The organism is Velazquezella soli (assembly GCF_977018685.1).
This window is the reverse complement of record NZ_CDRNXF010000005.1, coordinates 460384-517319: the sequence shown is the minus strand read 5'-3', so window position 1 is coordinate 517319 and position 56936 is coordinate 460384. Positions and strand designations below refer to the sequence as shown.

Here is a 56936-nt window from a genome sequence, read left to right as displayed (position 1 = left end):
GGGCCGAGCGGGTCGTCGATGGAAAATCCGATCCGGTTGAGCAGCGCAAGAACGGCGTCACAGCCAAAGATCCAGACGAAACGCGCCAGCGTCATCGCGACGATCACGCCCACGACCGGAACCGCCATGGTGGCAAGGACAGTCTCGAATCCCCCGACGCGCTCCAGCACGCCGCGCAGCGAAAGACCGATGAGGATGAAGATCATGGCCTCCATCAGGAACACCATGACGTGCCAGAAGGCGCTGGCGCGGATGCGAACGCTCGCGGTAAAGACGACGTGCTGGTACCAGCCGAAAACCAGGCCCGCGGTGACTGTGGAGATGACGCCCGAGACGTGGACCGCTTCGCCAGCCAGATAGGCGGCCCAGCCGAGGATCAGGGAGGCGAGGATCATCAGGGTCTCGTCGCCCAGCCGCCGGAGGAGGAAGGTCCAGGCCCCACCCACGACGGCGCCGACCACGACGCCGCCAATCGCCAGGAAGCCGAACTCGAGGCTCGCATCCACGGCATCAAAACTTCCCGTCAAGGCTGCCGCGACAGCGAAGCGGAAAAGCACCAAGCCGCTGGCGTCGTTCAGGAGGCTTTCACCCTCGAGAAGCGTTGTCAGCCTGCGGGGAAGCTTCACGCGCTGCAGAACCGCCCGTGCCGAGACGGCATCCGGTGGCGAAACAATGGCGCCAAGGGCGAAACAGGCGGCCCAGGGCAGCGCCGGGACCAGCCAGTGAACAACAAGTCCCACCACCAGGGTGGTGAAGACGACCGCGCCGATGGCCAGCGACAGAATGCCGGCGCTGTGGCGGCGGAAGGCGGCAAGCGCGGTATAATAGGCCCCGTCCATCAGGAGCGGCGGCAGGAAAAGCACGAGAACCAGCTCGGGATCCAGCTCGATCACCGGCAGTCCGGGAAGGAAGGCCAGGGCCCCGCCGCCGACGAGAAGGGCGACAGACGGCGGAAGCTTGGCGCGTTCGGCAAACCAGTGCAGGGCGAGGATCGCGAGAAGCAGGGTGAAAACCAGTTCGAACGTTTCGGCCGGATGCATCTCTCTCTCCCCAAGGTGCCAATCTCTCTGATGGCGGCATACCTCCAGAGTATAGGGCCAGTCGCCCAAAATTTACGGTATGTAACAGATCAATGGATGTGCATTGCTGCTCCTGCACCCGTAGGTATTCGAACAGCTGCTTAAGGCAGTTACTCTGAGCATTTGCGACATAGCAAGAACGGCCGCCTGATCCCAACGCTGCTGATGAACCGACCATGTGATTCGTCGCGGGCATGCAGACCAAAAGATAGGATGGGTCGCGATAGCGGGCCACACCTGATCAAGTTCGCGGTGCCTCAGGCGGGTTGGATGCCGGCTGACGTCCTGATCGATGGGCCGTCAGCCTTGTTGTGTGCAGTCGAGGGATCAGCGGGCGATGAAGCCGCCGTTGATGAAGAGGGTCTGCGCGGTGACCCAACTGCCGCCTGGGCTGACCAGGAACTCGATCAGCGGCGTGATCTCGTCGATTTCGCCCAGCCGGTTCTGCGGGCTCATGCCGGAGAGGAAGGCCTTCGATTCCGCGCTTTCCACCGGGTAGAAGAAGGAGGTGTTGAGCGGGCCGGGTGCTACGGTGTTGACGGTGATGCCCCGGTGGCCGATCTCTTTGGCAAGCGCGCGCGTGAAGTGTTCGAGCGGCGCCTTGGAGCCCGCATAGATCGCGTATAGCCCGGTCGTTGCCGCCTGCAGCGTCGTGCCGATGTTGATGATACGGCCGTTGTCGGCGATCCTTTTTGCGGCTTCCTGCATGCAGAAGAACGCCGCCTTGCTGTTGATTGCGAAGCTCTGGTCGAAGTCGGCCTCGGTGATCTCGACAAATGGCTTCTTGACCACCTTGCCGACCGTGTTCACCACGATGTCGAGCTGGCCGAACGTCTTGTCGACCGCGTCGAACAATCTTGCGACATCGGCGACCTGGGTCAGGTCGGCGCTGAACAGAAGGGGCTCGGCACCGTGATGCTTGATCTCGGCGGCAGTTTCTTCCGCTTCGCCGCGGGAGGCCTCGCCGTGATAGTGGACGGCCACGCCGCGGCAGCCGTTGCGCGCCAGCATGACGGCATAGGCCCGACCCTGGTTGCGCGTTGCACCCATCACCACTGCAACCTGGCCGTCGTTATTTTTGATCATGTCGCTGGTCGTCATTGTCTTTCTCCTTGTTGATGATCAAGGAATAGGCGACATGGAGGGGGTGCGGCTTTCAGGATACGCGCATCGTTGTTAGTAAATCCGCACGCTGGACGGGAAACAGCCATGTCAGATGCCATTCCGCCCGAAGCACCGCATGTCGCCACTGCCGACACGCCGGTGCCGAACTGGGGTCGGCTCGTCCGGTCCGATTTCGGGACGGCGGCGTGGAACCGGCGGAACGCAGGCGAGATCAGCCAGTCGATCCCCCATCATCTCGTGCTCTTGTCGTTCAAGCCCTTCAGCAACCGCGAGTCACGCCTTGGCGGGACGCGGATCCGCACCGCCTCGGCTGCGAGCGGATGCTGTGAAATCGTTCCGGCAGGCGCAGACTACTGGGCGCGCTGGCATGAGCCCAAGGAAGTGGCGGCATTCTCGCTGTCGCAGCCATGGCTTGACGGTCTCGCCCAGTCCGACCTCGACCTGCCGGCCGCAACCGTCGTCGCGGATGCCTTGCCGGTCGTCGACCGGCGTGTCGGGTTGATCGGTGGCATGCTGCGCGACGAACTGCGTTCAGGCACGCATGGCACGATGGCCGGCCTCGAGCTCGACTCGCTTCTCAACCTGCTTGGCATCCACCTCATCCGGCAATACGGCGTAGCCCGGCCCCAGAAGGATCTGGGTGGGCTGTCTGATCGGCAGTTCCGACAGGTGCGCGATCACATGCAGGCGCATCTCACACTGGGTGTCAGGCTCGAGGACCTGGCCTCGCTGGTCGGGCTTTCGTCGAGCCAGCTGCTTCGCTCGTTCAGGCGTCGAACGGGAACGAGCCCGCACCAGTACTTCACCCGACTTCGCCTCGACGAGGCCCGTGCACTGATCGTCAACGGACCGCTGCCCCTGGCAGAGATCGCACTTACCTGCGGCTTCTCCAGCCAAAGCCACCTGACGGCCATCATGCGCCGGGAAGACGGCCTCACCCCCGGCGCGCTGCGGGTGTGATGATGTCCGGATCATTGAGGTTTCCGACGGTCTCATGCTTTGCAATTCAGCCGGTGAACGGCCGAAGTTCGCGGCGCAGGTTCTAACGATCTCGGGCAAGCCAGCGGGACGATCGTGTTGATCGGCTCCAGCGCGGGCGACATCGGGACCAAAGGATATGGCGTTTACGGAGCCACAACGACTGATGTGCGCTCCTTCACCCGCACCTGGGCCAACGGGTTTGCTCCGAAAGGCATCCGTGTCAACGTCGTAAGCTGTGGCCCAAACGATACGGCCTTGATGGCCGCAGCCCCGCAAGAGGTCCGGGATGAGCTTCTCCGGTATGATCCCGCTAGGGCGCATGGGCCGGCCAGACGACGCTGCCCATGCCGTCCTACCGGGAGCGTGGATCAAGCGCGTCGCGCAGACCGTCGCCGAGCAGGTTGAACGACAGTACGGTCATGAAGATTGCCATGCCCGGCCATAGCGCCATCCAGGGAGCGTTGCTCATAAACCGTTGGGCGGAATTCAGCATGGAGCCCCAGGATGGTGCCGGCGGCTGCAAGCCGAGGCCGAGGAAGGACATGCTGGCTTCGGCGATAATCGCGGATGCGATCGTCAGGGTCGCCTGTACCATCAACTGGGGAAGAATATTCGGCAGGATATGGCGAACCGCGATCCGCCAACGTGGATTGCCCACGGCACTTGCCGCTTCGATATACTCTTCGGCCCGGATCGAAAGAACCTGACCCCGGGTCAGTCGGATAAAGAGCGGCATGGCGGTGATGCCGATTGCGAGCATCGCATTCGTCAGGCTTGGACCGAGAAAAGCGGCCAGCGCGATTGCAAGGATCAGGAACGGACAGGCGAGCATGGCATCCGTAAACCGGCTGATAAAGCCATCGACCACGCCGCCGAGAAAACCTGCCGCAAGCCCAAGGGGCACGCCGATTGCCATCGCGATCCCGACCGATGTAAGGCCTGCCAGCAACGAAGCACGGGTGCCCCAGATGATGCGGGAAAGAATGTCGCGGCCAGCCTCGTCCGTGCCGAACAGATGCGCCATTGACGGTGCCTTGCGAACCGCCGTCCAGCTCTGGGATGCCGGATCGTAGGGTGCAAGCAGGGGGGCAAGAATGGCGACGGCCACCACGAACAGCACCACGAAAAGGCCGACGAGCGCACTCTTGCGCTTCGACAGGCGTCGCCACAGGCGACCATGGAAAAAGTTCGTGACGGGGCTGATCTTGGGGGAGACAGCAGGTTTGGTCGTTGCGATCGTTGGCACGGTCAGCCTCTCAGTCTCGGGTTAACAAGGATATACCCGATGTCGGCCAGCAGGTTGAGGGTGATGTAGAACAGTGAGGTGACAAGCACCACGCCTTGGACCACAGGATAATCGCGCGTGAAGACCGCATCGACGATCAGCTTCCCGAAGCCGGGGATCGTAAAGATCTGTTCCGTCAGCACGGCGCCGGATAGCAGGGCGCCGAACTCCAGCGCACCGAGCGTGATGATAGGTGTCAGCGCGTTACGCATTGCGTGCTTAAATACGACGACCCACTCGCTTAGACCTTTGGCCCGGGCGGTGCGGACATAGTCGCTTTCCAGCGCCTGCAGCATGGCGCCGCGGGTATGGCGCATGATGACGCCGGCGATCCCGGTGCCCAGAACGAAGGCGGGCATGATCGTCGTCATAAGGTTCATCTTCAGGTCTTCCCACGGGCTGACGAAGCCGGAGGCGGGAAGCCAGCCAAGGTACACCGAGAAGAACATGATCAGCATGATGCCAAGCCAGAAATTCGGCAGCGAGATGCCGGCCAGCGAGACGACATTGGTGGCGTAATCGACCGGAGTGTTCTGGCGCAGCGCCGAAATTACACCTCCGGTAATGCCAAACACCAAAGCAAGGACAATTCCCATCACGGCGAGCTGCAGTGTCACGGGCAGCTTCAAAAGGATAAGTTCGAGAACCGGGCGATTGTGACGCATGGATTGCCCAAGGTCGCCGGTCAGGACGCCCTTCACCCAGTAGAGATATTGCACGAGCAAGGGCTGATCGAGATGATACTGGGCGCGGATTGCGGCTAGCGTCGCTTCGTCCGGACTTTCACCCGCAAGCACAAGCGCCGGGTCACCAGGAAGCAGATGCTGGAGCGAGAAGATGATCAGCGACAGCAAGACGATGGTCGGAATGAGCTGCAGCAGACGACGTGCAAGAAGCGAGGTCAAGGAATTAGCCTCCGGTCACGGTTGAGGAGGGCGTGGGCGTCATCCGGGCTGCCGCCATCGCTTCGAAGGCCGCAAACAGCTTTTCCAGCTTCGGATCGCGAGGTTCGCGGGTGATCTCGGCCGTATCGAGTTCGGGTAGCTCTCGCCAGAACGCACAGGCATTCGCATGGCCGCTTGCCTCAACATCGAGCGCCATGCTGACCGCCGTGCATTCGGGTCGCGCGTGGGGACATCGCGTATGCAGCCTGCAACCTTGCGGAGGCGACATCGGGCTTGGCAGATCGCCATGCAGGCGCGCTTCCTTCGAACGCTGCTGGCTGGGCGGGGCGGCGACCGGAATGGCAGACAGCAACGCCCGGGTATAGGGATGGCGCGGGGTCGCGAAGATTTCGTCCGACGTCCCGATCTCGACGATCTTGCCGAGATACATGACCGCAACGCGGTCGGCGATGTGTTTCACGACGCTCAGATCGTGCGAAATGAAGATGAACGCCAGACCCAATCGGTTCTGCAGGCTCTTCAGAAGGTTCAGGACCTGCGCCTGGATCGACACGTCGAGGGCAGACACGGCCTCGTCGCAGATGATTGCCTTCGGTTCGGAGGCAAGCGCACGCGCAATCACCACGCGCTGACGCTGGCCGCCGGAGAATTCATGCGGATATCGGCTGGCCTGCTCTGGACGAAGGCCGACCATTTCGAGCAGTTCCGCAACGCGTCGAGCGCGCTCGTTTGGCGGCACGATATCGTGCAGCATCAGCGGTTCGCCGATTGTCTGGGCAATCGTCATGCGCGGATTGAGCGAAGCGTAAGGGTCCTGGAAGATCAACTGCACATGCCGGCGCTGACGGCGCATCGCCGCATGGCTGATGTTGGTGATATCCTGACCATCGATCAGGACCTGACCGTCGGTCGGCTGGATGAGGCGCATCAACAACCGGCCGAGCGTCGACTTCCCGCAACCGGATTCGCCGACGATTGCCAGCGTCTCGCCGGGCATCAGGGACAACGACACGTCGTCGACAGCGCCGACGGACGCCAAGGGCCGGCCGAAGACGCTGCGTTTGACGACGAAATTCTTGCCAAGGTGACGCGCCTCGATGATCGGCGTCTTGGCTTTCAAGAGGGCTTCACTCATGGGACGAGGTCCTGCAATGGCGCACGCCAGCAGCGGCTGAGGTGACCTGGGGATATTTCCATCAGGGTGGGCATCTCGGCGCATTTGTCGATGCTGAACGGACATCGCGCCCGAAACCGGCAGCCGGACGGTGGGTTGGCCATGTCCGGGACCGTGCCGGTGATGGCGACAAGCTGTTCTCGCTTCTCGTCCAGGCGCGGCAACGAACCGAGAAGACCAACGGTGTAAGGATGCTGGGGAAAGGTGAAGAGGTCTTCGACCGAGCATTGCTCGACAACCTGACCCGCGTACATGACGATCACGTCATCGCAGGATTCCGCGACAACGCCAAGATCATGAGTTATGAGAACGATGGCAGTTCCGGTCTTCTGCCGCAGTTCCCCCATCAGTTCGAGGACCTGGGCCTGGATCGTCACGTCCAGGGCCGTCGTCGGCTCGTCGGCGATCAACAGTTCCGGCTCGCAGGCAAGCGCCATGGCAATCATCACGCGCTGGCGCATGCCACCGGAGAGATTGTGCGGATACTGGCGGTAACGCGTTTCCGGTGATGGGATACGCACCAGCTTCAGCATGGCGATGCCGCGCTCTGTCGCCTCTTTCTTCGAAATCTGTCGGTGACGCAGGATGACTTCGTTGATTTGCTCGCCGACCGTATAGGACGGATTGAGAGAGGTCATAGGCTCCTGGAAGATCATTCCCATCCGGTTGCCGCGCAGGCTGCGCATACCGCTCGTCGTTTCCTCGAGCAACTCGCGACCGGCGAAATTGATGCTGCCGGACACGCGTGCTGTGTGTTCGGGGAGGAGGCGCATGACGGCCAGGGAGGTCACGCTCTTGCCGCTGCCGGACTCGCCCACGATCGCGAGCGTGCGCCCTTTTCGAACGTCAAAACTCACGCCGTCGACGGCAGTGACGGTACGCGTGTCGTCTTCAAAGACGACACGCAGATCATCGACCCGCAGCACCAAGGCCGCGTGGTCGTCAGCCCGATCCGATCGGGCTGACTTGTCTTGGATGAGATCAGATGAGGTGCTCATTACAGCCTTAAGCCATCAATTCTTCCGGCTCACACCACTCAGGCGGATGATGCCATCCGGAGCGGGCGCAAGGCCGGTGATGTTGGAATTGTGCGCGAAGATCCACTGCGAATGATACATGTAGACAATCGGAAGGTCCTTCTGGAGGATCGCGATTGCCTTGCTGTATTCTGCCTTGCGGGTCTCGACGTCTCCCGATGCGCGGGCTTTCGCCAGGATCGCGTCGAGTTCCTCGTTGCAGTAATGCGCGTCATTGGTCGGAGCACCGCAAGACAGCATCGGCGTGATGTTGAGGTCTGGATCGACGCGTCCGCTCCAGCCGACGAGATGCGATTGGAACTTGCCCTGGCGAGCAACGTCGAGCAGGGTCATCAGCTCTGTCGGCTTGATCGAGACGTTAATTCCGACTTCGGCAACCATCGCCTGGATAAGCTGGGCAACCTGCTGACGTTCGGCGTCAGTGGGCACCAGAAGTTCAAGATCGACGGATTCGACGCCGGCTTCCTGCATCTTCTTTTTGGCAGCGTCCAGATCCCGCTGCGGAATTGGGAAGTTCTTATCGTAGTACTGATTGGAAGGCGGGAACGGCTGGTTGCCGATGCTCGCCTGACCGTCGAATACGACATCGCTGATGGCCTGACGGTCAATTGCAAGGCTGAACGCCTCGCGGATTGCTGCCTTTTTGCCGGCATCGAGGTTAGCCCCCTCGCCACCAATGCTGAATGTCACGCCGTAATATCCAAGTCCGACGACCGGCTCCACGGCCAACGATGCATCCGCCTTCACGGCTTCGACTTCGGTCGCAGCGAGCCGTTCGATCAGATCGAGCTGGCCGGAACGAAGGTTGAGCAGCCGCACGTTCGAGTCGGGCATGCCGCGATAAACGAGCCGATCGAAGTGGTATTTGTCGGCGTTGTAGTATTTTGGGAATTTCGCAAGGACAATGCGGTCCTGGATCACGCGTTCGGCGAAGGTGTAGGGGCCTGAACAGACGGGAGCATCGGTGAACTTCTCACCGAGCTTTTCAGCTGCAGTCGGGCTAACGATCATGCCGGCCCGGTCGCTGAGAGCTGCCAGCAGTGGTACCGATGGCTGTTTCAGGTTGATCTGGACGGTTGTCGGATCGACTACGTCGACGGTGCTGATGGAGCTGATTTCGGGTTTGCGGCGCGAGAACTTGGCATTGAGAGCCCGCTCGAGATTGTACTTGATTGCGGCGGCGTCGACCTTGGTTCCGTCGTGAAAGACGGCATCGTCGCGCAGTTTTAGCGTCAGTGTCTTGCTGTCGTCACCCCATTGCCAGCTGGCAGCCAGCATCGGAATGATCTCACCCTTCTCGTCGATATCGACGATCTTGTCACACAGCGACTGGAGGACGTGGCGGCCAACGAAGCTCCAGTTGGTTGCGGGATCAAGCGTATCCGGATCGTCCTGCAGGCCGATATTGAGCGTCGATTGTGCGGCCGCTGGGGCAGCTGTCGCTTGAATGCCTGCGAGCGCCAGTGTGGCGGCCAGTGCGAGATAGTGTGGTTTCATCGCTATTCCCTCTCTTATTCGAAAAGTCTCATTCATCGGGCAACGGCGTAGCCCTGTACGCCCCGCGGATTGGCGCCGGCCTTTACGAGTTGCACGTCACCGTCCATTTCGCGGGCAACTGCCGACAGACGCCCTTCCGACCATGCGTCGCCCACTGTGATCTTGTGTCCGCGTGCTGCCAGATCCTCGCAGACCGTGTTGGAGAAGCGCGATTCAAGCGTCACCGCACCGAGGCTGATTTCTCGCGGCCAGAAGGAGCTCGGCAGGTGATCGGTATGGAATGACGGAGCATCGATCGCCTCCTGCAGGTTCATTCCCTTGTGCAAGTGGCGCAGCAGCATGATCAACTGCCACTGGTCCTGCTGATCTCCGCCCGGAGTTCCCAACGCCATGTAGGGCTTGCCATCGCGGAAGACGGTGGTGGGCGTCAAGGTCGTGCGGGGTCTTGTTGATGGCATCAGCGACGAGTTGAGGCCCTCTTCCAACCAGAACATCTGGCCGCGGGTGGTGAGGCTGAAGCCGAGACCTGGAATGACGGGGCTCGATTGGAACCACCCGCCGGACGGCGTGGCGGAAACCATGTTGCCCCATCGGTCGATCGTGCTGACTTGCACGGTATCGCCGCGCTGAGCACCCTCGCGGGTCAGCGCCGGTTCACCCTGCCGGTCGTTGGGCAACGGCTGCTCGCGCGCGACCGTCGGCTCGCCGCCGCCAAGCCCGGGCTGCATAATTGTACCCACAGCGCGCAGGGGCGGCAGGTTGGGGTTGCGACCGTCAGGCGAGCCTGGACGCACCTCAAGAGATGCAGAGCGACCAATCAGAGCGCGACGGATGTCGGCGTAATCTGCAGACAGGAGTGTCGCCATCGGTACGTCGACGCTATCGCCGTACCAGGCCTCGCGATCAGCCATGGCAAGCTTCGCGGTTTCAACAACGAGATGCACGAACTCTGAGCCCATCGGGTCAAGGTCCGCGATGTCGGTTCCCTTGAGGATCTGCAACATCTGCAAGAGGACCGGCCCTTGAGACCAAGGTCCGCATTTGAACACTTCACAATCGCCGTAAGTTACCGACACCGGCTTCTCGATCGATGGCGTATAGTCTGCCATATCCTGCGCTGTGATCAGGCCCTTGTGTCGTCGGCCTGAGACATCCCATACTTCCTGCGTTTCGCAGAACTGCTCGATCTGCTCGGCAATCGGTCCGCGATACCAGAAATCTAGTGCGGCATTGATCCGCGCCTCGCGGCTGCCGGCCGATTTCGTCTGATCGAGGATCAGTTGGTACATGTCGGCAATGTGCGGGTTGCGAAAGAGCTTGCCCGACTGGGGCAGGGCACCGCCTGGCAGATAGACGGCGGCCGATGTTGGCCAGTGCGTCTGAAACAGCTCCTGCATCGATGCGATCGTGTTTGCGATGCGCGGCACCAGCGGGTGACCAGTCCTTGCATAGTAGATCGCCGGGGCAAGAACCTCCTCGAGTTCAGCCTGTCCGTAGTCCCGCAAAAGCGTGAGCCATGCGCCAAAAGCGCCCGGGATACAGGCTGCGAGAAGCCCTGTCCCGGGAATGATGGCCAGACCAAGTTCCTTGAAATACTGAATGGTCGCCTTCGCAGGAGATGGGCCCTGACCGGAAATGACAACCGGAGCATCGGCGCCCGCTGGGGTGACGATAATGGGAACTTCTCCGCCGGGGCCGTTCAGGTGCGGCTCCACCACCTGCAGTACGAAACCAGCTGCCACGGCCGCGTCGAACGCCGTGTGCCCTTTTTCGAGAATAGACATACCAACGGTCGAAGCCAGCCAGTGCGTCGACGAAACTGCCCCAAAGGTGCCGCGCAGTTCCGGTCGGGTGGTAAATGTCATTTGCTTCACTCACTCCTCGTGTGAAGGCGGCAGCGAAGACACGACCATTGTCTATCTCCACGCAAATTGCCTCCAACGTCCCTTTGGGATACAATCCCGTCCTCTGTGGACACATTGTATATTATTCGGGCGCATGGCAAGTCAGTTGTGTAATTTACTTTCGTCGCGATAGGATGGTGTGTGACCTTGTGGGGAAGGAAACCTATGCTGGATGGACGGACGCCACTGAAAAAAGCTCGTAGCGATGTTATCGCCGACCAGCTGGAAGAAGCTGTGATCACAGGGGAAATTGCTGCTGGATCGCGGCTCGACGAGAACTCTCTCGCGGTCCAGTTCCAGGTGTCTCGCACGCCCGTCCGTGAGGCTCTTCGCATCCTGTGCGGCCGGGGACTGGCCGAGCGGGAAGCATTCAAGGGCGTCATTGTCACCCAGATTTCCACGGAGCGCATCGACGAAATGTTCGAGGCCATGGCGGAACTGGAAGCGACATGCGGCAGGCTGTCGTCCCAGCGCATGACGATGCGCGAACGGGCTGAGCTGGAAGCCATGCATCGTGAGATGAACGGCCTCGCACAGGATGGAGACCACGTTGGCTACAACGCCGTTAACACGGAGTTTCACAGCCTGCTGTTTCAGGGTTGCCACAACAGGGATCTGATCAGTGCAGCGCAAACGCTGCGGTTGAAGCTTGCTCCCTTCCGGAAATATCAGCTGAAGGACGTGGGGCGTCTGAAACGATCGTGTGACGAGCATCAGCAAATCGTTGACGCGGTTCTCGAGCAGGATGCGAAAGCCGCCGAAAACGCACTGAGGCGGCATCTGGTCTCGGCCGCGCAAGAGGTTTTGGTCAGGCGTCAGCAGCAGAAGGTAAAGACCATCCAGGACAATGATCCGCTGTATAATAAGGAGGCTTATGATGACGCAGGATGATGAAAAACAGGCCATCCGCGACGTCATTGGCGTTATGCAACAAGCGTGGAATACCGGCAACTTTCATGGCTACATGGCTGGCTTTGCCAACCCGGATGTCGTCTTTGTTTCCCGCGGCCGCGTCCAGAAGGATTGGCAGGCGACGCTCGACCATTACATCAGCGATTATGGCGGGTCCGAGGGTTCGCAAGGTCAGCTGACCTTTTCCAATATCCGCATCGAAATCCTGTGCGATGACGCAGCGCAGCTCATCAGCAACTACGAGCTGATCCGCCCAGCGGGAAATCAGACGGGAGTGAACACGCGGCTGATGCGCAAGCGCGAAGGAAGGTGGCTGATCGCCCTCAACCACGTTTCGCAGATCGAGATGTAATATATGGCGTATGCTTGTTCGCTCAGTCGACTTGTTGTCGCGACCGATCTGACATCAAGGGATAACAGGCAAGCTTTGCTATTGCCGACTGGGTTGCTGATCGTCAGGCGCGCGCCCATGGTAGCCGTCGGATCTAAACCTATGCAGCGGGATGGCTGATGCGCGTTTTTCTTGTTCGCCACGGCGAATCCCTCGGTAACCTCGACGAACGGGCTTACAGCCAGTTTGGAGATCACAACGTACCGCTGACGCAGTGGGGACATCGCCAGGCCGCCGAAGCCGGGGCTGTGATCGCGGCCTATATGTCCGGCCTGACCGGGCGGGGGGTGCAAACGCTGCGCGTATGGTACTCACCGTTCCTGCGGACACGGCAAAGCAAGGACGCGCTCCTTGAAGCCTTGCCTGTCGAACGCATTGGCAAGGTGCGCGAGGACTATCTGTTGCGGGAGCAGGATTTCGGCCTCTTTACTGAAATCTATGACCACGCCGAGCGGAAGCAAAAGTTTCCCGACGAATTCGAGAAGTGGGCGAGACTGCGTAGCAACAGCGGTAAATTCTACGCCCGGCCGCCAGATGGTGAAAGCCGCGCCGATGTTGCACAGCGCATGCGGTTGTTCCTGCAGACGATCATGCACGAGGCCCGACACGGCCACGACAACGTGGTGATCGTCGGCCATGGTGTCACCAACCGAGCCTTCGAGATGAATTTTCTGCAGCATCCTGTCGACTGGTTCGAACGTTCGGACAATCCCGGGAATGCTGACATCACTCTGATCGAGGGAACGCGCGAAATGGGATACACCTCGACGCTGTTGCACCAGGCGACCGACCGTCAGCCTGGTCAGAACGATCTGCGACTGGCGTATGGCGCAGAGCTAACGATCAGGCCAGAGCCGGAGGCCTGAAATGCCTTGACCAAACTGGACCTCGTTTTTGCCGGCGATAGATATCAAGCTGAGTATGGGTATCCCGATAACACCCGCCGAATGACACTGCAGATCGATAACCGGGCTCGCTTGTCGGGTACCTCGAGCGATGGCTGGTTCCGTTCAACGTCCCGCACATCAGCGATGGTGACGTACTGAATGCCGGTGGCGGCAAATACCAGCTTACAATCGACTAATCGCTATTTTGGGCATTTGCCTTTGATATCAATTGTCATCGATGAGATTCTAGGCACGGTAACCAAGCCTCAATACGTTTTCTCTATCAGGTTCGGTATCGTCCTACCTTTGAGCCTTGGCAGTTTTCCTGCAGCTCATTCAGCAAGATATCGAGGCCTACGTGAGGTTTTTTGGAAATTTGAAAATAAGGACGCGTGTCGTTCTTGTAGCGGCGATCCCGACCATTGCGTTGATCGCTGCTGTCGTACAGGACAATATGAAGCGCCTTGAGCAGGCTTCGGAAGCGCAATCTGTCGCCGAAATTTCTTCGATGGCGCCCGTTATTGGCTCAGCCATCCATGAAATCCAGAAGGAGCGCGGTGCTTCCGCTGGTTTCGTCGGTGCCAAGGGCCTCGGTGAGTTCGGGTCGCTCCTGGAGAAGCAGCGTCTCGCAGCGGATGCAGCACTCGCCAGTTTCAAGGCCTTGAACCTGACGACGAGCGAAGCTCCGGGTGGCCCTGAATTGCAGCAGCTTGCGCTCTCGGCCCAAGCCAAGCTCGACCAGCTCAAGACAATGCGTGACGAGGTTACGGCGTTAAAGGCAGGCGTGCCTGATATTGCGTCCTATTTCGAGGATACGATAGGTAGCCTCATCAAACTGATCGGATCCATGAGTTCGCTCACCAGCGACAGCACGATCTCAAACCGGATTGTTGCCTACTCGGCTCTTCTGCAGGGTAAGGAACGCGCTGGTCAGGAACGCATGATCGGCACTGCAGCATTCGCGGCCGGTAGTTTCTCGCCGGAAGGATATCAGCAGTTCGTGAAGTTTGGCGTTATGCAGAACGTCTACTTTGCGGATTTCAACAGCTATGCAGGCGCACCGCAGCGTGCCGCGCTTCAGACGGCCCTTGCGAGTGATGCCGGTCAGCTTGTCGAGAAGCAGCGCAGCGTCGCGCTGAAGGCTCCGTTCGGCGGACAGATGGGTGGAATTTCCGGTGAAGACTGGTATAAGGCTTCGACCAACCGCATCAACGCGCTGAAGACAGTGGAAGACCAGACCGGTCTGGAGCTAAAGGATTATGCGTCCGCTTCGGCTGCGGTTCAGCACAGGAATTTCCTGATTTCGGTCTTCACCTCGCTGGGCGTTCTGGCGGTCGTTGCTGTTCTCGCGACCATCGTCACCCGCTCCATCACCCGTCCCGTCACGCGGATCGTGCAGACGATGCGTGAGCTCGCGGCCGGCAACGCACAGGCTGAAATCGATGCCATAGCAGATCGAAGCGAAATCGGCGACATGGTCAAGTCTGTTGCCGTCTTCAAGCAGAACGCGCAGGACACCTTGCGCATGGAAGCGGAAGCGCAGGCTAACCGTTCGATGTCCGAACGTCAGCGCCTCGAGCAGCACGAGCGTCAGGCGGAAGAAGCAGCCGAAGTGCAGTTCGCAGTCGATACGCTCGCCGTTGGCCTCGGTGCCATGGCGAATGGCAAGCTGAACCATCGGATCGACCAGGCGTTTGCAGAACGCCTCGACAAGATCCGCGTCGACTTTAACGGTGCGATCGAGCGTCTCGAAGATGCGATCGTGGACGTCAGCGGCAACGCGCAGGCGATCTCGGCCGGTTCGAACCAGATCCGCTCCGCGGCTGACGACCTTGCAAGGCGCACCGAACAGCAGGCAGCATCTGTCGAGGAGACCGCAGCAGCCCTTGAGCAGATCACCACCACGGTTGCCGACACGACGCGTCGCGCAGAAGAAGCAGGTCGCCTGGTCAGTGAAACGCGCAAGAACGCCGAGCACTCGGGCCTCGTGGTGACGAACGCAATCAACGCAATGAATGCGATCGAAGCGTCATCCAACGAGATCTCCACCATCATCGGCGTCATCGACGAAATCGCGTTCCAGACCAATCTTCTGGCACTGAATGCGGGCGTGGAAGCGGCCCGGGCAGGTGACGCCGGCAAGGGCTTTGCAGTCGTCGCACAGGAAGTTCGCGAACTTGCGCAACGGTCCGCAAGCGCCGCCAAGGACATCAAGAGCCTGATCGCCAAATCCGGCGAACATGTCAGAAGCGGCGTTTCCCTTGTCGGCGAAACGGGCGAGGCGCTTGGGCAGATCGTCGATCAGGTCAAGGCAATCAGCGTGAACGTCCTCTCAATCGTGGAAGCCTCGCGCGAACAGTCTACGGGTATCAAGGAAATCAACCATGCCGTCTCGTTGATGGATCAGGGGACGCAGCAGAATGCCGCTATGGTGGAAGAATCCACCGCAGCGAGCCATTCTCTCGCGAGAGAAGCCGAAACGCTCTTCCAGCTCGTTGGTATGTTCGAGACAGGATCAGTGGCAGGTGGCATTCACCACTCGCATCAATCCGGCGACGCTCCAGCTCCTTCGAACCGGTTGATGACCCGAGTGACCTCGTCCTTCTCCAGACGCGTGGCATAAGCTTCACGGCATCCCGGCTAACCTCCCAAAGCACACGCAGAGAGTGAACCGTAAAAGCCGCCGAAGAAATCCTTTCGGCGGCTTTTGTATGAGGCTGATCCGTGCTGGTTGGTGAAAAGAAGCTTCCAGCTGTCACGACATCTTTCGCTTGATCTGCAGCCGCCAAGACACCCCCAGCCACGTGCTCGTGTCATCGTGGCCGCGATGGACGAAGTGACAGTGAGAGACGCGTTCCTCAAACATCTTCTCATGCTCGCGCAAGATTTCGGCCAACGTCCCCAATCTTCAGCGAGATGCCGTCCCGTCGAAGGTTTCTCGCATCGCCTTGAGGATCACGACCGCGGAGGCAGCGCCCGGGTCGATATGGCCAAGCGAGCGTTCGCCCAGTCTTGCGGCGCGACCACGAAGCGCGATCATGGATTGCGTTGCTTTGGCGCCCAATTCTCCCGCTTCGCAGGCCGAGGACCAAATGTGTCCGGGTTCGCCGGATCTCGCCTCCGCCGCATCGGCTGCCGGCATCCAGGCATCGAGCATGGTCTTGTCTCCGCGCATCCCTTTGCCCCGCTGCTGAATGCCGGTTGTGATGGCTCTCAGCATCGCGACCTGGCCAGCGGCATCGAGAGGTCGATGTGCGTTCATACGATCGGATGCATGGAGAAAGCCGGTCGCATAGAGCGGGCCCGTGGATGCGCCTACCGCATCGAGAAACGTGGTCGCAGCAGCCGCCATGACTTCGGCGGCAGTCATGCTGTCTAGATCGCTCCGCGACAATTCACTCGCAACAGCGCTGAAGCCAAGCGACATCGTGATGCCGTGATCGGCGTCTCCGATCGCCTCATCAAGCTCGGTCAGGTAATCCTTCTCCTTGGCCATCGCATCGGAGATCTTATTGAACATTCGGCTGAGTAAGCGCGCATCGTTTCCGTGCACCATGTCCCTCCAACTGTTGCACTGTGCCATTGAAAGCCTGCCTTACCCTATTTTCAACGCCGCAGTGTCGCAGGGATGATGGAGCAGAGTAGACAGATCGTCATCGAGATGAAGGATTGAGATCGAGGCGCCGACCATATCCAATGATGTGCAGTAGTGGCCAATCCAGTTTGCTTCGATCTCGATGCCCTTGGCCTTCAGCCGCTGCTCGACACGCCTGAACAGAATATAGAGCTCCATCAATGGCGTTGCACCGAAGGAGTTGACCAGTACGGCGACACGGCTGCCTGCGATCGCCCCCATCTCGTGAAATATGCGATCGATAATCTTGTCCGCAATCGCGTCGGCATTCTCGATCTTCTCGCGACTGACACCCCGTTCGCCATGGATGCCGATCCCGAACTCCATCTCGTCTTCCCCGATCTCGAAACTCGGACGGCGCGTCTGCGGCATAGAGCCGGCTTCGAGTGCGACACCCAGCGTGAATGTGCGGGAGTTGGCCTTGCGTGTCAGTGCTTCGCACGCGTCGAGGGAGTGACCGCGGTCGCAGGCTGCACCGGCGATCTTGAAGGTAAAGAAATTGCCGGCGACACCACGTCGGCCGTCCCGGTCTTCCATGGAGGACGAGGCGACATCATCGGTGGTCAGGACCGTGCGCACCGCGATGCCCTCGGCCTCGGCCATTTCTGCCGCCATCTCAAAGTTCATGACGTCCCCGGCATAGTTGCCGTAGACGAAAAGCACACCGGCATCACCCGAAGCGGCCCGGGCGCAATGCAGGATCGGCATCGGCGGCGGGGAGGAAAAGACATTGCCGACGGCGACCGCATCCGCCAGCCCCTTTCCCACATAGCCGAGAAAGCAGGGTTCATGACCGGAGCCGCCGCCGATGACAAGACCGACCTTGCCGGGCCGCGGACCTTCCCTGGCTATCAACGCCCGGTTGGATTTTCCGGCGGGCATCAGATGTTTCTGATGCGCCCGAACGACGCCTTCCAGCATTTCCTCAACCACATGATCCGGATCATTGAGGAACTTCTTCACGCGATTGCGCGTCCGCGTCCCTGTCCCTTGGCTAGACGGGCTTTCCGAGCGAGGGCGCTGCGCAAGCATCTGGTCGATCACGGTCACGCCGTCGGCATTCAGAATACCCCGTCCGGTCGCCGCATCGGTGATCAGCACGTTGACATAGCCGCCGCGCAGGGCAGCGAGGATCGCCGGCACCTTGTCGAATCCTCCGGCCGCAGCAACGCGGAGGCCGACCGATTTGAGCATGTCGAGTGACATGCCGATCAGGCGCTCGTCCAGCGGCCCTGCCACCGGACGCCCCTGGCCGTCGATGAAGCGGCCCGAGACGGCGCCGACGGCGCCCTTGGCGAGATAATCCTGCAGCGCCACGTCTTCGAAAAAGCCGCTTGTGTGAATGGTCGAATTCGGCCTCAGTGACGAGATGCCAAAAAGCGCCTTGTTGGCACGCGACAGCATGCCGAACTGATCGGCCACCAGCGGCTCTTCCAACAGAGCGTCACGCATCGTTCGAGACGAGAGGATGGCGGGGGCTGATATGTTGACGAGCCTCCCCCCAACGGCCCCGGCGACAGCCGCTGCGCAGAGCTCCGGCGTATAGGAAAAGCTTGCCCGTGTTCCGCCCGCCGCCTGAATGACCGTGACATCCTGCAATCCGGGAACATGGGCAGCTTCGCCGATCGCAAGCATTGTGCGCCCCCAGGAAACGGCGACCGTATCGCCCGACTTGATCAGACGCTGCAATGCCTGGCCGCCGGCAGCACCGATCCGTTCGATCAGCGATTTGCCGGTTTCTTCGCTGGGGACGACAAGACAGTCGACGAGCCCGAAATGCCGCTTGAGTTCGCGCGCGATGGTCAGTGACGCAAGCCGGGCGGGTTCGATGGCGATGTTGACGATGCCGCGCTCACGCGCCTCTGCGAGATAGTTGTTCACCGTGGCGCGCGACACACCCATCGTGGCAGCAATATCGCCTTGGGTAAGACCATCCTCGTAATAGAGCCAGCAGGCCCAGACGAGGGGGTCGTCGCCATATCTCAGAGACATGCCCTCGCGGGCGTGTTCGACATCGTTGGTGCCGATCATCGCCTTGCCGGACTGCTGTGTCTTCACTGGTGTCAATCCGAAACGTGCTCCGACAGTCGATACGGGGCCGAGCTATCCGGACCGCCGGAATTTTTTAGGACAATTTATCGACGTTGGCTTCTTATTTCTGGAATTCGGCGGCGACCTGCCCGCAAAGGCAGGTCGCCCGGTCCTGGGAGGGGTTTGCTTAGTTCAGGGCGCCTGCAACTTGCCTGTTACGCCCTTCGCGATTTCCTTGAGGATCAAGGCGCATGACGTGGCACCGGCATCGAGAACGCCAAGCGAGCGTTCGCCGAGACGGCTGGCGCGCCCGATCTTCGCGACGAGGTCGATGGTGGAATCACGTCCGTTGTCGGCGGCTTCGGTCATCGCCGCCAGCGCGTCAGCAAAGGACTGTCCGCCTGCGACCGTGCTGTCGAACGCTTCGATGGCCGGCACGAACGCGTCGATCAGCGTCTTGTCGCCAACCTTGGCAGAACCGATCGACTGAATGCCGGCAAGGCCCATATGAAGCATTGTCGAGAAGAGGCGAGCGTCAACGACATCCTTGCCTTCGAGCGTTTCTGCGAACTCGGTGAACATCACGCCGTAAAGCGGACCCATCGAGCCGCCAATCTCCGTCATCAACACAGTGCCGAGCGTATCGAAGGCTTCGGCCAGCGACACGTCTTGGGTCTTGAGGCGCTCGGACGTCATGCCGAAGCCCTTGGCCATGTTGACGCCGTGGTCACCATCACCGATCTTGCCGTCGATCTCACTGAGATAGGCGCGGTTTTCGATGATGCGGTCGGCGATCGCAATCACGATATCGCCCGCGTGGGCATTGAGGAAAGTCTGCATCGCCAGGTCCTTAAAGCAGCATGGTGCAGCGCGTCTCGAGATCGAGAAGCGGCTTGGTTTCGTCGTCGAGCGCCATGACCGTCAGGGTCGCTCCCACCATTTCCAGCGACGTGAAATAGTTGCCGATGAAGGTCTTGTAGACCTTCAGGCCACGCGCGGAAATCTCGGTTTCGATCGTATCGTTGAGGATGTAGAGTTCGTTGAGCGGCGTCGCGCCGAGGCCTGACACGAGCACGGCGACTTCGACGCCGGCCGGCAGGTCATGATCGTCGAGCACGATCTTCACCATGTCCCTTGCAACGTCTTCGGCTTTTTTGAGCGGTTCGACCCGCACCCCAGGCTCGCCATGGTGGCCGATGCCGACTTCCATCGTGCCGGGCTCGATCTGGAAATTGGGATGGCCGACGGCGGGAAGTGTGCAGGGGCCAAGGCCCACGCCGATCGACCGGCAGTTGTCGATCGCCTTCTGCGAGACGGCGCGAACCTCCTCGAGCGAACCGCCCTGGCTGGCCTTGGCGCTACCGATCTTCCACATGAAGATCTCGCCGGCGACCCCGCGGCGCTTCTCCCGCTCGGACAGGGGAGCCGAGCAGACGTCGTCATTGGCGACGACCGTCAAAACCTCGATTCCTTCCTTGGTGGCAAGCTTGGTTGCCATCTTCACGTTCATGTTGTCGCCGGCATAATTGCCGTAAAGGCACACCACTCCTGCGCCTCCATTTGCCTCCCGGAATGCGTCAGAGAAGCTCTTGGCCGTCGGCGAGGAGAAGAGTTCGCCAACGGCGACCGCGTCCAGCATGTTCTTGCCGGTGTAGCCCATGAAGGCGGGTTCATGACCCGAACCGCCGCCGGTGACGATGCCGACCTTGCCTTTGACGGGGGCATTCTTCGCCACGACGACACGTGGGTTTTCCGCAAGCCGGACGATATCGGAATGGGCCTTGACGAAGCCCTTGACCGTATCTTCGACGACAAGATCAGGATTATTGACGAAACGCTGCATGGTTTGTCCTCAGAGAATTGTGTAACCGCCGTCGATCAGGAGATCGGCGCCGTTGATCATGTCCGCACCATTGGAGACAAGAAAGACTGCCGCTGCGGCGATTTCCTGCGGGTAGGCGAAACGGCCGATCGGGATACGCTTCTTCGCATTTTCACCCTTTTCGCCGGCCCAAGCCTTCTTTCCGAGTTCCGTCAGCACGACTGTTGGCGAAATGGTATTCACGCAGATACCGTATTTTCCCCACTCGGCCGCGAAGGTCTTCGACATGCCGATGACGCCGAATTTGGAGGCGCAGTAGGCGACGTGCTCCTCGATTGCGACGGTGCCCGCCTGCGAGGCGAGATTGACGATCTTGCCGCCCTTGCCAGCGGCGATCATCGCCCTTCCGACTGCCTGCGTGAAGAGAAAAGTGCCCTTCAGGTTGATGTCGATCGTCTTATCCCAGTAATCGAGCGACAGATCCTCGGCCGGAGCGAGGAAGACGACCCCCGCGCTGCTGACGGCTATATCGATGTGGCCGAAGGTGTCGAGGACGCCCGCGATCGCCTTCTCGACGGAAGATGCCTGCGAGACATCGCAGACGAAGGATTTCGATGCGCCACCGAGTTCGGCCGCTTTTGCTGCGGCCAGTTCGGCATTGAGGTCAAGCACGGCGACGGTCGCGCCCTTTTCGGTCAGCGCGTCGCAGACGGCAGCGCCGATGCCGGATGCGGCGCCGGTGACGACGGCAATCTTGCCGTTCAGGGGGAAATTCAGGTCGATCTGGGGAGCGGTATCACTCATGTCTTCAAGCCTTTGCGACGGAGACGGGAGGGGCGGCGGTCACCGCCCCTCCCTTGGATCGAAAACGAAAAGTATCAGTTACGGGACTCGAGCAGCTTGTCGGCGTTTTCTTTCGTGACAGGCGTCCAAGGCACGAGGTAGTCCTTCTCGGCGCCATCCGCCCACTTCATGTCCGGATACTGGGTCCAGATCTTCGATTCGGGCTTGTAGTCCTTGTTGGCGGCCTTGATGGCGACGTCGAGAGCGCCCTGAGCCTGGGCGTTGGCGTCCTGCAGGATGGAAGCCATCTCGCCGCGCTTCACCGAGTTGATCGCATCCGTCACGCCATCGACGCCGGCAATCGCGAAGTCTTCAACCTTCAGACCTGCAGCCTTGATTGCCTCGATCGCACCGAGTGCCATTTCGTCGTTCTGGCCGATGATGCCATTGATCTGGCCCGGATGGGATGTCAGCCAGTTTTCCATCAGGGTCTGAGCTTCGGCGCGCGACCAGTTGCCGGTCTGCTTTTCGAGAACCTTTACGTCCGGGCAGGCAGCGAGTGCCTTTTCATTGCCTTCCAGGCGCTGGATCTGGCCGGACTGGCCGATCGGGCCTTCGATGATGACGAGATTGCCCTTGCAGCCCATCTTGTCCAAGACTGCCTTGGCTTCGAGCTCGCCGGCTTCCACGTCGTTCGAGCCGACATAGGATGTGAGGAGATCGGAATTGACGCGGGCATTGGAGCCGACAACGGGGATGCCGGCATCATGGGCCATCTGCACAGCGGTCGCGCCGGCCTCGATATCCATCGGCACGAAGATGATCGCGTCGAATTTCTGTGTGATCATCGTGTTGAACTGTTCCTGCTGGACCAGCGCGTCATATCGGCCATCGAACACCGTGACATCGACCTTGCCGCTCTTGACGGCCGGATGTTCCTTCAGAGCCGCCGACCAGATCTGCATGAATTCAGCATTGAGACCATAGGTGGTCGCGCCAATCTTGAGCTTCTTGTCCTGCGCCATTGCGGGTGCCGAAAGCATCGCCGCACTGGCGACGAGAGCAAGCAAAAGTTTCTTCATTTTCTTCTCCTCCACGGAATGTCCGGTCGCCGTTTTGACGCGCGGTACATGTCGGACCGTTTCGCGATCCGAATTGTTCTGGGGTCAGGCCCCTTGATTGCGTTTTTGATCCAGCATGACCGCACCGACGATCAGCGCCCCTTTGAGGACCTGCTGGTAGTAAGATTCGATGCCGAGCAGATCGAGACCGTTGTTCATGACGCCGATAATGAGCGCGCCGATCAGGGTTCCCGTGACGCGACCGACACCACCCGAGAGGCTGGTACCGCCGATGACCACGGCCGCGATGGCGTCGAGCTCGTAGGCAACACCGGCCTGCGGCAGGCCGGAGCCCGTGCGAGCGGCAAGGATCATACCGGCAAGACCCGCAAGTGCTCCCGAGATGCAGTACACGGCGAACTTGATGCGGGTGACGTTGATGCCTGAAGTCACGGCGGCATGCGGGTTGCCGCCGACGGCGTAGATATAGCGGCCAAAGCGCGTGCGGTTGAGAACCCACCAAGAGGCAATGAAGACGACGGCGAGAACGACGACCGGCATCGGGATGCCGATAATGTTGCCGGTTCCAAGCCAGCGAAAATCCGGGATAAGCGCCGGGACAGGTCTGCCGCCGCCATAGATCAGCGTCATGCCGCGTGCCGCCGACAGCATGCCGAGGGTGGCAACGAAGGCGGGGACGGAGAAGCGCGAGACGATTACACCGACGACCATGCCGCATGCGAGACCGACGAGAATGCCCGCCGCGAACGCGACGAATGCCGGATAGGGGCCGCCCGCAACGCCGGCGGTCGCTGAAGTCGTCGCAAGGCTCGCGGCCACCATACCAGCGAGCGCTACGACCGAGCCGACGGAGAGGTCGATGCCCCGGGTCAGGATGACGAATGTCATGCCGATCGCCAGCACCCCATTGATAGATGTCTGTAGAAGCACGTTCGAGATATTGCCGGCGGTGAGGAAGTACTCGTTGGAGACCGACAGGATGAATGCCAGGAGCAGGAAGGCGAGAAAGATGCCGTATTCCTGGATGAGCAACTTGCGGTTATCCGAACCGAACCATGCGGCTGCCGGCTTGTTTTCTGTGGCGGACACTGTTCTTACCTCTTCCCATGCCGATCGAATCTTGAAAATGCGCGTCTGGCCCAGTGACCCGGGCCCGTCACGTAGAAAGGTGCACCAACGCCTGCGCGTCTGTCTCCGCGCGCGGATAGATGCCAGTCGAGCGACCGTTGCGCATGACGAGGATGCGGTCGGACATGCCCAGCACTTCGTCGATTTCCGATGAAATCATCACTACGGTTCCACCGGCCTCGGCGAATTCGCAGATGATGCGATAGATCTCGCGCTTGGCGCCGACATCGACGCCACGCGTCGGTTCATCGAGCAGAAGCACCTTGGGATTGCGCAGGAACCACTTGCCCAGGACGACCTTTTGCTGATTGCCGCCTGACAGGCCCGAGACCGGCATCGTGTCGCGGGCCGCCTTGATCGCAAATCTTTCGATCATGTTCCGGCTGGCAGCCTGCTCGCCGCGGCGACGCATGACGAAATTGGGGCTGAGTTCCGGCAGGCTGGCAAGCGCAATGTTGCCTCTGACGCTATCGGTCAGATTGAGCCCGGTCAGCTTGCGGTCCTCGGTAACGAAAGCGAGCCCGTGCTCCATCGCGTCAGCCGGCTTGCTGACCTTGACCGGCGCGCCATCGATCCTGATTTCGCCGCTATCGAGACGATCGAGACCAAAGATGCAGTTGAAAATTTCCGACCGGCCGGATCCCATAAGTCCGTAGATCCCGAAGATCTCACCCTTGCAAACCGAAAACGAAATGTCGTCGATCTTGCCGGCGGCTGTCAGCCCCGTAACCTGTAGGCCATCCGTTTCCGTCGGCGTGTTGGTCTTGATATATTCCTCGCCCAGTTCCCGACCGACGATCATCTTGATCAGGCTCGGCCTGTCGATATCAGCCAAGTCACCCGAGCCGATATAGGAGCCGTCGCGGAACACCGTGTAGGCATCCGCGATCTGGAAGATTTCTGACAGGCGGTGCGAGACGTAGACGATACCCTTGCCGGCGGCCTTCAGCCGTTCGATCGTTTTGAAGAGCTGCTGCGCTTCCTTTTCGCCGATTGCCGATGTCGGCTCGTCCATGAAGATGACTTCCGCATCGTGGCTGAGCGCCTTGGCGATCTCGACCAGTTGCATCTGCGCAACCGAAAGGTTCATCATGAACTGAGTGGGACGGATCTGGAATTCGAGCTGATCCAGCAACCGCTGGGCGTTACGGTTCATCGTCTTGAAGTCGACGCCGCCGAAGCGCCCGGAGGGTTCGCGACCAAGATAGATGTTTTCCGCCACGGTCATATGAGGGACAGGGCTCAGTTCCTGTTCGATGATCGCGATGCCGGAGGCGAGCGCTTCGGCTGGGCCTGAAAAATCGACGTCCTGACCGCGACGGCGAATGGAGCCGGCATCGCGCTTGTAAATGCCCATGAGGATTTTGAGGAAGGTCGACTTTCCGGCGCCGTTGCCGCCACACAGCGCGTGCACCGAGCCCGGCTTCAGCTGAAAGCGACCCTCACGCAATGCGGCAACGCCGCCGAAGGACTTCTTCAGTCCTTCCACCTCAAGCAGATATTCCACGCTAATTTCCTCCGATGATCCTTCCGCTCGATGAGCGTCGGACCAATCACTGTCTGGGTTAACCGCCCTCCAGCGGCCAGCACGTGACATTTGTCAGATAGTTTTCGACAAATGTCAACATGCCTTCATTGTAGGCTGAAGGTGTCCCTATGGTGAGCAAAAATCCTGTTTTTATCGTTTTAAAACAAACGGATGGACTGCTTGGTGGGGAGAGCGAGACCTTGGGGGCGAAGGGGCGATACGCGCAAGAAAGAAGCGATAGCTGCTGAAAATCTCACCAAACAGCACTTTTCTTTTTCAAACCGGTCGCTATTCCTAGGTCAACCGATGCGCCGAATTTGGCGCCCATCGAGCAAAAGGATCCGATGATGAAAGCCTTGGTACTGGAAGAAAAGGGCGTTCTCGCCCTTCGAGACATTGACCTGCCGCTGGCGGTCGGAGCTTCGGAACTGAAGATCAAGATTCACACGGTTGGCGTCTGCGGCAGCGACGTACACTACTACACGCACGGCGCAATCGGACCGTACGTGCTGCGTGAGCCAATGGTTCTGGGACATGAGGCGGCAGGCACGGTGATCGAGGTCGGCTCGGCCGTTTCCGGTTTCAAGGTTGGAGACCGGGTGTGCATGGAACCGGGAATACCGGACCTCTCGTCGCGCGCATCCAAGCTCGGCATCTATAACGTCGATCCCAGCGTCCGGTTCTGGGCAACGCCGCCGATCCATGGCGTTTTGACATCCGAAGTTGTCCATCCCGCGGCGTTCACCTACAAGCTTCCCGACAACGTGTCCTTCGCCGAAGGCGCGATGGTGGAGCCATTTGCCATTGGCATGCAGGCTGCAGCGCGTGCCCGCATCGCCCCCGGCGATGTTGCGGCGGTGATCGGAAGCGGCCCGATCGGGATCATGGTCGCTCTGGCGGCGCTCGCTGGTGGGTGCAGCCGCGTGTTCATTTCCGATTTCAGCGCACCGAAACTCGCCATCGCTGCCCAGTATTCCGGTATCACCCCTGTCAATATCGGGGAGGAAAGCTTCGCCGAGGTCATCGCACGGGAAACCGACGGCTGGGGCGCCGATGTTGTTTTCGAAGCCAGCGGCAGCCCGAAGGCCTATGACGGGATATTCGACCTCGTTCGCCCGGGTGGAGCGATCGTGATGGTCGGCCTGCCGGTGGACAAGGTTTCGTTCGACGTGGCAGGCGCGATCTCGAAGGAAATCCGAATAGAGACGGTCTTCCGCTACGCCAATATCTTCGACCGGGCGCTGCAGCTGATTGCATCCGGCAAGGTGGACCTTAATCCGCTGATTACCGAGACTTTCCCTTTCGACAAGAGCATTGAGGCCTTTGAGAGGGCAGCAGCCGGCAACCCGTCAGACGTCAAGCTGCAGATCCTTCTGGGTGACGCCGCGGTTTAGGAAAATCCGATCAGTTCTGAAGGCCGGTGGCCGGGAAAGCATGGGATCGTCACGCGAGATCATGCCGTCCCGGCCGCGGCTTTTGCGATGTGACGGTAGGACCACCTGGACATCCCAACGATAGACCTGTCTCTTCGGTGCCAATTGATCGTGAGTGCGGAGGCCGGCCTTAAAGCCGACCTCCGGTTTTGTTACTTGCCCGAGGCCTGGGCGGAGTACATGTAGCTGTCATAGCTGTATTCGGCGACGCGGAACCACTCGAAGGACTCGTCCCTGAACTTCTTCCAGCCCGGATAGATCTTTGCCCATGCCGGGTGCTTGGCGCTATATTCCGCGTAGAGCTCGAACGTCGTCTTGTAGGCGGCATCCATGACATCGCGTGGCAGCGGTCGCAGTTTGACGCCCTTGCCGACGAGCGAGCGGATCGCCGCGGTGTTCTTCACATCGTAGAGTGCCTGCATGTTGATGTTCGCCGCCTTGCAGGCGGCATCGAGTGCGGCCTTGTAGGCGGGAGGCAGACCCTCATACTGTGCCTTGTTGATGAAGAAGTGGATCGTCAGACCACCTTCCCAATAGGCCGGGTAGTAGTAGTTCGGCGCAATCTGGTAGAAGCCGAGGCGTTCGTCGTCATAGGGACCGATCCACTCGGCCGCGTCGATTGTTCCGCGCTCGAGAGCCGGATAGATATCGCCCCCCGGTAGCTGCTGCGGCACCACGCCGAGCCGAGACATCACTTCGCCGGCAACACCGGCGATGCGCATCTTGACGCCCTTGAGGTCGGCGACGCCCTTGATCTCCTTGCGGAACCATCCGCCCATCTGGGCACCGGTGGCGCCGCCGGGGATGCCAACCACGCCATAGGCAGAGAGAAACTCGTTATAGGCCTCGTTGCCGCCGCCGTGGTAAAGCCAGGCGTTCTGCTGACGACCATTGAGACCGAAGGGGATGGTCGAGCCGATCGCAAATGTCGGATCCTTGCCGGTGAAATAGTATCCGCAGGTATGAGCGATCTCGACGGTGTTCGCCTTCACCGCATCGATCGCCTGCGGTCCGGGTACGAGTTCGCCGGCCTGAAACACCTGGATCTGGAATTTCCCGTCGGTGATCTTCGACAGCGTCTCCGCCATGACGGTTGCGCCGCCGTAAATCGTGTCGAGGTTGTTCGGGAAGCCCGAAGTCAGGCGCCATTTGATGCTCGGCAGTTCTTGGGCAACCGCCGGTGCGGCGAGTGCGGTCGCGGCGACTGTTGCCGCCCCTCCGACTGCGCCTTTCGTCAGGAAATTGCGTCTGTTGATGGTTTCCGTCATTGCGTTTCCTCCTCCTCAGGTTCGGCAGTATCGAACGCACGCTGTGCGATCAAAGCGTGTGTCTAGTTTTTCGGTGCGCCGAAGCTTGGCGTCGGGGAACCGAAATCTGGTGCAGGGATATCAACAGCCGGGGCGGCGGGATCGCCGGAAGACTGCTCCGGTGCGCCGAATGGCTGGGTCGGTGTTCCAAACGGGTTAGCGCCATCGGCACCCGGCATCGGTACGTTGAGCTCAATCGTCGATGGATCGACGACGGCAGATCCTGATTTGTAGTGAGTCACGAGACCCGGAAAGACGATGACGACGACGACCATGACGAGCTGGATCGCCAGGTAGGGCAGGGAGCCCATGTAGATCTGGCCGGATGTGACCGGCTGGATTGTCGCACCGGTGATGCGATCCTTGTAGGCCCGTGTCGGAGCGACGGAGCGCAGGTAAAACAGCGAGAACCCGAACGGCGGATGCATGAACGACGTCTGCATGTTGATCGCCAGCATCACGCCGAACCAGATCAGGTCGATGCCGAGCGCATCGGCAACCGGTGCCAGCAGCGGGATGATGATGAAGGCCAGCTCGAAATAATCGAGAAAGAAGGCCAGGAAGAATACGAGCAGATTGGCAACGATCAGGAAGCCGATCTCGCCGCCCGGGATCGACGTCATCAGGTGCTCTACCCAGACGTGACCGTCGACACCGTAGAAGGTCAGCGAAAACACGCGCGCGCCGAGCAAGATGAAGATCACGAAGGAGGACAGTTTCGCCGTCGCGTAAAGGGCCGACTTCACCATCGCCAGCGTAAGCTTGCGATTGAAGGCTGCAAGAAGCAGAGCACCGACTGCGCCCATCGCGCCGCCTTCGGTCGGCGTCGCAAGGCCGATAAAGATTGTGCCGAGAACGAGGAAGATCAGCACGAGCGGCGGCACGAGCGAGGTGATGACCTTGGCCACAAGCTTCCAGCCACGAAGCGATCGCGCCTCGATGGGAAGAGCCGGCACGCTTGCCGGACGCAGAAAGGACATCAGGATGATGTAGCCGGTATAGGCAGCAACCAGCATGAGACCGGGCACGAGTGCGCCCTTGTACATGTCGCCGACCGACCGGCCGAGCTGGTCGGCCAGAATGATCAGCACGAGGCTGGGCGGAATAATCTGGGCAAGCGTTCCCGACGCTGCGATCGTGCCGGCCGCGACCCGTCGGTCGTAACCATATCGCAGCATGATCGGCAGGGAGATCAGGCCCATCGAGATGACGGAGGCCGCAACGACGCCTGTGGTGGCTGCAAGGATGGCGCCCACGAAGATGACCGCGAAGGCGAGCCCGCCGCGGATCGGGCCGAACAGCTGGCCGATCGTATCGAGCAGATCCTCGGCCATTCCGCTTCGTTCGAGAATCAGTCCCATGAAGGTGAAGAAAGGAATGGCGAGCAGCGTCTCGTTCGACATCTGCCCGAAGATGCGGTCAGGGATCGCTCCGAACAGGTTGATGGGCAAAAGGCCTATTTCGATGCCGATGAAACCGAAGACAAAGCCGACAAAGGCGAGTGCGAAGGCAACCGGATAACCAAGCAGCAACACGACGATCAGTGATAGAAACATGATCGGCGCGAGATTTTCCGCAAAGAATGCAAACATATGAGCGTATCCTGCTACGAATTAGAGCGCTTGCGCTTCGGCGTCGGCGAGAGCGACGGCGTCGGGCATCGCACCGCTGAGGATCGCTAGCCGTTTGATGAGTTCCGACAGTCCCTGGAGTGCCAGCAGGCCGAAACCAATCGGGATCATGGCCCAGACTGGCCACAGCACCAGCCCACCGGTATTGTTGGAGACCTCTCCGCTCACATATTTGGCGATGACGATCGGCCATGACAGGTAGATGGTGACGAGGCAGAACGGCATCAGGAAGAAGATTGTCCCGAACACCTCGATCCAAAGCTGCGCCCGTCTGGGGAGCTGGCCATAGACCAGATCGACCTTGACGTGCTCGCTGCTCAGCAATGTCCAGGCCGCCGCCAACAGGAAGGCTGCGGAGAAAAGGTACCATTGCGCCTCGAGCCAGGCATTTGAGCTCAGATTGAAGACTTTTCGGGTCACTGCGTTGATGGCGCTGATCAGCACTGCCGCCAACAAAAGCCATGAAACGGCTTTACCGAAAAGCGTGTTCATCGCGTCGATAGCGCGCGACACGGCGAGTAGACCAGACATTTCAAACCCTCCCAGGCAAGCTGCCCGAAGGCAGCTGTCCCATGCACTACTATCGCCGCAAATCACACGCGACAAGAGCATTATGACAAGAGGCCAATCTCGCGGTCTGGGAAAAGGCTTCGATACACGTTGCTATGGGCTGGAACAGACCATGACGTAGGGAGCGCAAACGTCCCCGCTGATTCTCGATTTCGACGCTTGTTCTTTTCGCATCCAGCATGAACGCGTGACGCGCATGACGAGAGATTTCTGTCGTCAAATCAGTGTCTTTGAGAAAATAGGTCTGGTTTCAGCCGCCGTCGCTTCAGGCGATAATTGAAGGCTAGCGCACCGACGGCAAGCAAACGGGCGCCTAGGGCGCCCGTCGCAATACAGATCCGGAGCGGCCTTATTCGGCCACAACCGTCTTTCCGCCTTCCCACTTGTAGACGGAAAAGCTCTGCGAGCTGAGATCGCCGGTTTCACCGTAGGTCAGTTCGCCAATGGCAGTCTTGATACCGGTGCCATCCTTGAGCGCGGCAGCAACTGCCTCAGCGTCGTCGGTGCTGCCAGCCTTGGCGATGCCGGCGGCGATGACCTCGACGGCTGCATAGGCGTTGAGGGTAAAGGCTTCGGCGGGGATCTTTTTTGCAATGAGCGCATCGGCCGCGGCCTTGCTGTCGGTATTCTTCAGCGCGTCGGCAGCGTTGGTGAAGATCGTGCCGTTGGCTGCGTCGCCGCCGGTGGTGATGAACTCGCTGTTGGAAAGGCCGTCACCCGCGATCAGCTGCACATTCATGCCGGCATCCTTCATCTGGCGCACCAGAAGGCCTGCTTCCGGGTGATAGCCGCCGAAATAGAGGACTTCGGTGCCTTCCGACTTCAGGCGTGTCACCAGCGCGCTAAAATCCTTGTCGCCCGCCGTCAGCGCGTCGTTGAAGACTTCCGTGATGCCGGCCGCATTCAGCGATGCCTTGAAGGCATCGGCGAGACCCTTGCCATACTGCCCCTTGTCGTTGAGGATGGCGATCTTCTTGTCCTTAAATTTCTCGACCACGAATTTCGCGGCAACGTCCGCCTGCTGGTCGTCCCGGCCGCAGGTGCGAAACACGGTGGAAAGGCCACGCGCGGTCAGTTCCGGCGAAGTGGCTGTCGGGGTAACCATCAGTGCACCGTTTTCGGCAAACGCGACCGAGGCGGGGATAGAGACGCCCGATGTGACAGGGCCAACCACGAAACGGATATCGTCGGCAATCAGCTGATTGGCGGCAGATACGCCCTGTTTGGGTTCGCCGGCATCGTCGACAATTTTGAGCACGAGCTTCTCGCCGTTGACGCCGCCCTTCTTGTTGATTTCCTCGACCGCGGTTTCAGCGCCGTTCTTGATCTGCGCGCCGATCGCAGCAACCGGGCCGGTCAGCGGCGCGATGAGGCCGACCGTGATGTCGGCGTAGGCAAGCGGGGCGAATGCGAGTGTGGCAGCGAGTGCCGCAGTGATTGTCTTCAATGTCATGTCAGTCTCCTGGGATGCGGACCTCCCGACCCGCGTGCTAATCGTGCGCCGAACCCGCTCAAACCGTCGGCAATGCCATGACTGGTGGAAGAGGGAGGGCGCGTCCGGTCCGCGCGTGGCCATATTGAGCTTCTCCGTGCGTCCAACAATTTTCCTAGAAATATTGGGCCGGTGACGCAAGAAGATAACGGGAAGCAGTGACCTCTTGATTGAATAATTCACGGCTTCTTGTGGGGACGTGATGGGCCGCTGCAGCCGTCCCCTTTCATACCGGCAACTCACACGACGGAACCAACCCATGATTCGGGCAGCCGTCCATGGCGCCCGCCGGCGATCAGGCGGATACGTGTCGTTCTCCACACTGCGCCGCGGTTCGAAGACGACGACGGTGGGCATATTGCTGATAGTGGCGACTCAGATGCTGAAAGCGGCTCCGATCAGCGCCCTTGTGTAATCGGCCTTCGGGGCGTCAAAGATCGCGTCCGTATCGCCTTCCTCAACAATTTTTCCGTTGTTCATGACGATCACATGATCCGCGATGGCCCTGACCACGGCAAGGTCGTGGCTGATGAAGACGTAGGAAAGGTCGTGGTCGGACTGCAGCTTGCGCAACAGGTCGATCACCTGTCCCTGCACAGACCGGTCGAGTGCCGAGGTCGGTTCGTCGAGGATAACCACACGCGGCTTGAGGATCATCGCGCGGGCAATCGCGATGCGCTGGCGCTGACCGCCGGAAAATTCGTGCGGGTAGCGATTGCGCGCCTGGGGATCGAGCCCGACTTCGGTCAGGGCGGCGATCGCGCGCCGGTCTCGATCCGCCTTGTTCAGCGAAGGCTCGTGGACGAGCAGACCTTCGGTGATGATCTCGCCGACTGTCTGACGCGGCGAGAGAGACCCAAAGGGATCCTGGAAGACGAGCTGCATCTCCTTGCGCAGGGACCGCATCTGCCGACGGTCGAAGCCGGAGATGTCGGTCTTGTCGAAGCGGTAATGACCATCGCTGTGGAGAAGCCGGAGCAGCGCGCGCCCAAGCGTCGATTTCCCCGAGCCGGACTCACCAACGATGCCGATCGTCTGGCCCTGCCTGAGCTTGACGGTGACGCCGTCAACGGCCCGGAAACTCTTTGGACCCTTTGAAAAAAGTCCGCGGCCGATCGGAAAATCGACCGTGACATCGCGTCCCTCCAGGATGATCGGCGCGTTTTCCGCCGGCGGTTGCTTGCGACCCTGCGGTTCGGCATCGATCAGCATGCGGGTATAGGCGGAAGTCGGAGCCTCCAAGATCTGTGATGTGGCTCCCTGTTCCACCACTTCGCCGCGCCGCATGACGACGACACGTTCGGCAAAATGCCGGACAATGCCGAGATCGTGGGTGATCAGCACAATCGCCATGCCGAAACGCTTCTGGAGCGAGCGCAGCAGTTTCAATATCTGCGCCTGGACCGTCACATCAAGCGCCGTCGTCGGCTCGTCGGCGATCAGGACGTCGGGTTCGTTGGCAAGCGCCATGGCGATCATGACGCGCTGCCGCTGGCCGCCGGACAGTTCATGCGGGTAACTGTCAATGCGGCGGGCGGGATCAGGAATGCCGACCAGTTCCAAGAGTTCCAGCACGCGGCTGCGGGCCGCTTTCCGACTGCCGCCGCGGTGGTAGACGATCGGTTCGGCGATCTGGCGGCCGATCGTGTAAAGCGGATCGAGCGAGGTCATCGGTTCCTGAAAGATCATCGTGATCTCGGCACCACGGATCTTGTTGAGCTCGTTATTTCGCAGTCCGACCAGTTCCTTGCCCCGATAGGCGGCGGAGCCAGTGACGGTGCCGTTTCCAGCGAGCAGGCCCATAATTCCCATCATCGTTTGGCTCTTGCCGGAGCCGCTTTCGCCGACGACGGCAAGCGTCTCGCCGGCACGGACATCGAAGCCGATGCCCTTGACCGCATTGACCGTGCCATCCGGCGTCGTGAAATTCACTTTCAGGTCGCGGATCGAGAGAATGGTGTCTTTTTGATCGGTCATTTCAACGATCCTTCGGGTCGAGCGCGTCGCGCAGGCCGTCGCCGATAAAGTTCAACGAAAACAGCGTTGCCACGAAGAAGATGGAGGGAAAGATCAGGAGCCAGGGTGCCGACTGGATATTGTTGGCGCCTTCCGAAATCAGAGCCCCCCAGCTGGTCAGTGGCGCCTGAACCCCGAGCCCGAGGAAAGACAGAAAGCTTTCCAGGAGGATTACCTTCGGAACCACGACGGTGACGAAGACGATCACCGGTCCGATCGTGTTCGGGATGATATGCCGGCGGATAATTTGCCAGTCGCTCAGGCCGAGCGCTTGGGCAGCGCCCACGAATTCCCGGCGCTTCAGCGCCAGCGTCTGGCCTCGCACGATGCGCGCCATGTCGAGCCATTCCACAGCGCCGATCACCAGGAAGATCAGGATGAAGGAACGACCGAAGAAGACGACCAGGACGACGACAAGAAAGACGAATGGCAGAGAATAGAGGATCTCGACGAAGCGCATCATGACATTGTCGACACGGCCGCCAAGATAACCCGCGGTCGCGCCGTAGAGCACGCCGATGCCAAGCGAGACGAGGCTGGCCAGCACGCCGACGGCAATCGAGATCTGGCCGCCGAGCATGACACGGGCAAGCAGGTCGCGGCCGTTCGGATCCGTGCCGAACAGGAAGTATTCCCGGCTGACATTCCCTTCGACCTTGAGAACGCGCCCGTCTTTTTCGGTCGCCACTACCTTGGTGTCGTCGAACTCGTTGGCACGGTCGAAATAACGCGTCGTGCGTGGGTCGATCGGATCCTCGGCGCTGATGGTCGCGGAAAAGATCTGGCCCGTCACCTCGAACGCGTCGAGGTTGACGCGGGCGCGAGTCGCGACGCCTTGCATGGCGCCCTCCAGCGATGCCTCGTCTGGCCGCGGCTCGAGACTTGGCGCCACCGTCACATAGGAAGAAAAGACCTGGTCATAGCTATGAGGCACAAAAAGTGGGCCGAGATAGGAAAAGAGCGCGATCAGAACGAGCATCACGCAGCCGCCCATCGCCGCCTTGTTGCGACGGAAGCGGATGGCGGCAAGCTGGAAAAGACTGCGGCTTGTGCTCTGGGGCGGGGTGGAAGGCGGATCGTTGGCGATATCAGTCATGACGGACCCTCGGATCGAGCAGGCCGTAGAGAAGGTCGACCAGGAGATTGAAGACGATAACAAAGATGGCGATCAGGACGACGGTGCCCATGACCAGCGTATAGTCACGATTGAGCGCGCCGAGCACGAAATAACGGCCGACGCCCGGAATGGTGAAGATGGTCTCGACGACGGCCGAGCCGGTCATCAATGCGGCGGCACAGGGTGCGAGATAGGAGACGACCGGCAGCATGGCGCCGCGCATGGCATGCGTGATGACGACGATCCGCGCCGGCAGGCCATAAGCGCGCGCGGTGCGGATATGGTCGGCATGCAGCGCCTCGATCATGGAGCCGCGCGTCAGCCTGGCGAAAACGGCGAGCTGCGGCAGCGCCAGTGCGATCATCGGCAGGAGCAGGAACGAGAACGAACCATCTCCCCAGCCACCGGCTGGCAACAGCGCAAGAAGAATTGCGAAAATCAGCGTCAAAACCGGGCCGACGACGAAATTTGGGATCGTCGTACCCATCGTCGCAAGCGTCATGATGGAAAAATCGAGCACGCTGTTCTGGCGCAGGGCCGCGATCGTGCCGAGCGTCACGCCGCCAATCAGGGCCAGAAGCAGAGCGTAGAAACCGAGTTCAATTGAGTAGGGAAGGCCTTTTCCGATCAGTTCCGCGACGGTGTTGTCCTTGTAGATATAGCTTGGACCGAAATCACCCTGTACGGCATTGCCGATATAGGTGAGATATTGACGCCATAACGGCTGGTCTAGCTGGTAGGTCCGCATGATGTTTTCCATCGTTGCGGGTGGCAGCGGACGTTCCAGGTTAAAGGGACCGCCCGGAGCAAAACGCATCAGGAAGAAGGAAATCGTCACGACGATGAACAGCGTCGGGACGGCGCTCGCGAGGCGGCGCAGGATAAAAGACAGCATGCAGTAGTCTCCTGCGGGATGGCGTCCGAAACGCTGTCGGACGCCATCCCGTGTCGATTATTCGGAAACGCTCAGGAAGCGGCTCAGGTGTTCATTGGCAGCATTATCCTGCCAGCCCTTGATGCGGTCCGAAACAAGCCACAGATCGGCCTGGGTCAGGAAGGGAGCAATCGGCTGGTCGCGCATCAGGATTGTTTCCGCCTCATGCATGATCTTCGATCGCGCAGCCGGATCCGTTTCCGCATACGACTTCTTCATCAGATCGTCGAATTCCTTGCTCTCGTAATGCCCGTAATTGAAGGTCTTGTTGGTCGAGAGGTTCAAGGCGAGGAAGTTTTCCGGATCGGCATAATCGGCAACCCAGCCGGCACGTGCCACGTTGAACTTGCCGCCTTCCTGGAGATAGGCGTAGTGCGAGGAGACATCGAGATTGCTCATCGTCACCTTGGCACCGAACGTGTTTTTCCACATGTCGGCAACGGCGGTGGCGACACGTTCGTGGTTCGGGTTGGTGTTGTAGCGGACCTCGATATTGAGCGGCTTGCCGCCTTCACCGTAACCGGCTTCCTTCATCAGTTCGATCGCCTTGTCTTCGCGGTCGAGCTGGGAAAGTTCTGCGAAATCGGCCTTGGCGGGTTCGCCATAGTTCGCCATGCCCGGCGGCACCAGCGAATAGGCGGGAAGCTGCGACCCGCTATAGATCTTCTTGGCCAGGAAATCGCGGTCGACGGCCATGGACAGGGCCTGGCGGACACGAACGTCGTTGAAGGGAGCCTCGCGGCCATCGAAGACGTAATAATAGGTCGCAAGCGTCGGCGACACGTGCACCTGGTCCTTGTAGGCCGAGCGCAGCCGCTCGATCTGGTCGGCGGAGAAGTTGTAGACGAGATCCATTTCCTTCGCCTCGAAGCGGCGGACGGATGCGGCCTGGTCGTCGATCGGGTAGAAGATCACCTTGTCGAGCTTGACGTTGGCGGCATCCCAGAAATTGGGGTTCTTTTGGACAACGAGGCTGTCGTTCGGCACATGGCTGACGAGCTGGAAGGCCCCGTTCGACACCATCGTGCCTGGCTTGACGAAATCGGCGCCGTTCTTCTCAAAGCTTGCCTTGGAGACAGGCAGGGCAGTCTGGTGAGCAAGAAGTTCAAGGAAGAAGGGGGTCGGGCGCTCGAGGGTGATCTCGAACGTCTTGTCATCGACGGCCTTGATGCCGAGTTCCTTCGGATCGGCCTTGCCGGTGTTGACCATTTCCGCGTTCTTGATCGGGTAGAGGATGTTCGCATATTTCGCGGCGGTCTTCGGATCTTCCACGCGCTTGAACGAGAATTCGAAATCCTGCGCCGTGACGGGCGAGCCATCGGACCACTTGGCATTCTCACGCAGCTTAAACGTGTATGTCAGTCCGTCTTCGGAGACTTTCCACGACTCCGCTGCACCCGGTACAATCTTGCCCGCCGCGTCGTAGATCGTCAGACCTTCATAAAGATCCTTCAGAATGAAGGCTTCGATATTGATCGAGGTCTGGGCCTGATCGAGCGTTTGCGGTTCGCCGGAATTGCCACGATGAAGCACCGTTTCAGCAAATGCCGGTGCCCCAGCCAGCAGAGTTGATCCGAGCAAAGCGACCGCTGCCGCACGCATGAGACGAGATGACATACCGTTATCCTCCTGGTTTTCCGTCCGATTGGGCGAGTGAATGCCAGAAATATCGGAACCGCAAGGCTTTTTTGCTCTCGACTCAAATGCGGAGTGTATATCCGCGCGCCTCGACTAACCTCATAATTGCAGGGTCCTGCAGGGGCAATAGCCGGGGTATCCTGACCTGGCATCCGCGCCAGACCGTGAATCGAGAAAGCAGCGACATTTTACGTTCAGGTAAACCGAGCAGCGAATACCATGGTGTCGCGATCAGGGTGCCTGGAGTAATTTTATTGCAGGAGCACAAATGAAAGCGGTTTCCACCGATCTATCTCGATACAATCAGGGAGGGCATGGTTGGGCATCATCGGACTGCCATATGCGCCTCTCGCAATATGACGATCCGGCACCCCATCAGCGGCTCTCAAACATCGGGGACGGTGTAGCGTCGGCTATCACGGGCAACGAGCCGATGAGGCAAAGCGTCACGAATCTGCACGCTCCGCGGCTCATCCCTTCAACAAAGCGCTTCGGCCAAGCATGCGGCAGGTCGCGCCTAGTGGCGCTTTCTTCTGGAGATCTTGTTGCCGTAGGGCCCGCTGACAACCGGCGTCCTGTCCCGATTTTCGGTGACCAGGGTTCGCCACCGGTCGAGACGATCGCCCGCGAGTGCGCCGTTTGCGACTGCAGCCTGAACGGCACATCCGGGTTCGTGGACATGGCTGCAATCGCGAAACCGGCACTGCGATGCCAGTTCGGCGATATCGGAAAAGAAGACATCGATACCGTCGGCAACATCACTTACATACAGCGTCCGGATCCCGGGTGTATCGATCACCCATCCGCCACCCGGTAGCGCGTGCAGCGATCGTGCCGTCGTGGTGTGTCTGCCCTGCGAGTCGTATTCCCGGATCGTGCCGGTCTTCTGTGTGTCCGACTGAGACCCGACGAGCGAGTTGACCAGGGTTGATTTCCCAACGCCCGACGATCCCACGAGCGCGCAGGTCTGACCCTTGCCGCACCACGGCGCCAGGAGTTCGCGTGCCTCTACCGAGCGTCCGTTCAGGAGGATGACGGGCAGGCCTGGCTGCAGTGCCTGCGCCTGGACCCGGAAGACGTCAGCGTCTTCGGTCGTGTCCGCCTTTGTCAGGACGATCACCGGGTTGCTCCCGGCTTGTTCGGCCAGGATCAGATACCGTTCCAACCTTGAAAGGTTGAATTCGGCGTTGCAGGACGTCACGATGAACAGGGTATCGACGTTGGCAGCAACCAGTTGCGGGGTCGTGTCGTTCCCCGCACGTCGTTGGAATAGAGTTTTCCGTTCAAGACGGCGAACCAGCATGCCGCTGATCGGGTCGGCGAGGATCCAATCGCCGACCGCGAAATCGGCGGTGTTGGCGTTGGCTGGGAGCTCGAGGGCGGCCGGACCACCGGCATCAATAGCCTCCACGCGCGACCGGTGGACGGAGGCAATGCGCCGCGGCGCGAGTTCGTCTTCATCGGATGTGAGCTGATCCGAAAAGAAGTCCGACCAGCCAAGTCGTTTAAGCGCTGTCATGTGAAGGGGGTCGATCAAAGGAAGGTCGCAATCTTTGGAGCTGTTAGGGTTGGACGGGGCCTGTTGGCTTCGGTTTCCCTTGGCTGCGCGAGAAGTTTGGCCGAAAAGAGTCTATGAGCGTCGGTGCGTCGCGGACGGAGGCAAGTTCTTTTGGACGCTGGCATACACAACCATCCTCTTCAGACTGTATGCGCGGAGCAGTTGGCGGACAAGCCCTAACGAACCTCGTCGTGCGGGACGGGTCTGCAGAGCAGGTCAAAACTAAAGGTTGACTTGGCGGCCCTTCGTCTCTATCTTTGGTTTATCGATCTTTTGCTTGCTGAACTTTGGTTACCGCGCGATTGGCACCGCGCTCTGAACGAACTTCCCTCTCAAAATCAATCGTTACACTCATCCGTTCGGCTTCGGTCCTACGGTCACTCAACATTGCTTTGAAAGGGTTCATCATGACCACAGGCACAGTAAAATGGTTTAATTCCACCAAGGGTTTCGGCTTCATCGAGCCTGACAACGGCGGCGCTGACGCGTTCGTCCACATCTCTGCCGTCGAGCGCGCGGGAATGCGCGAAATCGTAGAAGGCCAGAAGCTTGGCTACGAACTCGAGCGCGACGCGAAGTCTGGCAAGATGTCGGCCTGCAACCTTCAGGCTGCCTAATCGTACCTGGTTTCGTCCTTGACCACGGATGTACTGGCACCGACGACACCAAGTTATCTGAGAGGCCGGGCTTATAGCCTGGCCTTTTTTGTTGGCTCGCTCAAAGCAGGCTCAACCACAGGAAAATCCATGACACAGACCCATTCGAAATCCAGACAGCAGGCCGAGATTGCCTTCGGCAACACGCAGACGCAGTTCTTTGCCCGAAATCACGCCGTCGCGGAAATGGACTCCCTCGTTGCGGCGCGCGAGACGAAAACACAAAGGCTGCGGCAGGCACGCCTCGCGAAGGATGCCGACGACATCGCCAAGGCATCCGCAGGCCTGATCGCAATGCGCGCCCGCAAGTCCGACCTTTAAGGATGCCATCTTGATGGACCAGAACACCGAGTGGACATCCGGTCAGCTGCGACGCGCGATCAAGGCGGCAGGCGTGGCGCTGTGGACCTGGAACGTCGATACGGACGCGTTCACGATGGACCAGCGTGGATATGCACTATGGGATTTGGAGGTCGATGGCGTCCTGTCCTTTGAGGACCTGTCGGCCAAGGTCCATCCGGCCGACCGCGATCGTGTGAGGGCAGCGTTCTCGGCAACACGTGCCGTCGTTGGACCTTACGAGATCGACTTCAGGATCATGAGCGATGTTGAAGTTCGCTGGATCTCAGCACGCGGTCAGGGGAGCGATGAGGATATTCTGGCTCGGCAGATGACCGGCATCTTTCTCGATGTCACAGGCCGCAAGCAGGCTGAAGAAGGGCATGAGCTTCTCGCCGGAGAAATGAGCCACCGGGTCAAGAACCTGCTCGCCATCGCGTCAGGGCTGACGCAGATGACATCCCGGTCCTCGAGTTCGATTGCCGATATGACCTCACAGCTCACTCTAAGGCTAACCGCTCTCGGCCGTGCTCACGACCTTGTCCGGCCTTTACCTGGCGGGCAGGGCAAGGCCGCTCTTCTCGGTGACCTGATTACGATCTTGCTCTCCCCCTATGACGAGACGGCGGCGTTTGCTGGCCGTATTCGGGTAGCAGTTCCAAGGATGGGCGTGGGAGAGGCGGCAGCCACAGGCCTCTCGCTGGTGATCCACGAACTCGCCACGAATTCACTGAAATACGGCGCCCTGTCAGTCGGCACCGGAACACTGGATGTGTCCGGATCGGTCGAGGAGAACAATCTGATGGTGACCTGGATCGAGCAGGGCGGGCCCGAGGTTGTCTTCCCACAGGGCCCGGCCGGCTACGGTAGCAGAATGCTGGACCGTACCATGTCCGCTCACCTTGGAGGAACGATCTCCTATAACTGGACACCGGACGGAGCGCTGGTCACGCTTATCATCGACACGAGCCGGCTTGCCTCTTGACCGCTTGGAAAAGGCCTCGGCCGCAAGCCCGCGCCGGAAAACCGACGGGCTAACGCGCAGCTGTTTTGTCGTTGAACGTCTGCGCGGTCGCCTCGGTTGCCGGTGAATAAGTTAGCGTCCGCTTGTTTCGGAAACATGGCTAGATGAAGCGCGCTGATCAGCGCTTTTCGACATCGACTCGAAGCGCGCAACGATCAGATCAAGGTCATACGGCTTGGAGAAAAATTGTGCCGAAGATGGCAGATCGATCTCACCGGGCGTGATGCGACCGGAGGCAACCACGATCCCGGCGTGAGGGAAGCGAGCGGCGACTTCGTGGGCAAGGTCCACACCCGTCAGAAGGCCTGGCATCTGGATATCCGTGAACAGGAAGTGAATGGTCCCGTCGTCAATCTTGTCCAGGGCCTCGTCCACCGTGCCGGCTTCTATGACCTCGAACCCCGCATCCTCCAGGGCGTCTGTGACCGTCATCCGGATCAACACCTCGTCGTCCACCACGAGTACTTTGCGCATGTCCCACTCCCTGCATGTGGCCCTACAACAGACCGACGCGGTTATCGTTCCAAAAAACGCAGTGGGTATCAGACAACTGCATTGGCCTTTCCGGCTAGTGCGTTGGATTGCAGTGGCAGTGGCAGCTTTCGGTGAGTAGCAAGGAGATGGCAGTATCCTTTGGTCTGCTTCGGGTGTGGGGACAATCTTTTGTAGCCGATGGGCGATCGGCGGCGCTTGCAACGCCACGGCGGTGACCGAAGCGGCCGCCCAGGGGTACGGCGCAAACATGTTGGTCATTGCGCTGCCAGCCGCCGACCACAAGACAGGAATGCACCCTACCGGACATCTGAACACATGGTTGTATTCAGATGTGCGGCGTGGTTCGGCGCACGTACGTCGCGCGCCTTGCTGCAACGCGCAGGATTCATGTCACGAGACCGGTACCGGCTCCACGAAGCCGGTGTCCGGATCTTCTCGGCCATGTACGGGCGTGATTTCGCGGCTGAGAACGATCTTCTCAACGCGCTTGATCTAGACGTAATGTCACTGGATGAATTAAAGACCCTTTGCCAAAACGGGTTTGCACCCTCGGCCGCGTGACCATCGTAAGCCTTCGATCATTGCTTCATCGTCCGGCAAACGGACCGTGCAGCTTAAGGTCGAGGCAGGGGAGGCAGGAGCGTCAACGCGCTTCTCCTGTCCCATATCCGAATTTCTCCAAGCCGCGACGCGGATGCGTCGGAGGCAAACAAGGTTGCATTCACAATGAGCAACGCATTCCTCGCACATCTCTCCACCGAACTTGCGGGTCTGAGGTCTTCGGGTCTCTACAAGACCGAGCGGGTGATCGTTTCCAAACAGGCCGGCGAGATCGAAGTCGCATCTGGTCGCAAGGTTTTAAATTTTTGCGCCAACAATTACCTTGGCCTTGCCGACAACGCCGAACTGGTCGACGCCGGCAAGAACGCGCTGGATCGTTACGGCTACGGCATGGCATCTGTGCGTTTCATCTGCGGGACGCAGGAAGAGCACAAGCAGCTCGAAGACCGGATTTCGAAGTTTCTGGGATTGGAGGATACGATCCTCTATTCGTCCTGCTTTGATGCCAATGGTGGATTGTTCGAGACGCTTCTCGGCGAGGAGGACGCGATCATATCGGACGCACTCAACCACGCTTCGATCATCGACGGGGTGCGCCTCTCCAAGGCGAAACGTTTCCGCTACGCCAATAACGACATGGCGGCGCTGGAGGAGGAACTGAAAAAGGCCGAAGGCAGCCGGTTCAAGATGATCGCCACAGACGGCGTGTTTTCGATGGACGGCATCATCGCCAATCTTGCGGGCGTCTGCGACCTTGCCGAGAAATATGGCGCCATGGTCATGGTCGATGACAGCCATGCCGTCGGCTTCGTCGGCAAGCACGGTCGCGGCTCGGCGGAACATTGCGGCGTCGAGGGCAGGGTGGATATCATCACCGGCACGCTCGGCAAGGCACTCGGCGGTGCATCCGGCGGCTATACGTCCGGCAAGAAGGAAGTGGTCGACTGGCTGCGCCAGCGCTCGCGTCCCTATCTGTTTTCCAACACCCTCGCTCCGGTGATTGCGAGCGCCTCGCTGAAGGTGTTTGACCTGATCGACAATGGTGACGCATTGCGCGCCCGGCTAGAAGCCAATTCCCGCCTCTTCCGCGATGAAATGAGCAAGCTTGGGTTCACGTTGGCGGGCGAGGGGCATCCGATCATTCCCGTTATGCTCGGCGATGCGTCGCTGGCGCAGGACATGGCGGCGAGGATGCTGGAAAAGGGTGTCTACGTCGTCGGCTTCGCCTTCCCGGTCGTACCGAAAGGCCAGGCGCGTATCCGCACCCAGATGTCTGCGGCGCATAGTGAGGACGATGTGCGCCGGGCCATTGCGGCGTTCGAAGAGGTCGGCAGGGAACTGCGCGTGATCGAGTAGACGCCCGGCCCGAACCGATCCAACTCATTGACAGGAATTTTTCGATGACCAACATGATGCGCGCCCTCGTCAAGTCGAAAGCCGAAACCGGTCTCTGGATGGAGCAGATCCCTGTTCCGGACCCCGGCCCCAACGACGTGCTGATCCGGGTGAAGAAGTCCGCGATATGCGGCACCGACGTTCATATCTGGAACTGGGACAGTTGGGCCCAAAAAACCATTCCGGTGCCGATGGTCGTCGGCCACGAGTTCTGCGGTGAGATCGCGCAGGTGGGCTCTGCGGTCACCAAGGTCCAGGTCGGCGCGCGCGTCTCCGGCGAGGGGCATATCGTTTGCGGCAAGTGCCGCAACTGCCGCGCGGGGCGCGGACACCTTTGCCGCAACACGTTGGGCGTGGGTGTCCACCGGCCCGGATCTTTTGCCGAATTCGTCTGCATTCCCGAAGACAATGTCGTGCCGATCCCGGATGATGTGCCGGACGAGATTGCCGCGATCTTCGATCCGTTCGGCAACGCCGTGCACACCGCTCTCTCCTTCGATTTGGTCGGCGAGGACGTCCTGGTGACCGGAGCCGGTCCGATCGGCATCATGGGTGCGATGGTTGCCAAGCGCTCGGGCGCCCGCAAGGTCGTGATCACCGACATCAACCCGGTGCGTCTGGCACTTGCCGAAAAGCTCGGCATCGACCACGTCGTCGATGCGTCCAAGGAAAACCTGTCGGACGTGATGAAGCGCATCGGTATGACCGAGGGCTTCGATGTCGGTTTGGAAATGTCGGGCGCGGCCCCCGCCTTCCGCGACATGATCGACAAGATGAACAATGGCGGCAAGATTGCCATTCTCGGCATCGCGCCGACCGGGTTCGAGATCGACTGGAACAAGGTGATCTTCAAGATGCTCAATCTCAAGGGCATCTACGGGCGGGAAATGTTCGAGACCTGGTACAAGATGATCGCCTTCGTGCAGGGCGGCCTCGACCTTTCGCCTCTCATTACCCACCGCATCGGCATCGACTCCTTCAGAGACGGGTTCGAGGCCATGCGCTCCGGCAATTCCGGAAAGGTCGTCATGGACTGGTGAAGCCAACATGAGGTCCAACAAAAAGCCGACCGACGGGGGCAATACGATGTCGATCAAGACTATAGGGCAGGCGAAGCTCTTCTGCTCAGGCCCTTTCGGATTATGACCATCTTGCCGGAACAGGGAGCAAAGGAAAACTGGAACCGTCGGATGGTCTTCCTGGCGCTTCCCATCATTCTCGCAAATCTGGCTCAGCCGATCCTGTCACTTGTCGATACGATGGTGGCGGGACATCTCCCGGGGTCTTTCTTTCTCGGCGGGGTCGCGCTGAGCGGCGTGCTGTTCAATTTCCTTTTCTGGAGTTTCAGTTTTCTGCGCATGGCAACGACCGGTCTGGTCTCCCAGGCGTGGGGTGCCGAAGATAGCACGCTCATGCGCATGCATCTGTTTCGGGCGCTGCTTATCGCCGCTGCCGGCGGTGCCGTGATCATCCTGCTGCAAAAGCCGATCATCGAGATCGGACTCGGATTCCTCGGCGGCAGTGAAGCGGTCTACCGGAGCGCGTCGGATTATGCATTCGCCAGAATCTGGTCAGCGCCTGCGACGCTCGGAAATTTTGTCCTTCTCGGCTACCTTCTCGGTTGCCAGCGCGTGATGATCTCACTGGCGCTACAAGTCGCCCTTAATATCGTCAACTTGCTCGCAACTCTCACGCTGGTTCTTGTTTTCGACTGGGGTGTCGCCGGGATAGGGGCGGGGACCGCCGTTGCCGAATGGGTGGCCTTGATCGCAGGCCTCTTCATCATCAAGCCATTCGGTGCGCATCCCGCAGTGCGGATGAAAGAGCTGCTGGACGGGTTGGCGCTTCGACGGCTGGTCGCGGTCAACCGGGACATCTTTCTGCGAAGCTTCTTCCTTCTGCTCTGTTTCGGCTGGTTTGCCCGCAGCGGTGCCAAGGAAGGCGACACGATCCTCGCCGCCAATGCCATCCTTCTCAACCTCCACGGCTTTACATCCTATGGGTTGGACGGGTTTGCGAATGCCACTGAAACCCTGGTCGGTTCAGTCATCGGTGCGCGGCAAAAAAAGGCGCTCGCCCAGGTGATCAAGGCCGCGTTTGTGTGGTCGGGTCTGGTGGCGTTTCTGTTTTCGGTCGTTTACGCCTTCGCTGGCTCATCGATCGTCTCGCTCCTCACCGATCAGGAAGATGTCCGTACCGCCGCCATTGCCCTGCTTCCCTTCCTGATCGCGTTGCCGCTCGTTTCCGTGACCAGCTTCATGCTTGATGGCATCATGATCGGAGCCATGCGTGCCCGCGATATGCGCAACAGCATGATCATCTCCACCTGCATCTTCATCGCCACCGCTTATGGTCTGCAGCAGGTCTGGGGAAATGAAGGGTTGTGGACAGCGATGATGGTCCTGATGATAGCGCGTGCGGTAACGCTCGGCTTGAAACTGAAAGAGACATTTGCGCAGGTGTAGCGGCAATTTGCACAGCGTTCAAAGCGGCGAAAACGACAAGGGGCGCAGTACGGTGTGCTGTCCTTCATACCCACCGACGAACCTCAACGGATCAGCGTGACGTGGAAGCAGGGCAAGAGGACCTTCTGTCGAACCGGAAAACGGCTCGAGCAGCGCGACCGCATCAGGCGGCGCATGCCCGGTCACCAATCCTGCACAGTCAGGGGCAAATAAGGGCGTGCCTGCGGGCCGTGGGCCATGCTGCCTGTGACGGTCGGCGACGGCCGTGTCGAAAACGGGTGATCCGCGCCCAAGCGTCGCCAGATAGTTATGCTGCTGCAACACCATCGGGAAAGCCTGGGGGATGAAGCCGTTTACCCAAGCCTCTTCATTCGAGAGTGCGGCGCGGCATGCTTCGCGTTCAGCCCAGTCCGCATAGGTCCAGAGATGGTGGATCACGTTCAGAGGGCCGGTTTCCGCCTGCCAGTAGCCGAGAAGTGGCAGGTGCCGTGTCACAAGTGGAAGCCCGAGGTCTGCAAGCAGCCCGAGGTACTCGCCGGTTGCGCCCGGCTTTAGCTGATAGGTTCGCCATTCGTGGATCATCACCGTCTCCCATCGCGTCAGTCTGGCACGCCGGACCGGCCGCGAACATGGATAAGGTCTGCAAGAGATTGGACAATTGAGCCTATCAGTTGTCGTGTCGTGCCGCCTGTTTGCGATAGGTCCCCGGAGAGATTCCGACACGCTGGGTAAAGAAGCGGTTGAAATAGGCGGGGTCGTCGAAACCGGTCATATGGGCCACCTGCGCGACGCTGCTCTCGGTATAGACGAGGTAGCGCTTGGCTTCCATCAACAGCCGCTCGTAGAGCAGGTCCGACGCGGTCTTGCCGGCGCGAGCCTTGCAGGCCGCATTGAGCCGCGCCTGCGTCGCCGCCAGCTCTTTCGCGTAGAAGGTCAAGGATCGCTCCGTCCGGAAGTGGCGTTCCAGAAGGGCCCTGTAGCGCAAAAGCAGATCATAACCCCGGTCTGGCGTGGATATACCGGTCTCGTCATGGGTGATGTTAAGCCTCAGCACGATCACGAGCAGCCGCATGTAGTGTGCCATCATCGATATGCGCCGGCCAGGTGCCGACCAGATGAATTCCCGATGCAGCCAGTGAAACGTATCGACGACGGCCGGAATGCTGACGCCGGTTCCTTCGATCGGATAGACTGCCGGTCTCGATGCGGCTGTTTCGAGCCGCGGGTCCGAGCTTGACGCTGCCTTCAGGCAACCGAGTGCGGCCGTCACCACGTAGCCGTCAGTCCCCGGATCAAAATCGATCTGGTGAACAATTCCGGCTGGAACGACCATGATCGCAGGCGCGGGTATGAATGAGATTTGATCCTCCATGCGGATCGTTCCACCCCCCTCTCTGACCAGCAGAACCTGCATATGGTCCGGATGAGCATGCGGACGAATTCTCCAATCGTTTGGCCCGCTGCGGTCACGCAGGGGTTCGATATGCAGGAAGTCCAGATCGACGTCGGCACCCTGATCGCCATAGAGATAGTAAAGCGGAATGCCGCCTGCGGCCAAGCTTCCCATGTGTCCTCCTCATTATCTCCCTGGCAAATAGTGCAACAATTGCGCGACGGCGTCCATTGGTCATCCCCGGTATGCGGGTTAGCAAGATCTCCATCAAACGCGACCGGGAGAAGCGGATGGAGCCGAAGAGGGAGGAGGGGCACGTCTGTGACGTGCTGGTCGTCGGATCGGGCGCGGGAGGGCTTGCCACCGCGATCACGGCGAGGAAACACGGCCTTTCCGTGATCGTGATCGAGAAGGAGCCTGTGTTCGGAGGCACGACGGCGTTTTCGGGTGGCGTGCTGTGGATACCTGGAAACCGGCACGGGAAATCGAACAACCCGAGCGATACGCGCGACGCGGCGCGCCGTTACCTCAAGGCCGAGACCGGGAACTGGTTCGACGGGCAAACGATCGACGCGTTTCTCGAGGCCGGTCCGAAAATGCTCGACTGGTTCGAACGCGAGACGGTGGTGAAATTCGTCCCCACGCTTTACCCGGACTATCACCCGACGGTGGATGGCGGCGTCGATGTCGGGCGCTCGGTGCTGGCGGCGCCTTTCGACAGCAGCGTGCTCGGCAGCGATCTTGCGCGGCTGCGGCCGCCGCTCGGCTCGATCACGTTCATGGGCATGATGTTCAACTCGTCCAATGCCGATATCCGGCATTTCTTCAACGCCACCAAATCGCTGACCTCGTTTTCCTACGTGATGAAACGCCTTGTCGCGCATGCCGGCGAGGTTGTGCGTCACGGCCGCGGCGTCCAGGTCACGAGCGGCAACGCGCTGGCAGCGCGGCTGGCCGCAGCCTGTCTCGATCTCGATATTCCGATCCTGACCGATACGCCGGCGCTACGGATGACCAAGGACGGTGGTCGTATCACCGGTGTCGAGGTCGGTGGCGCGTCACCCGGCCGTATCGTCGCCCGGCGGGGCGTAGTCCTTGCCTGCGGAGGATATGCGCAGGATCTCGCGAGGCGAGCCGGGATCTACGCCCATCTCAAGGCAGGCGGTGAGCATTTTTCGCCAGTACCGGACGGCAATACCGGCGACGGCATCCGTCTCGGTGAGGACGCAGGCGGCGCATTTGATGCCGAATTCGCCCAGCCGGCCGCCTGGATGCCGATCAGCCGTGTGCCAGGCATAGGCTATTTTCCGCATCTGCTCGATCGCTACAAGCCGGGCATGATCGCCGTTCTGTCCAATGGCCGGCGATTTACCAATGAGAGCGAGAGCTACCACGATGTCGGCGCTGCCATGGTTGCGGCGGGCGAGGGGGGCGCGTGGCTGATTTGCGACCATCGGGCGATCCGCAAGTATGGTCTTGGCCACGCAAAGCCGGCGCCGGTGCCACTCCTGCCGTGGCTACGGAACGGGTACCTCAAGAAAGGCAAGACGCTTGCCGATCTCGCCAAGGTCTGCGGGATCGATGCGACCGGTCTGGTGGCGACCGTGGCCGAATTCAACCGGGGCGCCAGGCAAGGCCTAGACGAACAGTTCCATCGGGGCGAGACGACCTTCAACCGATACCTTGCCGATCCCGACCACAAGCCCAACCCTTCGGTTGCGCCTGTGGAGCAAGGGCCGTTCTACGCCGTCCGGTTGGAAATCGGCGACCTCGGAACGTTCGACGGACTGAAAACCACAGTGGAGGGCGCGGTCGTCGATCGGGATGGCCGGGTGATCGATGGCCTGTTTGCGGTTGGTAACGACCGGGCTTCGATCATGGGCGGCAATTATCCCGGTGCCGGGATCACGCTCGGCCCGGCAATGACATTCGGCTGGATCACCGGGCGCTATCTCGCAGGGATCGCACCGGCGGCGACGGGGGAGGGAGACGCGGCATGAGCTGGCTTGGACTGGAGGGAAAGACGGCCGTCATCACCGGCGCCGGAGGCGGCATCGGTCAGGGGCTGGCGCGCGCCTTCGCTGCGGAAGGTGTGCGGGTCGTGCTGCTCGACCGTGACGAGGCGCAGACGGCGTCGCTCGCTGCCGAACTGGGTATCCGTAGTTTCTCGCTCAAGTGTGATGTGTCGCGGGCAGACGACGTTGCCGCAGCGGCGGAGGCGGTCGAGGCGCAGGGAGGCGCTGATATCCTCATCAACAACGCCGGAATTCTGCGGCCCGGCCCGCTCGAAAGCGTCTCCGAGGCCGACTGGTCGGCGATGCTCTCCGTCAACCTCACGGGTTATCTCGTGACCGCTCAGGCGTTCGGTCGCGGCATGATGTCCCGCGGACGGGGCGCCTTGGTGCATGTGGCTAGCATCTCGGGCAGCCACCCTCAGCCTGCAAGCGGCGCCTATTCAGCGTCGAAGGCGGCAATCCTGATGCTGTCGCGCCAGCTTGCCTACGAATGGGGACCCAAGGGCATCCGCTCGAACACGTTGAGCCCGGGACTGGTGCGCACGACGCTTTCCGAAACCTTCTACGCCGATCCGCAGGTCAAAGCGCGACGCGAAGCCATGGTCCCCGTCGGCCGTATCGCAAGCCCCGAAGATCTGGCCGATACGGCCTTGTTCCTCTCCTCGCCGCGTGCATCCTACATCACGGGACAGGACATCCTCGTCGATGGGGGGCTGTCGCAATCGCTGATGGGACTGGTACCGAGGCCCGGCTATGCGTGAAGCCCTCGTCACCGGCAGCGCCGACGGGATCGGCCTGGCAATTGCCCGAGCGCTTGCTCAAAGCGGCCACCGCATCACCATCGCCGATATCGACGGCGATAAGGCTGCTGAGCGGGCGGCCGAATTGGGCGATGTCCATCGCGGCATTGCCTGCGATGTGACCGATGAGGCGCAGGTGGCCGCGGTCGCTGGTTCAGCGCTGTTCGATGTGCTGGTCAACAATGCCGGGATCGGCGACAGCCACCTGCCAACGCTGGAGCAGGGGATCGAGGCTTTCCGGCGCGTCCTCGATGTGCATCTGGCCGGCACGTTTCTGATGTCGCGCGAAGTGGCGCGTGGCATGGTCGCGCGGGGCGATGGCGCAATCGTCAACCTGTCCTCGATCGCGGGACTGACCGGTCTTCCCAAGCGCAACGCCTATGGCGCCGCCAAGGCCGGGATCGGTGCCATGACACGGGCAATGGCCTGCGAGTGGGCAGGGCGCGGTGTGCGGGTCAACGCCGTTGCGCCGGCTTTCGTGCAGACGGCGCTGGTGGAAAAGCTGGCCGCCGCAGGCCGGATCGATCTGCCCACGCTTCGCCGCCGCACGCCGATCGGGCGACTGATCATGGCCGAGGAGGTGGCGGCCGCCGTCAATTTCCTAGCCTCACCAGCGGCATCGGCGATCACCGGTGTGGTGCTGCCGGTCGACGGCGGCTGGACCGCGTTCGGTGATTTCGGCGACGCGTCCCCTTGAGAACGCGTCGCCGAAAATGTTATGCGATCGCGAGGATCGATCAGGCGGCATCCTCGATGTGACCGCCGAGAAACAGCTGGCCGACACGCGGGTCATTGAGCAGCTTGTCCGACCTGTCGAACATACGCGTCTGGCCGAGTTCCAGCACCAGCCCGTAATCCGACATGGCGAGCGCCGCCTTGGCATTCTGTTCGACCATCAGGATCGTTACGCCCTGGTCGCGCAGGCGGGTCAGCGTCTGGAACACCTCCTGCACGAGATTGGGGGACAGGCCGATTGACGGTTCGTCGATCAGGATCAGCTTCGGATCGAGCAGCAGCGCGCGGGCGATCTCAAGCTGTTTCTGCTGGCCGCCGGAGAGCTCGATCGCCTTCTGGTCCTTGCGCTGGCGCAGCATCGGGAACTGGTCCATCACCTGTTCCATCCGCATTTTCACCCGCGCCTGATCCTTGGCGGTGATGCCGCCGAGTTCGAGATTGTGCAGCACGGACAGTTGCGGCACGACATTGCGGCCCTGCGGCACGTAGGTAACGCCACGGGCAATCATATCGGCCGGGCGCTTGCGCGTCACGTCCTCGCCTTCCAGGTGGATGGAGCCGGAATTGATGTTGAGCAACCCGAAGATCGCCTTGAACACCGTGGATTTGCCAGCGCCGTTCGGACCGATCACCGTGGTGATGGACGCCTTCGGTATGCTGAAAGACGTCCCGTTGAGAATTGTGATGCGGCCGTAACCGCCATTGAGGTTTTTCACTTCCAGCATGTCAGCCTCCGAGATACGCGTCGATGACCAATTGGTTCGCCCGGATCTCATCCGGTGTCCCCTCGGCGATGATCTCGCCCTGCGCCAGCACGATGACGCGGGTGCAGAGCGACATGACGAACTCCATATTGTGCTCGATGACCACGAAGGTTGTGCCGTGTTCGCGGTTGTAGCTGATCAGCCGGTCCTTGAGGTGCCCAAGCATGGTCAGGTTGACGCCGCCCGCCGGCTCGTCGAGCAGCACGATCCCGGGCCCTGCCATGAAGGCCATGGCCGCATCGACCAGCTTTTGCTGGCCATAGGAGAGCGAGCCCGCCGGCGTATCGCGGTAAGGCGTCAACCGGAAGAACTCGATCAGCTGTTCGGCCTTCGTCGTCAGTCCCGCATCCGATTTGCCGAACAGGCGCGACAGCATCGAGCCTTCATGTTCCTGGCCGGCCACAATGACATTGTCGAGCACCGTCATGTTGGGGAAGACCGAGAGCTGCTGGAAGGTGCGGCCGACCCCCATCAGAGACAGGTCGGCAGGCCTTACGCCATCGGTGGACTTGCCGTTGATCTGGCAGTGCCCCTCGGTCGGCTTCGACTGGCCAAGAATGCAGTTGAACAGCGTCGATTTGCCCGACCCGTTCGGGCCGATCAATCCGAGGATTTCGCCTTTATGCACATCGAAGCTGACCTGATGGACGGCACGGATGCCGCCGAACCGTTTCGAGATGTTGTGAACCGAAAGAATGACCTCTTGGGCCGCCGCATTCATAGCTGGACTCCCTGTTTGAGGTCCCGGCGGGCTTCATGCTTGGGCCGGAACCTTTCCGCGAGTTTCTTGCCGGCCCCGATCAGGCCGGTTGGCGAAAACACCATCAGGACGATCACCAGCGTCGAGTAGATGATCAGGTAATAGCCTTCCGTGAAGCGCAGCAGTTCCGGCAGGAGAATCACCACGGCGGCACCCAGCATCGGGCCGAAGAAGAAGCCCGAACCGCCGACCACCACCATCAGCAGGATTTTCAGGGAATGGATCAGTGCAAAGCTGCTGGGCTCGATGAACTGCACCAGCGGTGCCTGCAGCGCGCCGGCAAGACCGCCGAACGCAGAGCCGATGGCAAAGGCAAGCAGTGTCTGGCGTCGAACCTTAAGGCCAAGGCTTTCGGCGCGGATTGGATTTTCCCGCAGCGCCCTGAAGGCTCGCCCCCAGGGAGAGCGCAGGATCCACCACATGGCGCCGGCGGAAACGATGAAACACACCAGCGTGAAATAGTAAAAGGCGATGTTGCTGTCGGTGGTGATACCGAAAAACGACGGCCGAGGCATGCCCACAAGGCCGAACGACCCGCCGGTTATCTCTTCCTCGTTGCGCAGCACGAGGAACAACAGCGTGTTGAAGGCAAGCGTGACGAAGGCGAGGAAGTGGTGCTGAACCCGCAGCGCGGGGTAGCCGAGCAGCAAGCCGACCGCGAAGCTTGCTGCGATCGACACGATCACGGCCAGTCCCCAGTGAATGCCGTTGAGTGTCATCAGCGCGGTGATGTAGGCGCCGATGCCCATGAAGGCGGCCTGCGCCAGGCTGACTTGGCCGGCATAACCGAGCGTCAGGTTGAGACCCATGGCGGTGATCGAGAAAATCAGCCACGAGGCCAGCGTGTAGACAATGTAGTTGCCCTGGCCGATCGGAGCGGCGACGAGGGCAGCAATACCCAGCAGAAGCAGAAACGGTTTCAGGCGGATCATACGGTTCTCCCTTCCGAGGTGCCGAGCAGGCCCTGCGGACGCAAGAGGATGATGGCGATCAGCAGCAGAAGCGGCATGGCCGAGCGGTACTGGGCGGAGATGTAGACGGCTGACAGATTGTCGATCACGCCGATCAGCAGACCGCCGACCAGGGCGCCGCGGATCTGGTTGAACCCGCCGACGATGGCGGCGATGAAGGCGACGAGGCCGAGCGTTTCACCATTGGAAAACTTGGCGAGATAGATCGGCGAGATCAGCACCGAGGCCACGGTGGCAAGGCCGGCATTGATCAGAAATGTATAGAGCACCATGCGCTTGACGTTGACGCCGAGGATTTCGGCGACCGCCGGATTCTGGGCGCTGGCCTGCATGCATCGGCCGGTCCGTGTTCGGTTGAGAAACAGCTGCAGGCTGCCGATTGCGAGCATCGAGACAACGAGATTGCCGATATCTTGCATAGAAACGCTGGCGCCGGCGATCTCGTAGACCGTCTGCGGAAAGATCGCAGGGAAGGGCTGGGCGGTCGCGCCGTAAAATTCCTTGACGCTTTCCTTCATCAGGAGGCCGAGCGAAATGGTGGCGATGACCAGCGGCAGCGTTCCGTGCGGCAGCATCGGTTCGACGATCAGCCGCTTGAAGGCCACGCCGAGGATAAGAAGCGACAGCGCGAGCGCCAGCGCCACGGACGGCCATAGCGGCAGGCCAAACACTGTCATACCAACCAGCACGAAAAACGCCGGCAGCATGACGAACTCGCCTTGGGCAAAGTTGATGGTTTGCGATGCCTGCCACAACAGGGTGAAGCCGACTGCCGCAAGCGCGTAGATGGAGCCGGCGGCGAGACCGGAGACAATAATCTGGATAAACTCGGCCATGGGGTCGTCCTCACGGGCTGGTAATCGGCGTGACGTGCAGGATTGATGACGACGTGCCGGCGGCGCGAACCGCCGGCACTTGTCTCGTCATGCGATCGGCATCAGTTCGGCGGCAGCACCGCCTGGACCACCTGTTTGCCGTTCTCGACTTTCACGACAAAGCTTTCGCGCGACATCTCGCCGGTGTCGTCCCAACTCACATCCATCAGGACGCCGGGATGATCCTTGGCGGTCAGCTTGAGACCGTGCAGCTTTTCCGCGATGGCCTTGCTGTCCGGCTTGCCGACCATTTCCGTGACGTATTTCAGCGTCCAGGCGGCGGTGTAGCCTTTGATGGCATTGTGGTCGGGCGTGTACTTGAACTTCGTCTTGAAGCGCTCGACCATTTCCTTGACGGCGGGGATATCGGCATCGGGCGTCAGGCCGACATGGCCCATAGCGCCGTTGGCAGCATCGCCGGCAAGTTCGATGACCTTGTGGCCGATCAGAGTAGTTTCGCCGAGAAGCGGTTTGTTCAGGCCTTGCTTGCGGGCTTCGCGCAGGAAGCGGGCGCTTTCTTCCTCGGTGTAATAGATGAAGAAGGCTTCGGCCGTGGAGCCCTTCAGCTTCAGCACGTCGGCGGAAAAGTCAGCCTGCGCCTGTTCGGACGGCACATCGACGACGATCTCGATATTGGCAGCCTTCATCGCATCGACGAAAGCCTTGTGGCCGCCCTTGCCGAATTCGGTATTGGCCCACGCGACGCCGACCTTTTTCAGACCCATCGTCTCGGACATGTATTTGGCAAGTTTCGGCACGCCCTTTTGCGAGCCGAAGGCGGTGCGGAAGATGTAGGGGTTTTTCATGGCAACGATGGACGGAGCCTCGGAGCCGGTGAACTGCGGAATGCCGGCCTGACGCGCGACCAGCATGTTGACCACGGTTGATGACGAGAACACCGTTCCCATGATCGCGTAGATGCCGTCGTCGATACCCTTCTGCACCATTGCGCGCGAAACCTGCGGGTCGGTCTGGCTGTCATATTCCAGAACCTTGACCGGCTCCTTGAGAATGCCGCCCTGGGCATTGATTTCCTCAAAGCCCATCTTCACGCCATCGCGGAAGTTGGTGCCGGCCGCGGCGCCGGGTCCGGACAACTCGACGATCGAGCCGACCTTCAGTTCAGCAAGCGCCGGCATTGCGCCGAGCGCCAGTACCATTGCAGTCGTGGTGATAAGTTGTCTGATCATGACCTTCCTCCTTGGCTGATCGATATTTCCGTCCCGGCGGCCAGGTCTCCTCCCTTGTCGCCGTATCCTCATGCCCGGGCGTAGACCCGGGCCTGCGGTGTCTCCGTCTCGATCGCCTAGGCCTCGATCGTGCGTGTCCCCATCAACAGATCGGCCAGCAGCACGGCCTGGGCGTCGAACATGCCTGACCCCGACATGGTGCCGCAGCCCTTGTCGCGGGCAGCAGCAATCAGCGGCGGCACGGCCGGCCGCGTCACGACGTCCGAGACGAACTGGTCTGCGGTCAGAAGATCCGTCTGCACCGGCAGGGGATCGGTCTCACGCATGCCAAGTGGCGTGGCATTGGCGACCAGTGCAAAACCGCGTGGATCTGTTGAGCCTATCCGCGCACGACCCGGAAATGCCTTGTTCAACTGCGCGATCAACGCATCGCGTTTGTGCGTGTCGAGATCGTGCAGGGCCAGTTCCGAGGCGCCGCGTGCCAGGATTTCGTAGGCGATGGCCGCTCCGGCGCCGCCGGTACCCACCAGAAGCGCAGACTTGCCGGCGATCTCGAAGCCTTGGGCCGCGACACCGTCAAGGCAGCCGTGTCCGTCGGTTGCGTCGCCCACCCAGTCGTCGCCATCGCGGATCATGATGTTGACGGCGCCGGATGCCTTTGCGCGGGCCGATATGCGGGCGCATAATTCGAGGCAGGGGACTTTGTGCGGTACCGTGACAATGATGCCCGCGACATTGCGCATGCTCTTTGCCTGCGACAGCCAGCCGGCCAGGTCTTCGGGGAGAATATGGACCGGTGCGACGATGCCGTTAAAGCCGCGATCGGCCATGATCTGGCTGAGCGAAGCGGGCGATTTCACCTGTCCGATCGGATGGCCGATGATCGGGAAGAGCTTGGTCTCCCCATCGACCTTTATATGTATACTCACGCCTTCCTCCCCTCGGCATGCGATCCGACCCTTGTCCGGTCGTTCTCAAGCTCGACAAAAACATAGGCCCCGTCATCGGCAAATGGACGATGGGGGCGAAACGTTGGACTATTCAACACCGGCGGTCTCCTTCAGTTCGGCCAAGGCCCGGGCGATGCCGTTGCTGACGGTCGTGACAGGCTGATTGCCGAGGATGTGTGGCACCGGGTCCGACGCCAAATCGGCGGGAATACGCAAGGGCGGCCCGCTGATCCGGATCTCGTTCCAGCCGGACTGGTGACTGAGTTCAGCGACAAAATCGGTCATCTCCACCGTATCGCCGGCCATCGTCAGAACGGTCGCTCCTTCCAGCGGCACTGTCATCGCGGTCGAAAGGATCCGGGCCACGTCGTCGACGTAAACGAAGCCGACGCGGCCGGAAAAACGGATTTCAGCCGGTTCGCGGCGCACGGCTGCTCCAAGCGCGATCGACGGACCAGCCGCGATGCCAGCGCTCTCGCCGGGGCCGTAGACGATGTAGGGGCGAAGGCCGAGGCTCGGGATGCCGTGGTCGAGCAGATAGGCCCGCGCCATGCCTTCGACCGCAAGCTTTGTCGCCCCATAGACCGTCATCGGCCTTGGATTGACGGCATCGTCGAGTCCGAACACGCCGGCCGAACTCAGATAGGCAATCGGTAGGCGCTTTGCC

At 60.4% G+C, this 56936-nt stretch carries 51 protein-coding genes (2 of these 51 only partly in view); 16 read left to right on the top strand and 35 right to left on the bottom strand.

The genetic code is table 11. The annotated features are described in order from the left end of the window. Together AC0JZ8_RS22820 and AC0JZ8_RS22815 are read right to left on the bottom strand one after the other, a co-directional pair. A protein-coding gene (locus AC0JZ8_RS22820) for a Na+/H+ antiporter (protein WP_471893651.1) crosses the window boundary here: on the bottom strand, window positions 1–1040 show its 5' portion. The gene continues 544 nt to the left of window position 1, outside the view; 1040 of the gene's 1584 nt are visible here — the first part of the coding sequence; the start codon lies at window positions 1038–1040; the stop codon falls past the left edge of the window. Between the two features lie 366 nt (window positions 1041–1406). After that, the gene (locus AC0JZ8_RS22815; RefSeq protein WP_200943518.1) at window positions 1407–2180 is read right to left on the bottom strand and encodes an SDR family oxidoreductase; all 774 of its coding nucleotides are present in this window, start codon (window positions 2178–2180) and stop codon (window positions 1407–1409) included. Window positions 2181–2288: 108 nt separating this feature from the next. On the opposite strand from AC0JZ8_RS22815, the gene AC0JZ8_RS22810 reads away from it, so the two are divergent. Both AC0JZ8_RS22810 and AC0JZ8_RS22805 read left to right on the top strand, forming a co-directional pair. After that, window positions 2289–3164, top strand: coding sequence for a helix-turn-helix domain-containing protein (locus AC0JZ8_RS22810; protein WP_062460056.1), 876 nt, complete (start codon window positions 2289–2291; stop codon window positions 3162–3164). Window positions 3165–3278: 114 nt separating this feature from the next. Continuing rightward, window positions 3279–3590, top strand: coding sequence for an SDR family oxidoreductase (locus tag AC0JZ8_RS22805; RefSeq protein ID WP_244508853.1), 312 nt, complete (start codon window positions 3279–3281; stop codon window positions 3588–3590). Here the strand turns inward: AC0JZ8_RS22805 and AC0JZ8_RS22800 are convergent. The 6 genes from AC0JZ8_RS22800 to AC0JZ8_RS22775 are packed head-to-tail and all read right to left on the bottom strand — an operon-like array spanning window position 3538 to window position 10948. Beyond that, window positions 3538–4389 (bottom strand): ABC transporter permease, encoded by an 852-nt coding sequence (locus AC0JZ8_RS22800; protein ID WP_325265080.1) that lies wholly within the window; start codon window positions 4387–4389, stop codon window positions 3538–3540. The genes AC0JZ8_RS22805 and AC0JZ8_RS22800 overlap by 53 nt on opposite strands. 44 nt (window positions 4390–4433) lie before the next feature. After that, window positions 4434–5375 (bottom strand): ABC transporter permease, encoded by a 942-nt coding sequence (locus AC0JZ8_RS22795; protein WP_062459249.1) that lies wholly within the window; start codon window positions 5373–5375, stop codon window positions 4434–4436. A 4-nt stretch (window positions 5376–5379) separates the two neighbouring features. Continuing rightward, window positions 5380–6510 (bottom strand): ABC transporter ATP-binding protein, encoded by a 1131-nt coding sequence (locus AC0JZ8_RS22790; protein WP_062459251.1) that lies wholly within the window; start codon window positions 6508–6510, stop codon window positions 5380–5382. After that, window positions 6507–7547 carry an ABC transporter ATP-binding protein gene (locus AC0JZ8_RS22785; RefSeq protein WP_082476361.1) on the bottom strand — a complete coding sequence of 347 codons (1041 nt, stop codon included), beginning with the start codon at window positions 7545–7547 and terminating at the stop codon, window positions 6507–6509. Before AC0JZ8_RS22785 ends, AC0JZ8_RS22790 begins: the two co-directional genes overlap by 4 nt. Before the next feature lie 15 nt (window positions 7548–7562). Continuing rightward, window positions 7563–9083 carry an ABC transporter substrate-binding protein gene (locus AC0JZ8_RS22780; protein WP_471893650.1) on the bottom strand — a complete coding sequence of 507 codons (1521 nt, stop codon included), beginning with the start codon at window positions 9081–9083 and terminating at the stop codon, window positions 7563–7565. A 32-nt stretch (window positions 9084–9115) separates the two neighbouring features. Further along, window positions 9116–10948, bottom strand: coding sequence for a gamma-glutamyltransferase family protein (locus AC0JZ8_RS22775; protein ID WP_471893649.1), 1833 nt, complete (start codon window positions 10946–10948; stop codon window positions 9116–9118). A gap of 204 nt (window positions 10949–11152) precedes the next feature. Here AC0JZ8_RS22775 and AC0JZ8_RS22770 point away from each other — a divergent pair, with 204 nt between their 5' ends. From AC0JZ8_RS22770 to AC0JZ8_RS22755, 4 genes are all read left to right on the top strand, one after another. After that, window positions 11153–11878, top strand: a complete 726-nt coding sequence (locus tag AC0JZ8_RS22770; RefSeq protein WP_471893648.1) for a GntR family transcriptional regulator — start codon at window positions 11153–11155, stop codon at window positions 11876–11878. Next, window positions 11865–12251 carry an SgcJ/EcaC family oxidoreductase gene (locus AC0JZ8_RS22765; protein WP_471893647.1) on the top strand — a complete coding sequence of 129 codons (387 nt, stop codon included), beginning with the start codon at window positions 11865–11867 and terminating at the stop codon, window positions 12249–12251. The genes AC0JZ8_RS22770 and AC0JZ8_RS22765 overlap by 14 nt, the downstream gene beginning before the upstream one ends. A gap of 158 nt (window positions 12252–12409) precedes the next feature. Further along, the gene (locus AC0JZ8_RS22760; protein WP_471893646.1) at window positions 12410–13156 is read left to right on the top strand and encodes a histidine phosphatase family protein; all 747 of its coding nucleotides are present in this window, start codon (window positions 12410–12412) and stop codon (window positions 13154–13156) included. Between the two features lie 475 nt (window positions 13157–13631). Then, window positions 13632–15800 carry a methyl-accepting chemotaxis protein gene (locus AC0JZ8_RS22755; RefSeq protein WP_280136586.1) on the top strand — a complete coding sequence of 723 codons (2169 nt, stop codon included), beginning with the start codon at window positions 13632–13634 and terminating at the stop codon, window positions 15798–15800. A gap of 285 nt (window positions 15801–16085) precedes the next feature. Here AC0JZ8_RS22755 and dhaL (AC0JZ8_RS22750) read toward each other — a convergent pair whose 3' ends face one another. From dhaL (AC0JZ8_RS22750) to AC0JZ8_RS22715, 8 genes are all read right to left on the bottom strand, one after another. After that, complete coding sequence (gene dhaL, locus AC0JZ8_RS22750) at window positions 16086–16730, bottom strand: dihydroxyacetone kinase subunit DhaL (protein WP_471893867.1); 645 nt, start codon at window positions 16728–16730, stop codon at window positions 16086–16088. 42 nt (window positions 16731–16772) lie between these two features. Continuing rightward, window positions 16773–18842 (bottom strand): bifunctional sugar-binding transcriptional regulator/dihydroxyacetone kinase subunit DhaK, encoded by a 2070-nt coding sequence (locus AC0JZ8_RS22745; RefSeq protein ID WP_244473985.1) that lies wholly within the window; start codon window positions 18840–18842, stop codon window positions 16773–16775. Window positions 18843–19034: 192 nt separating this feature from the next. After that, window positions 19035–19682 (bottom strand): dihydroxyacetone kinase subunit DhaL, encoded by a 648-nt coding sequence (gene dhaL / locus AC0JZ8_RS22740; protein WP_092663311.1) that lies wholly within the window; start codon window positions 19680–19682, stop codon window positions 19035–19037. Window positions 19683–19692: 10 nt separating this feature from the next. After that, the gene (locus AC0JZ8_RS22735) at window positions 19693–20685 is read right to left on the bottom strand and encodes a dihydroxyacetone kinase subunit DhaK (RefSeq protein WP_471893645.1); all 993 of its coding nucleotides are present in this window, start codon (window positions 20683–20685) and stop codon (window positions 19693–19695) included. A 9-nt stretch (window positions 20686–20694) separates the two neighbouring features. Further along, window positions 20695–21468, bottom strand: a complete 774-nt coding sequence (locus tag AC0JZ8_RS22730) for an SDR family oxidoreductase (RefSeq protein WP_062578280.1) — start codon at window positions 21466–21468, stop codon at window positions 20695–20697. Window positions 21469–21542: 74 nt separating this feature from the next. Then, a complete protein-coding gene (locus AC0JZ8_RS22725; RefSeq protein ID WP_062578278.1) occupies window positions 21543–22529 on the bottom strand; it encodes a substrate-binding domain-containing protein in 987 nt (328 codons plus the stop codon). Window positions 22530–22613: 84 nt separating this feature from the next. After that, window positions 22614–23618 carry an ABC transporter permease gene (locus AC0JZ8_RS22720; RefSeq protein ID WP_062578276.1) on the bottom strand — a complete coding sequence of 335 codons (1005 nt, stop codon included), beginning with the start codon at window positions 23616–23618 and terminating at the stop codon, window positions 22614–22616. Window positions 23619–23685: 67 nt separating this feature from the next. Further along, the gene (locus AC0JZ8_RS22715) at window positions 23686–25164 is read right to left on the bottom strand and encodes a sugar ABC transporter ATP-binding protein (RefSeq protein WP_062578274.1); all 1479 of its coding nucleotides are present in this window, start codon (window positions 25162–25164) and stop codon (window positions 23686–23688) included. Between the two features lie 368 nt (window positions 25165–25532). Here AC0JZ8_RS22715 and AC0JZ8_RS22710 point away from each other — a divergent pair, with 368 nt between their 5' ends. Further along, on the top strand, window positions 25533–26579 hold the full coding sequence (locus AC0JZ8_RS22710) for an NAD(P)-dependent alcohol dehydrogenase (protein ID WP_175487276.1): 1047 nt from the start codon (window positions 25533–25535) through the stop codon (window positions 26577–26579). Between the two features lie 191 nt (window positions 26580–26770). Here AC0JZ8_RS22710 and AC0JZ8_RS22705 read toward each other — a convergent pair whose 3' ends face one another. The 9 genes from AC0JZ8_RS22705 to rsgA all read right to left on the bottom strand — a co-directional run bounded on the left by AC0JZ8_RS22705 (window position 26771) and on the right by rsgA (window position 38842). Beyond that, complete coding sequence (locus AC0JZ8_RS22705) at window positions 26771–27886, bottom strand: TRAP transporter substrate-binding protein (protein WP_062578270.1); 1116 nt, start codon at window positions 27884–27886, stop codon at window positions 26771–26773. Between the two features lie 62 nt (window positions 27887–27948). Next, window positions 27949–29517: a TRAP transporter large permease gene (locus AC0JZ8_RS22700; RefSeq protein ID WP_471893644.1), complete on the bottom strand. Its 1569-nt coding sequence runs from the start codon at window positions 29515–29517 to the stop codon at window positions 27949–27951. Between the two features lie 21 nt (window positions 29518–29538). After that, window positions 29539–30087, bottom strand: a complete 549-nt coding sequence (locus tag AC0JZ8_RS22695; protein ID WP_062459277.1) for a TRAP transporter small permease subunit — start codon at window positions 30085–30087, stop codon at window positions 29539–29541. A 388-nt stretch (window positions 30088–30475) separates the two neighbouring features. Then, window positions 30476–31579 carry a branched-chain amino acid ABC transporter substrate-binding protein gene (locus AC0JZ8_RS22690; RefSeq protein ID WP_062578266.1) on the bottom strand — a complete coding sequence of 368 codons (1104 nt, stop codon included), beginning with the start codon at window positions 31577–31579 and terminating at the stop codon, window positions 30476–30478. Between the two features lie 414 nt (window positions 31580–31993). Next, window positions 31994–33595 (bottom strand): ABC transporter ATP-binding protein, encoded by a 1602-nt coding sequence (locus AC0JZ8_RS22685; protein WP_471893643.1) that lies wholly within the window; start codon window positions 33593–33595, stop codon window positions 31994–31996. Window position 33596: 1 nt separating this feature from the next. Continuing rightward, window positions 33597–34730 carry an ABC transporter permease gene (locus AC0JZ8_RS22680; RefSeq protein ID WP_092663301.1) on the bottom strand — a complete coding sequence of 378 codons (1134 nt, stop codon included), beginning with the start codon at window positions 34728–34730 and terminating at the stop codon, window positions 33597–33599. Continuing rightward, the gene (gene oppB, locus AC0JZ8_RS22675; RefSeq protein ID WP_062459288.1) at window positions 34723–35646 is read right to left on the bottom strand and encodes an oligopeptide ABC transporter permease OppB; all 924 of its coding nucleotides are present in this window, start codon (window positions 35644–35646) and stop codon (window positions 34723–34725) included. The genes AC0JZ8_RS22680 and oppB overlap by 8 nt, the downstream gene beginning before the upstream one ends. 57 nt (window positions 35647–35703) lie before the next feature. Continuing rightward, window positions 35704–37287, bottom strand: coding sequence for a peptide ABC transporter substrate-binding protein (locus AC0JZ8_RS22670; protein ID WP_471893866.1), 1584 nt, complete (start codon window positions 37285–37287; stop codon window positions 35704–35706). Between the two features lie 553 nt (window positions 37288–37840). Beyond that, window positions 37841–38842 (bottom strand): ribosome small subunit-dependent GTPase A, encoded by a 1002-nt coding sequence (gene rsgA, locus AC0JZ8_RS22665; protein WP_471893642.1) that lies wholly within the window; start codon window positions 38840–38842, stop codon window positions 37841–37843. A gap of 446 nt (window positions 38843–39288) precedes the next feature. Between rsgA and AC0JZ8_RS22660 the strand changes: the two genes are divergently transcribed. The 3 genes from AC0JZ8_RS22660 to AC0JZ8_RS22650 all read left to right on the top strand — a co-directional run bounded on the left by AC0JZ8_RS22660 (window position 39289) and on the right by AC0JZ8_RS22650 (window position 40861). After that, the gene (locus AC0JZ8_RS22660; protein WP_062459297.1) at window positions 39289–39498 is read left to right on the top strand and encodes a cold-shock protein; all 210 of its coding nucleotides are present in this window, start codon (window positions 39289–39291) and stop codon (window positions 39496–39498) included. Between the two features lie 129 nt (window positions 39499–39627). Beyond that, window positions 39628–39858: a hypothetical protein gene (locus AC0JZ8_RS22655; protein ID WP_062459299.1), complete on the top strand. Its 231-nt coding sequence runs from the start codon at window positions 39628–39630 to the stop codon at window positions 39856–39858. Between the two features lie 13 nt (window positions 39859–39871). Then, on the top strand, window positions 39872–40861 hold the full coding sequence (locus tag AC0JZ8_RS22650; protein WP_113166133.1) for a sensor histidine kinase: 990 nt from the start codon (window positions 39872–39874) through the stop codon (window positions 40859–40861). A 111-nt stretch (window positions 40862–40972) separates the two neighbouring features. Here the strand turns inward: AC0JZ8_RS22650 and AC0JZ8_RS22645 are convergent, their stop codons facing one another. Continuing rightward, on the bottom strand, window positions 40973–41374 hold the full coding sequence (locus tag AC0JZ8_RS22645) for a response regulator (RefSeq protein ID WP_062459305.1): 402 nt from the start codon (window positions 41372–41374) through the stop codon (window positions 40973–40975). 747 nt (window positions 41375–42121) lie between these two features. Here AC0JZ8_RS22645 and AC0JZ8_RS22640 point away from each other — a divergent pair. The 3 genes from AC0JZ8_RS22640 (at window position 42122) to AC0JZ8_RS22630 (ending at window position 45816) form a co-directional block, all read left to right on the top strand. Then, the gene (locus AC0JZ8_RS22640) at window positions 42122–43312 is read left to right on the top strand and encodes a glycine C-acetyltransferase (RefSeq protein WP_471893641.1); all 1191 of its coding nucleotides are present in this window, start codon (window positions 42122–42124) and stop codon (window positions 43310–43312) included. A 44-nt stretch (window positions 43313–43356) separates the two neighbouring features. Further along, the gene (gene tdh, locus AC0JZ8_RS22635; RefSeq protein WP_471893640.1) at window positions 43357–44391 is read left to right on the top strand and encodes an L-threonine 3-dehydrogenase; all 1035 of its coding nucleotides are present in this window, start codon (window positions 43357–43359) and stop codon (window positions 44389–44391) included. A gap of 102 nt (window positions 44392–44493) precedes the next feature. Then, window positions 44494–45816: an MATE family efflux transporter gene (locus AC0JZ8_RS22630; RefSeq protein WP_471893639.1), complete on the top strand. Its 1323-nt coding sequence runs from the start codon at window positions 44494–44496 to the stop codon at window positions 45814–45816. An 18-nt stretch (window positions 45817–45834) separates the two neighbouring features. On the opposite strand, the gene AC0JZ8_RS22625 is transcribed toward AC0JZ8_RS22630, so the two are convergent. After that, on the bottom strand, window positions 45835–46398 hold the full coding sequence (locus AC0JZ8_RS22625) for an NIPSNAP family protein (RefSeq protein ID WP_471893638.1): 564 nt from the start codon (window positions 46396–46398) through the stop codon (window positions 45835–45837). 85 nt (window positions 46399–46483) lie between these two features. After that, window positions 46484–47383: a helix-turn-helix domain-containing protein gene (locus AC0JZ8_RS22620; protein ID WP_062459325.1), complete on the bottom strand. Its 900-nt coding sequence runs from the start codon at window positions 47381–47383 to the stop codon at window positions 46484–46486. Window positions 47384–47499: 116 nt separating this feature from the next. On the opposite strand from AC0JZ8_RS22620, the gene AC0JZ8_RS22615 reads away from it, so the two are divergent. Genes AC0JZ8_RS22615 through AC0JZ8_RS22605 form a run of 3 tightly spaced genes read left to right on the top strand, consistent with a single transcriptional unit; the run spans window position 47500 to window position 50721 of the window. Continuing rightward, complete coding sequence (locus AC0JZ8_RS22615; protein WP_471893637.1) at window positions 47500–49209, top strand: FAD-dependent oxidoreductase; 1710 nt, start codon at window positions 47500–47502, stop codon at window positions 49207–49209. Further along, window positions 49206–49985, top strand: a complete 780-nt coding sequence (locus AC0JZ8_RS22610) for an SDR family NAD(P)-dependent oxidoreductase (protein ID WP_471893636.1) — start codon at window positions 49206–49208, stop codon at window positions 49983–49985. The genes AC0JZ8_RS22615 and AC0JZ8_RS22610 overlap by 4 nt, the downstream gene beginning before the upstream one ends. Beyond that, complete coding sequence (locus AC0JZ8_RS22605; protein WP_209899083.1) at window positions 49978–50721, top strand: SDR family NAD(P)-dependent oxidoreductase; 744 nt, start codon at window positions 49978–49980, stop codon at window positions 50719–50721. The genes AC0JZ8_RS22610 and AC0JZ8_RS22605 overlap by 8 nt, the downstream gene beginning before the upstream one ends. A 40-nt stretch (window positions 50722–50761) precedes the next feature. Here AC0JZ8_RS22605 and AC0JZ8_RS22600 read toward each other — a convergent pair whose 3' ends face one another. The 7 genes from AC0JZ8_RS22600 to AC0JZ8_RS22570 form a co-directional block, all read right to left on the bottom strand. After that, entirely contained in the window at window positions 50762–51484 is a 723-nt protein-coding gene (locus AC0JZ8_RS22600) for an ABC transporter ATP-binding protein (RefSeq protein WP_113166127.1), read from the bottom strand. A 1-nt stretch (window position 51485) separates the two neighbouring features. After that, the gene (locus AC0JZ8_RS22595) at window positions 51486–52244 is read right to left on the bottom strand and encodes an ABC transporter ATP-binding protein (RefSeq protein ID WP_471893635.1); all 759 of its coding nucleotides are present in this window, start codon (window positions 52242–52244) and stop codon (window positions 51486–51488) included. Then, the gene (locus tag AC0JZ8_RS22590) at window positions 52241–53215 is read right to left on the bottom strand and encodes a branched-chain amino acid ABC transporter permease (RefSeq protein WP_092663273.1); all 975 of its coding nucleotides are present in this window, start codon (window positions 53213–53215) and stop codon (window positions 52241–52243) included. Before AC0JZ8_RS22590 ends, AC0JZ8_RS22595 begins: the two co-directional genes overlap by 4 nt. Further along, entirely contained in the window at window positions 53212–54090 is an 879-nt protein-coding gene (locus AC0JZ8_RS22585; RefSeq protein ID WP_062459345.1) for a branched-chain amino acid ABC transporter permease, read from the bottom strand. Before AC0JZ8_RS22585 ends, AC0JZ8_RS22590 begins: the two co-directional genes overlap by 4 nt. A 101-nt stretch (window positions 54091–54191) precedes the next feature. Beyond that, window positions 54192–55319 carry an ABC transporter substrate-binding protein gene (locus tag AC0JZ8_RS22580; RefSeq protein ID WP_471893634.1) on the bottom strand — a complete coding sequence of 376 codons (1128 nt, stop codon included), beginning with the start codon at window positions 55317–55319 and terminating at the stop codon, window positions 54192–54194. Window positions 55320–55435: 116 nt separating this feature from the next. Further along, complete coding sequence (locus tag AC0JZ8_RS22575; RefSeq protein WP_471893633.1) at window positions 55436–56248, bottom strand: shikimate dehydrogenase family protein; 813 nt, start codon at window positions 56246–56248, stop codon at window positions 55436–55438. Between the two features lie 108 nt (window positions 56249–56356). After that, on the bottom strand, window positions 56357–56936 hold the 3' portion of the coding sequence (locus AC0JZ8_RS22570; RefSeq protein WP_471893632.1) for an NAD-dependent epimerase/dehydratase family protein. 308 nt of this gene lie beyond the right edge of the window; only the last 580 of its 888 coding nucleotides appear in the window; its start codon lies beyond the right edge, outside the window; the stop codon is at window positions 56357–56359.

What these genes read in the sequence shown, in the direction of transcription:
- AC0JZ8_RS22815 (WP_200943518.1), bottom strand. Translation starts at nt 2,180, where the DNA reads ATGACGACCAGCGACATGATCAAAAATAACGACGGCCAGGTTGCAGTG.
- AC0JZ8_RS22810 (WP_062460056.1), top strand. Translation starts at nt 2,289, where the DNA reads ATGTCAGATGCCATTCCGCCCGAAGCACCGCATGTCGCCACTGCCGAC.
- AC0JZ8_RS22790 (WP_062459251.1), bottom strand. Translation starts at nt 6,510, where the DNA reads ATGAGTGAAGCCCTCTTGAAAGCCAAGACGCCGATCATCGAGGCGCGT.
- AC0JZ8_RS22785 (WP_082476361.1), bottom strand. Translation starts at nt 7,547, where the DNA reads ATGAGCACCTCATCTGATCTCATCCAAGACAAGTCAGCCCGATCGGAT.
- AC0JZ8_RS22780 (WP_471893650.1), bottom strand. Translation starts at nt 9,083, where the DNA reads ATGAAACCACACTATCTCGCACTGGCCGCCACACTGGCGCTCGCAGGC.
- AC0JZ8_RS22775 (WP_471893649.1), bottom strand. Translation starts at nt 10,948, where the DNA reads ATGACATTTACCACCCGACCGGAACTGCGCGGCACCTTTGGGGCAGTT.
- AC0JZ8_RS22770 (WP_471893648.1), top strand. Translation starts at nt 11,153, where the DNA reads ATGCTGGATGGACGGACGCCACTGAAAAAAGCTCGTAGCGATGTTATC.
- AC0JZ8_RS22765 (WP_471893647.1), top strand. Translation starts at nt 11,865, where the DNA reads ATGACGCAGGATGATGAAAAACAGGCCATCCGCGACGTCATTGGCGTT.
- AC0JZ8_RS22760 (WP_471893646.1), top strand. Translation starts at nt 12,410, where the DNA reads ATGCGCGTTTTTCTTGTTCGCCACGGCGAATCCCTCGGTAACCTCGAC.
- AC0JZ8_RS22755 (WP_280136586.1), top strand. Translation starts at nt 13,632, where the DNA reads ATGAAGCGCCTTGAGCAGGCTTCGGAAGCGCAATCTGTCGCCGAAATT.
- AC0JZ8_RS22745 (WP_244473985.1), bottom strand. Translation starts at nt 18,842, where the DNA reads ATGATCGGCACCAACGATGTCGAACACGCCCGCGAGGGCATGTCTCTG.
- dhaL (WP_092663311.1), bottom strand. Translation starts at nt 19,682, where the DNA reads ATGCAGACTTTCCTCAATGCCCACGCGGGCGATATCGTGATTGCGATC.
- AC0JZ8_RS22735 (WP_471893645.1), bottom strand. Translation starts at nt 20,685, where the DNA reads ATGCAGCGTTTCGTCAATAATCCTGATCTTGTCGTCGAAGATACGGTC.
- AC0JZ8_RS22730 (WP_062578280.1), bottom strand. Translation starts at nt 21,468, where the DNA reads ATGAGTGATACCGCTCCCCAGATCGACCTGAATTTCCCCCTGAACGGC.
- AC0JZ8_RS22725 (WP_062578278.1), bottom strand. Translation starts at nt 22,529, where the DNA reads ATGAAGAAACTTTTGCTTGCTCTCGTCGCCAGTGCGGCGATGCTTTCG.
- AC0JZ8_RS22710 (WP_175487276.1), top strand. Translation starts at nt 25,533, where the DNA reads ATGAAAGCCTTGGTACTGGAAGAAAAGGGCGTTCTCGCCCTTCGAGAC.
- AC0JZ8_RS22705 (WP_062578270.1), bottom strand. Translation starts at nt 27,886, where the DNA reads ATGACGGAAACCATCAACAGACGCAATTTCCTGACGAAAGGCGCAGTC.
- AC0JZ8_RS22700 (WP_471893644.1), bottom strand. Translation starts at nt 29,517, where the DNA reads ATGTTTGCATTCTTTGCGGAAAATCTCGCGCCGATCATGTTTCTATCA.
- AC0JZ8_RS22695 (WP_062459277.1), bottom strand. Translation starts at nt 30,087, where the DNA reads ATGTCTGGTCTACTCGCCGTGTCGCGCGCTATCGACGCGATGAACACG.
- AC0JZ8_RS22690 (WP_062578266.1), bottom strand. Translation starts at nt 31,579, where the DNA reads ATGACATTGAAGACAATCACTGCGGCACTCGCTGCCACACTCGCATTC.
- AC0JZ8_RS22685 (WP_471893643.1), bottom strand. Translation starts at nt 33,595, where the DNA reads ATGACCGATCAAAAAGACACCATTCTCTCGATCCGCGACCTGAAAGTG.
- AC0JZ8_RS22680 (WP_092663301.1), bottom strand. Translation starts at nt 34,730, where the DNA reads ATGACTGATATCGCCAACGATCCGCCTTCCACCCCGCCCCAGAGCACA.
- oppB (WP_062459288.1), bottom strand. Translation starts at nt 35,646, where the DNA reads ATGCTGTCTTTTATCCTGCGCCGCCTCGCGAGCGCCGTCCCGACGCTG.
- AC0JZ8_RS22670 (WP_471893866.1), bottom strand. Translation starts at nt 37,287, where the DNA reads ATGCGTGCGGCAGCGGTCGCTTTGCTCGGATCAACTCTGCTGGCTGGG.
- rsgA (WP_471893642.1), bottom strand. Translation starts at nt 38,842, where the DNA reads ATGACAGCGCTTAAACGACTTGGCTGGTCGGACTTCTTTTCGGATCAG.
- AC0JZ8_RS22660 (WP_062459297.1), top strand. Translation starts at nt 39,289, where the DNA reads ATGACCACAGGCACAGTAAAATGGTTTAATTCCACCAAGGGTTTCGGC.
- AC0JZ8_RS22655 (WP_062459299.1), top strand. Translation starts at nt 39,628, where the DNA reads ATGACACAGACCCATTCGAAATCCAGACAGCAGGCCGAGATTGCCTTC.
- AC0JZ8_RS22650 (WP_113166133.1), top strand. Translation starts at nt 39,872, where the DNA reads ATGGACCAGAACACCGAGTGGACATCCGGTCAGCTGCGACGCGCGATC.
- AC0JZ8_RS22645 (WP_062459305.1), bottom strand. Translation starts at nt 41,374, where the DNA reads ATGCGCAAAGTACTCGTGGTGGACGACGAGGTGTTGATCCGGATGACG.
- AC0JZ8_RS22640 (WP_471893641.1), top strand. Translation starts at nt 42,122, where the DNA reads ATGAGCAACGCATTCCTCGCACATCTCTCCACCGAACTTGCGGGTCTG.
- tdh (WP_471893640.1), top strand. Translation starts at nt 43,357, where the DNA reads ATGACCAACATGATGCGCGCCCTCGTCAAGTCGAAAGCCGAAACCGGT.
- AC0JZ8_RS22630 (WP_471893639.1), top strand. Translation starts at nt 44,494, where the DNA reads ATGACCATCTTGCCGGAACAGGGAGCAAAGGAAAACTGGAACCGTCGG.
- AC0JZ8_RS22625 (WP_471893638.1), bottom strand. Translation starts at nt 46,398, where the DNA reads ATGATCCACGAATGGCGAACCTATCAGCTAAAGCCGGGCGCAACCGGC.
- AC0JZ8_RS22620 (WP_062459325.1), bottom strand. Translation starts at nt 47,383, where the DNA reads ATGGGAAGCTTGGCCGCAGGCGGCATTCCGCTTTACTATCTCTATGGC.
- AC0JZ8_RS22615 (WP_471893637.1), top strand. Translation starts at nt 47,500, where the DNA reads ATGGAGCCGAAGAGGGAGGAGGGGCACGTCTGTGACGTGCTGGTCGTC.
- AC0JZ8_RS22610 (WP_471893636.1), top strand. Translation starts at nt 49,206, where the DNA reads ATGAGCTGGCTTGGACTGGAGGGAAAGACGGCCGTCATCACCGGCGCC.
- AC0JZ8_RS22605 (WP_209899083.1), top strand. Translation starts at nt 49,978, where the DNA reads ATGCGTGAAGCCCTCGTCACCGGCAGCGCCGACGGGATCGGCCTGGCA.
- AC0JZ8_RS22600 (WP_113166127.1), bottom strand. Translation starts at nt 51,484, where the DNA reads ATGCTGGAAGTGAAAAACCTCAATGGCGGTTACGGCCGCATCACAATT.
- AC0JZ8_RS22595 (WP_471893635.1), bottom strand. Translation starts at nt 52,244, where the DNA reads ATGAATGCGGCGGCCCAAGAGGTCATTCTTTCGGTTCACAACATCTCG.
- AC0JZ8_RS22590 (WP_092663273.1), bottom strand. Translation starts at nt 53,215, where the DNA reads ATGATCCGCCTGAAACCGTTTCTGCTTCTGCTGGGTATTGCTGCCCTC.
- AC0JZ8_RS22585 (WP_062459345.1), bottom strand. Translation starts at nt 54,090, where the DNA reads ATGGCCGAGTTTATCCAGATTATTGTCTCCGGTCTCGCCGCCGGCTCC.
- AC0JZ8_RS22580 (WP_471893634.1), bottom strand. Translation starts at nt 55,319, where the DNA reads ATGATCAGACAACTTATCACCACGACTGCAATGGTACTGGCGCTCGGC.